At 43.9% G+C, this 57,671-nt stretch carries 47 protein-coding genes and 1 tRNA gene (2 of these 48 running past the window's edge); 10 read left to right on the top strand and 38 right to left on the bottom strand.

What is annotated here, in order from left to right; genetic code table 11:
- From BLQ60_RS07040 to BLQ60_RS06990, 11 genes are all read right to left on the bottom strand, one after another.
- Nucleotides 1-215: the start of a class II glutamine amidotransferase gene (locus BLQ60_RS07040; RefSeq protein WP_092618029.1), read on the bottom strand. The gene continues 634 nt to the left of window position 1, outside the view; the window shows 215 of its 849 coding nt (coding positions 1-215); the start codon lies at nt 213-215; the stop codon falls past the left edge of the window.
- Between the two features lie 181 nt (nt 216-396).
- Nucleotides 397-1,254, bottom strand: a complete 858-nt coding sequence (locus BLQ60_RS07035) for a GNAT family N-acetyltransferase (RefSeq protein ID WP_092618028.1) — start codon at nt 1,252-1,254, stop codon at nt 397-399.
- 193 nt (nt 1,255-1,447) lie between these two features.
- On the bottom strand, nt 1,448-2,347 hold the full coding sequence (gene argB / locus BLQ60_RS07030; RefSeq protein WP_092618027.1) for an acetylglutamate kinase: 900 nt from the start codon (nt 2,345-2,347) through the stop codon (nt 1,448-1,450).
- Nucleotides 2,348-2,426: 79 nt separating this feature from the next.
- The gene (locus BLQ60_RS07025) at nt 2,427-3,878 is read right to left on the bottom strand and encodes a phosphomannomutase/phosphoglucomutase (protein ID WP_092618025.1); all 1,452 of its coding nucleotides are present in this window, start codon (nt 3,876-3,878) and stop codon (nt 2,427-2,429) included.
- 35 nt (nt 3,879-3,913) lie between these two features.
- Complete coding sequence (gene dut, locus BLQ60_RS07020; RefSeq protein WP_092618023.1) at nt 3,914-4,366, bottom strand: dUTP diphosphatase; 453 nt, start codon at nt 4,364-4,366, stop codon at nt 3,914-3,916.
- Nucleotides 4,367-4,424: 58 nt separating this feature from the next.
- Entirely contained in the window at nt 4,425-6,467 is a 2,043-nt protein-coding gene (locus BLQ60_RS07015) for a UvrD-helicase domain-containing protein (RefSeq protein ID WP_092618021.1), read from the bottom strand.
- Between the two features lie 208 nt (nt 6,468-6,675).
- Nucleotides 6,676-7,566 (bottom strand): patatin-like phospholipase family protein, encoded by an 891-nt coding sequence (locus BLQ60_RS07010; RefSeq protein WP_378235211.1) that lies wholly within the window; start codon nt 7,564-7,566, stop codon nt 6,676-6,678.
- 265 nt (nt 7,567-7,831) lie between these two features.
- Nucleotides 7,832-8,959: an ABC transporter permease gene (locus BLQ60_RS07005; protein ID WP_092618711.1), complete on the bottom strand. Its 1,128-nt coding sequence runs from the start codon at nt 8,957-8,959 to the stop codon at nt 7,832-7,834.
- Nucleotides 8,960-8,966: 7 nt separating this feature from the next.
- Complete coding sequence (locus BLQ60_RS07000; RefSeq protein ID WP_092618019.1) at nt 8,967-10,097, bottom strand: ABC transporter permease; 1,131 nt, start codon at nt 10,095-10,097, stop codon at nt 8,967-8,969.
- Nucleotides 10,098-10,107: 10 nt separating this feature from the next.
- The gene (locus BLQ60_RS06995; protein WP_092618016.1) at nt 10,108-12,003 is read right to left on the bottom strand and encodes an ATP-binding cassette domain-containing protein; all 1,896 of its coding nucleotides are present in this window, start codon (nt 12,001-12,003) and stop codon (nt 10,108-10,110) included.
- A gap of 4 nt (nt 12,004-12,007) precedes the next feature.
- Complete coding sequence (locus BLQ60_RS06990) at nt 12,008-13,069, bottom strand: HlyD family secretion protein (RefSeq protein ID WP_092618013.1); 1,062 nt, start codon at nt 13,067-13,069, stop codon at nt 12,008-12,010.
- Nucleotides 13,070-13,186: 117 nt separating this feature from the next.
- Here BLQ60_RS06990 and BLQ60_RS06985 point away from each other — a divergent pair, with 117 nt between their 5' ends.
- The 4 genes from BLQ60_RS06985 (at nt 13,187) to BLQ60_RS06970 (ending at nt 16,000) form a co-directional block, all read left to right on the top strand.
- Nucleotides 13,187-13,831, top strand: a complete 645-nt coding sequence (locus tag BLQ60_RS06985; protein WP_092618011.1) for a TetR/AcrR family transcriptional regulator — start codon at nt 13,187-13,189, stop codon at nt 13,829-13,831.
- Between the two features lie 135 nt (nt 13,832-13,966).
- Nucleotides 13,967-15,199: a pyridoxal phosphate-dependent aminotransferase gene (locus BLQ60_RS06980; RefSeq protein WP_092618004.1), complete on the top strand. Its 1,233-nt coding sequence runs from the start codon at nt 13,967-13,969 to the stop codon at nt 15,197-15,199.
- A gap of 229 nt (nt 15,200-15,428) precedes the next feature.
- Nucleotides 15,429-15,686 (top strand): hypothetical protein, encoded by a 258-nt coding sequence (locus BLQ60_RS06975; protein ID WP_092618002.1) that lies wholly within the window; start codon nt 15,429-15,431, stop codon nt 15,684-15,686.
- Nucleotides 15,687-15,924: 238 nt separating this feature from the next.
- Nucleotides 15,925-16,000: transfer RNA gene (locus BLQ60_RS06970), tRNA-Asn, on the top strand.
- A 170-nt stretch (nt 16,001-16,170) separates the two neighbouring features.
- Here the strand turns inward: BLQ60_RS06970 and filF are convergent.
- The 9 genes from filF to filA (BLQ60_RS06925) all read right to left on the bottom strand — a co-directional run bounded on the left by filF (nt 16,171) and on the right by filA (BLQ60_RS06925) (nt 27,584).
- Complete coding sequence (gene filF / locus BLQ60_RS06965) at nt 16,171-18,096, bottom strand: putative pilus system protein FilF (RefSeq protein ID WP_092618000.1); 1,926 nt, start codon at nt 18,094-18,096, stop codon at nt 16,171-16,173.
- A gap of 23 nt (nt 18,097-18,119) precedes the next feature.
- Complete coding sequence (gene filE / locus BLQ60_RS06960; RefSeq protein WP_092617998.1) at nt 18,120-19,559, bottom strand: putative pilus assembly protein FilE; 1,440 nt, start codon at nt 19,557-19,559, stop codon at nt 18,120-18,122.
- 12 nt (nt 19,560-19,571) lie between these two features.
- Nucleotides 19,572-21,236, bottom strand: coding sequence for a putative pilus system OmpP1/FadL family transporter FilD (gene filD / locus BLQ60_RS06955; protein WP_092617996.1), 1,665 nt, complete (start codon nt 21,234-21,236; stop codon nt 19,572-19,574).
- Nucleotides 21,237-21,247: 11 nt separating this feature from the next.
- Nucleotides 21,248-22,534 carry a putative pilus system protein FilC gene (gene filC / locus BLQ60_RS06950; RefSeq protein WP_171259070.1) on the bottom strand — a complete coding sequence of 429 codons (1,287 nt, stop codon included), beginning with the start codon at nt 22,532-22,534 and terminating at the stop codon, nt 21,248-21,250.
- Nucleotides 22,535-22,575: 41 nt separating this feature from the next.
- A complete protein-coding gene (gene filB, locus BLQ60_RS06945; RefSeq protein ID WP_092617993.1) occupies nt 22,576-23,415 on the bottom strand; it encodes a putative pilus system C39 family peptidase FilB in 840 nt (279 codons plus the stop codon).
- Nucleotides 23,416-23,600: 185 nt separating this feature from the next.
- Complete coding sequence (locus tag BLQ60_RS06940) at nt 23,601-24,578, bottom strand: hypothetical protein (protein WP_092617989.1); 978 nt, start codon at nt 24,576-24,578, stop codon at nt 23,601-23,603.
- A 49-nt stretch (nt 24,579-24,627) separates the two neighbouring features.
- Entirely contained in the window at nt 24,628-25,467 is an 840-nt protein-coding gene (filA, locus tag BLQ60_RS06935; protein ID WP_092617986.1) for a putative pilus system protein FilA, read from the bottom strand.
- A 155-nt stretch (nt 25,468-25,622) separates the two neighbouring features.
- Nucleotides 25,623-26,576 (bottom strand): DUF6160 family protein, encoded by a 954-nt coding sequence (locus tag BLQ60_RS06930; RefSeq protein WP_092617984.1) that lies wholly within the window; start codon nt 26,574-26,576, stop codon nt 25,623-25,625.
- Nucleotides 26,577-26,675: 99 nt separating this feature from the next.
- Nucleotides 26,676-27,584, bottom strand: a complete 909-nt coding sequence (filA, locus tag BLQ60_RS06925) for a putative pilus system protein FilA (protein ID WP_092617982.1) — start codon at nt 27,582-27,584, stop codon at nt 26,676-26,678.
- 246 nt (nt 27,585-27,830) lie between these two features.
- Here filA (BLQ60_RS06925) and BLQ60_RS06920 point away from each other — a divergent pair, with 246 nt between their 5' ends.
- The gene (locus BLQ60_RS06920; RefSeq protein WP_378235199.1) at nt 27,831-29,198 is read left to right on the top strand and encodes an anthranilate synthase component I family protein; all 1,368 of its coding nucleotides are present in this window, start codon (nt 27,831-27,833) and stop codon (nt 29,196-29,198) included.
- Nucleotides 29,199-29,287: 89 nt separating this feature from the next.
- Here BLQ60_RS06920 and hisC read toward each other — a convergent pair whose 3' ends face one another.
- The 7 genes from hisC to BLQ60_RS06885 form a co-directional block, all read right to left on the bottom strand.
- On the bottom strand, nt 29,288-30,388 hold the full coding sequence (hisC, locus tag BLQ60_RS06915; protein WP_378235210.1) for a histidinol-phosphate transaminase: 1,101 nt from the start codon (nt 30,386-30,388) through the stop codon (nt 29,288-29,290).
- A gap of 129 nt (nt 30,389-30,517) precedes the next feature.
- Nucleotides 30,518-31,819: a histidinol dehydrogenase gene (gene hisD / locus BLQ60_RS06910; protein ID WP_244515981.1), complete on the bottom strand. Its 1,302-nt coding sequence runs from the start codon at nt 31,817-31,819 to the stop codon at nt 30,518-30,520.
- Between the two features lie 104 nt (nt 31,820-31,923).
- Nucleotides 31,924-32,574, bottom strand: a complete 651-nt coding sequence (hisG, locus tag BLQ60_RS06905) for an ATP phosphoribosyltransferase (protein ID WP_378235209.1) — start codon at nt 32,572-32,574, stop codon at nt 31,924-31,926.
- Nucleotides 32,575-32,714: 140 nt separating this feature from the next.
- Complete coding sequence (murA, locus tag BLQ60_RS06900) at nt 32,715-33,971, bottom strand: UDP-N-acetylglucosamine 1-carboxyvinyltransferase (protein ID WP_092617973.1); 1,257 nt, start codon at nt 33,969-33,971, stop codon at nt 32,715-32,717.
- Nucleotides 33,972-33,977: 6 nt separating this feature from the next.
- Nucleotides 33,978-34,229: a BolA family iron metabolism protein IbaG gene (ibaG, locus tag BLQ60_RS06895; RefSeq protein ID WP_092617972.1), complete on the bottom strand. Its 252-nt coding sequence runs from the start codon at nt 34,227-34,229 to the stop codon at nt 33,978-33,980.
- Between the two features lie 201 nt (nt 34,230-34,430).
- Entirely contained in the window at nt 34,431-34,793 is a 363-nt protein-coding gene (gene hpf / locus BLQ60_RS06890; RefSeq protein ID WP_092618700.1) for a ribosome hibernation-promoting factor, HPF/YfiA family, read from the bottom strand.
- Nucleotides 34,794-35,044: 251 nt separating this feature from the next.
- Complete coding sequence (locus BLQ60_RS06885; protein WP_092617970.1) at nt 35,045-36,499, bottom strand: RNA polymerase factor sigma-54; 1,455 nt, start codon at nt 36,497-36,499, stop codon at nt 35,045-35,047.
- Nucleotides 36,500-36,963: 464 nt separating this feature from the next.
- Here BLQ60_RS06885 and BLQ60_RS06880 point away from each other — a divergent pair, with 464 nt between their 5' ends.
- Nucleotides 36,964-38,016, top strand: a complete 1,053-nt coding sequence (locus tag BLQ60_RS06880; protein WP_092618697.1) for a sensor domain-containing diguanylate cyclase — start codon at nt 36,964-36,966, stop codon at nt 38,014-38,016.
- Nucleotides 38,017-38,102: 86 nt separating this feature from the next.
- Here the strand turns inward: BLQ60_RS06880 and BLQ60_RS06875 are convergent, their stop codons facing one another.
- On the bottom strand, nt 38,103-38,927 hold the full coding sequence (locus BLQ60_RS06875; protein ID WP_092617966.1) for a DUF817 family protein: 825 nt from the start codon (nt 38,925-38,927) through the stop codon (nt 38,103-38,105).
- Nucleotides 38,928-39,071: 144 nt separating this feature from the next.
- Nucleotides 39,072-40,142: a uroporphyrinogen decarboxylase gene (gene hemE / locus BLQ60_RS06870; protein ID WP_092617963.1), complete on the bottom strand. Its 1,071-nt coding sequence runs from the start codon at nt 40,140-40,142 to the stop codon at nt 39,072-39,074.
- A 302-nt stretch (nt 40,143-40,444) separates the two neighbouring features.
- Between hemE and BLQ60_RS06865 the strand changes: the two genes are divergently transcribed.
- Entirely contained in the window at nt 40,445-41,791 is a 1,347-nt protein-coding gene (locus BLQ60_RS06865; protein WP_092617961.1) for a L,D-transpeptidase family protein, read from the top strand.
- A 216-nt stretch (nt 41,792-42,007) separates the two neighbouring features.
- Here BLQ60_RS06865 and BLQ60_RS06860 read toward each other — a convergent pair whose 3' ends face one another.
- Nucleotides 42,008-43,312 carry a DcaP family trimeric outer membrane transporter gene (locus BLQ60_RS06860; RefSeq protein ID WP_092617960.1) on the bottom strand — a complete coding sequence of 435 codons (1,305 nt, stop codon included), beginning with the start codon at nt 43,310-43,312 and terminating at the stop codon, nt 42,008-42,010.
- Nucleotides 43,313-43,779: 467 nt separating this feature from the next.
- On the opposite strand from BLQ60_RS06860, the gene BLQ60_RS06850 reads away from it, so the two are divergent.
- Nucleotides 43,780-44,484 (top strand): nitroreductase, encoded by a 705-nt coding sequence (locus tag BLQ60_RS06850; RefSeq protein ID WP_092617958.1) that lies wholly within the window; start codon nt 43,780-43,782, stop codon nt 44,482-44,484.
- A 75-nt stretch (nt 44,485-44,559) separates the two neighbouring features.
- On the opposite strand, the gene BLQ60_RS06845 is transcribed toward BLQ60_RS06850, so the two are convergent.
- Nucleotides 44,560-45,774, bottom strand: coding sequence for a multidrug effflux MFS transporter (locus BLQ60_RS06845; RefSeq protein WP_092617957.1), 1,215 nt, complete (start codon nt 45,772-45,774; stop codon nt 44,560-44,562).
- Nucleotides 45,775-45,881: 107 nt separating this feature from the next.
- Nucleotides 45,882-46,475 carry a hypothetical protein gene (locus tag BLQ60_RS06840; RefSeq protein ID WP_092617956.1) on the bottom strand — a complete coding sequence of 198 codons (594 nt, stop codon included), beginning with the start codon at nt 46,473-46,475 and terminating at the stop codon, nt 45,882-45,884.
- Between the two features lie 183 nt (nt 46,476-46,658).
- Between BLQ60_RS06840 and yccS the strand changes: the two genes are divergently transcribed.
- Entirely contained in the window at nt 46,659-48,905 is a 2,247-nt protein-coding gene (gene yccS, locus BLQ60_RS06835) for a YccS family putative transporter (RefSeq protein ID WP_092617955.1), read from the top strand.
- 85 nt (nt 48,906-48,990) lie between these two features.
- On the opposite strand, the gene ftn is transcribed toward yccS, so the two are convergent.
- The 4 genes from ftn to BLQ60_RS06815 all read right to left on the bottom strand — a co-directional run bounded on the left by ftn (nt 48,991) and on the right by BLQ60_RS06815 (nt 53,360).
- Nucleotides 48,991-49,455, bottom strand: coding sequence for a heteropolymeric bacterioferritin subunit Ftn (gene ftn / locus BLQ60_RS06830; protein WP_092617945.1), 465 nt, complete (start codon nt 49,453-49,455; stop codon nt 48,991-48,993).
- A gap of 373 nt (nt 49,456-49,828) precedes the next feature.
- A complete protein-coding gene (locus BLQ60_RS06825) occupies nt 49,829-50,725 on the bottom strand; it encodes a metal-dependent hydrolase (protein WP_092617942.1) in 897 nt (298 codons plus the stop codon).
- Between the two features lie 204 nt (nt 50,726-50,929).
- Entirely contained in the window at nt 50,930-51,940 is a 1,011-nt protein-coding gene (locus BLQ60_RS06820; protein WP_143005192.1) for an alpha/beta hydrolase, read from the bottom strand.
- On the bottom strand, nt 51,873-53,360 hold the full coding sequence (locus BLQ60_RS06815) for a flavin-containing monooxygenase (RefSeq protein ID WP_092618694.1): 1,488 nt from the start codon (nt 53,358-53,360) through the stop codon (nt 51,873-51,875). Before BLQ60_RS06815 ends, BLQ60_RS06820 begins: the two co-directional genes overlap by 68 nt.
- Before the next feature lie 101 nt (nt 53,361-53,461).
- Here BLQ60_RS06815 and BLQ60_RS06810 point away from each other — a divergent pair, with 101 nt between their 5' ends.
- Nucleotides 53,462-54,481, top strand: a complete 1,020-nt coding sequence (locus BLQ60_RS06810; protein ID WP_092617936.1) for an AraC family transcriptional regulator — start codon at nt 53,462-53,464, stop codon at nt 54,479-54,481.
- Nucleotides 54,482-54,547: 66 nt separating this feature from the next.
- On the opposite strand, the gene BLQ60_RS06805 is transcribed toward BLQ60_RS06810, so the two are convergent.
- Together BLQ60_RS06805 and BLQ60_RS06800 are read right to left on the bottom strand one after the other, a co-directional pair.
- Nucleotides 54,548-55,444 (bottom strand): 3-hydroxyacyl-CoA dehydrogenase, encoded by an 897-nt coding sequence (locus tag BLQ60_RS06805; RefSeq protein ID WP_092617933.1) that lies wholly within the window; start codon nt 55,442-55,444, stop codon nt 54,548-54,550.
- Between the two features lie 356 nt (nt 55,445-55,800).
- A protein-coding gene (locus BLQ60_RS06800) for a TonB-dependent receptor (RefSeq protein WP_092617930.1) crosses the window boundary here: on the bottom strand, nt 55,801-57,671 show its 3' portion. It continues 292 nt past the right edge of the window; 1,871 of the gene's 2,163 nt are visible here — the last part of the coding sequence; its start codon lies beyond the right edge, outside the window; its stop codon occupies nt 55,801-55,803.

Below are 57,671 nucleotides of genomic sequence, written 5' to 3'. Positions count from 1 at the left end.
CGGGATTTGATCGGATATTCACGTATCAAATCGGCAATGCGAGATTCGATCGCCGAATGATTATCGACAAATAAACGGCAGGCTTTTTCTTCAAAAAATGCAATACCAAATCCATCAGAATGGTCTGAAGTCACCCCCGCACGCTGTGAAAAGCCCCGAAATGAAAAATCAATATCGGTAGGTGTAGCACAATTCATTCCTAACAACTGACACATAATGATTCACTTTATTTGAATATTCATATAATCACATGACAATACTAAGCATTTGTACTAAGCATTTGTCATGCCATAACGCCAATATATGAAATTTCCCAGTGTCTACTCAAGTTATTTTTTTGAATTGCGATACATTTCACAGAAATAAACGGCTCTGCGAGATAGATGATAAAATCAGTTATGTGCGCTGAATCATTTTCTGCATGACAAAGTGCTTTGCCACCTCATTCATTTCCAAATACACAAAATAGTCTAAGCAATTGAAATCTTGATCATAATAGGCTTGTTTCGATAGCTTTGCCTGCATGCTCAAATACACATCGAATAGCTTCGGCATACGCTCTTCATGGGGCAAACTAAAACTCGGCACCTGTGGCGTATAGGCATTGAATGCTTGAATATCAATACTTTGCGTTGGACTAAGTTGTTGTAATAACTGATGGGTGTGATAGGCTCGTGCCAAATTGTCTTGCAAGCGAATGCTGACACAACCAATCAGATATTTTGCTCGCATACTCCACAACACTTTTGGCGCAAGATTCAGCCAAAGCATCGACAAGGCTTTACCCGAACGAAAGCGTGGATGCACGCAGGTTCGTCCAACTTCGACGATATTAGAGCAATGTGCAAGATGTGGGATTACATCAAATTCTTGTGCGCTATAGCTTTGTCCAATTTCATGTCCTTGGAATAGTTTTAAACGAGTATAAGCAACGATCTCACCCGACCATTTTTCACGAAGTAGTGCATGTTCACAGCCAAAATCATAAATATCTTGATCAATCTCTTGCTCAAAAGTAATGCCAAATTGATCAGAAAATTGCATGGCTCGAAACTGTTGTACTTCTCGCAGTTGCTTTAAATCATCGACCCATTCGAAGCGGTATTGTGTCTGTTGATTTTTATTTTTGGCAAGTGGCAGTTTATTTGTTAATGGAAATGCAAGATTTTTTGGCGAAGGAAGCTGTTTGGCGAGTGGAAACGGTTTGGGTAATACAAGCTGTTTTGGACGAAATTGATTGAGTTTATCTAACATCGCGTTCACGCCTTGTTTTCATTGGATTCATTTTTAAAAGCATAAAAATGCACAATGACAAAGCGATGACCAATTGATGAAAAAATCATGAGCATTGTATGACTATGTTAGGATATTGAAACTAGCAAATCTGAACAACAAAAAAGCCGCACTCGGCGACTTTTCATTATATTCCTGACAATTTTCAGTGACTTTAGTGCTTATTTAAGCGATTCGAAATCAGCGTACCCACACCATGATCGGTGAAAATTTCGAGCAAGCTGGCATGTGGCACACGACCATCCACGATATGCGCACTCACCACGCCACCTTTGACCGCATCCAGCGCACAAGTCACTTTTGGAATCATACCGCCGTAGATCACACCCGTCGCAATCAACTCATCGACATCATGGGTATTTAGACCTGTGAGCAACTCTTTGTTGGCGCCTAGCACACCTGTAATGTTAGTCAGCAAAATCAGCTTTTCCGCACTTAAGGCTTCAGCGACTTTACCTGCAACCAGATCGGCGTTGATGTTGTAGGTGTTGCCTGCCTCATCGACACCAAGCGGTGCGATCACAGGAATAAAGTCACTGTGCAAGAACATATCAATCACATCGGTTTTCACGCCTGCGACTTCACCGACCAAGCCCAGATCAATCTGCTCCGTACCCTGTTCGGTGACTTTCTCGATCAACAGTTTTTTGGCACGAAGTAAATTACCATCTTTACCTGTCAGACCAATGGCACGCCCACCGTGTTTGTTGATCAAATTTACGATGGATTTATTGACGCTACCGCCAAGTACCATTTCAACGACTTCCATAGTCGGTGCATCAGTCACACGCATCCCGTCGATACGATCCGATTCACGACCGAGTTGTTTGAGTAGATTGTCCACTTGCGGACCTCCGCCATGCACCACCACAGGATGGATGCCGACGGTTTTTAACAGCACAATATCTCTTGCAAATGAGCTTTCCAGTTCAGGATCAGTCATGGCATTGCCACCATATTTCACCACAACGGTTTTCCCTGAAAAGCGTTGGATATAAGGTAAGGCTTCGATTAAAACTTTCGCTTTATCAATACCCTGCTGACTCGCAGACATGGATAACTCCTAAAACACATATAAAAAAACAGATATTAGCAACAACTGCTAGAAACAAATACACAAAATGACATAAAAGCTAAGCTGCAATCTCTTGCAAAGCTTGGGCAAAATGCGGTGAGATAGTATGCACCATCTCTACAAAAAATGCTTTAATCTTCGCTAAATGCAAGGCATCATCGGCATCAAAACGCACGGTAAAATATTCACCTGTATTGGACGCACGGATAATGCCAAAACCATATGGGAAATCCAATCGAATACCATCAACACAACTTAAAGTCATCGACTCCGCATCGACCCGACTTAAATTATTGTGAATATAATCCTGAATATGCGCAAAAAGTTGCTCACGATCTATACCGTTCGCATCAATATAGATATCAGGACTTGAGGTACGTTCAGGAAATTCTGCTAACAATGTACTTAGACTTTGCTGTGTCGATTCAAGATATTCCAGTAAACGCAGTGCCGCATACAATCCATCATCGTAGCCTAGACCACGACCATCATTAAACACATAATGCCCTGCATACTCACCGCCAAATACCGCAGACTGCGCAGCAATATAATGCCTTAGAAAACTACTGCCTGTACGTAGCATATGACTACGACCATGATAACGAGCCACAGTTTGCGCAATCATCGTCGAACATTTCACATCAAAGACGATCTCAGCAGACGGTTGCACTTTTTGATCCGTTAAACAGATTTTGGCAAAAGCACACATCAACCGATCTGGGCTAATCCATTGACCCAATTCATCAATCACGACGACTCGATCACCATCACCATCTAGGGCAATACCCATCACAGACTTTGAATCAAGCACGGCTTTTTGTAATGTTTCTAAGCGTTTAAAATCGCTTGGGTCAGGTGCACCATCTGGAAAGTTGCCATCTGCATAACAGTTTAAAGCGGTCACTTCACAGCTAAGATTTTCTAAGGCAGTTTGAGCAATTTCACCTGCCGAACCGTGCAAACCATCAACGCAAATACGATGATTGTTTTGTAATTTTATATCTTGCTTTAAATATGAAAAATAGTCGGCTTTTGCATCTATCGTGATGACTTTGCCACAACGATGTAATGTTTGAAAATCTTGTGATTCAATCAAATCAGCAACGTGTTGTATTTGTTCAGCTGTTGGCGGTAAATTTTTACACAACCATTTAAAGCCATTATCTGTTGCAGGATTGTGACTTGCAGTAATCATGACACCATTGCCACCAAAACGCTTTGCGGTGAAATAGAGTAATGGCGAACTGACACAACCGATTTGATACACATCCAGTCCTGACGCAGTCAATTGTTCTGTGATGATTTCTGAAAATTCGTAACTGCTTAATCGTGCATCATAGCCAATAACGACTTGCTGTTGATTGGCACGGATAAACTGTGTGGCGAGTGCTTTGCCAATTTCAGCGACCAATCCATCTGACAGCTGCGCAACTTTTCCCCGAATATCATATGCTCGGAAAATTTGTCGAGGTACAGATTCCACTTTCGTGGATTGTAATTGCTCACTCATCGCTTTGCGTCTAATTTATTCAGAATCAGGATATTTTATTTCGTGCCAGTATGTCCGAAGCCACCTGCGCCACGCTCAGATTGTTCAAACTCTTCAACAATATCAAACTGCACTTGTTGCACAGGGACAACTACATATTGTGCCAAACGCTCGCCTGGTTCAAGTACAAAATCCGCCTGACCACGATTCCACACCGATACCATAAGCTCACCTTGATAGTCTGAATCAATCAGACCAACCAAATTTCCCAAGACAATACCATGCTTATGTCCAAGCCCTGAACGTGGCAAAATCAAGCCTGCAAAATGTGGATCTTCGATATAGATCGACAAACCTGTTTTCACCAAAACCGTCTGACCGACCGCAATGGTAATTGCCTCATCTAAACAGGCACGCAGATCAAGCCCTGCCGAGCCAACGGTTGCATAGTTTGGCATATCCCATTGTGTGCCGAGGCGTTGATCTAATACTTTGACTTGGACTTTCATGCTATTTCCTTTAATTTCTAACTAAAATTTATAAACCATTACGTTTTGATGATAAAAATTATCGCTTCATCAAGGCTTTCAAATTTTCAATCGCACGCCGAGCTTGCTCTTTAGGGTCAACATCCGTCGCACCCGCTGGCTTCTTGCGACCAAGCCATTCAATATCATTCTGTGGTAATTCATCTAAGAAACGGCTTGGCGTCATTTGTTTCATCTGCCCGCCATTTTTGCGTTGCTCAGCCAAGGTCATGGTCAAGCCTTGCTTCGCCCGAGTAATGCCCACATACATCAGACGACGTTCTTCTTCGATGGTTTCGCTAGCGATCGAGTTGCGGTGCGGCAGCAGTTCCTCCTCCAAGCCCATCATATAGACATAAGGAAATTCCAAGCCTTTCGCTGCATGTAAAGTCAGTAAATTGACCTTATCTTGATCTTGCTCTTCTTGCTGTTGTTCGAGCATGTCGATCAACACCAGTTTGCGAATCGCACTTTCGATATTGCGATCATCAACATCTTCGGCTTTATTGATCAGATTTTGGATACTGCTATACAGACTTTCGATATTGTCGAATTTGGACTTTTCTTGCGCAGGTGTGGCGGCACTTTCACGAATATAATCGACATAACCCGCTTCATTGATGAACTGTCGTACCAACGGCACAGGGTCATCATGATCATGCAATTCTTCGGTAAAGCGTTGAATAAATTCGGCAAACTCATGCAACTGGCTCATGGCTTTTTTCGGCAAGACCATGGTCAGGCGTTGATCAGCAGATGCACCAAGCAATGATAAATGATTTTCCTGCGCAAATAGACCGAGCTTCTCTAAGGTCACAGGACCAATGGCACGTTTTGGTGTGTTGATGATGCGTAGAAATGCACTGTCATCTTCAGGATTAATGATCAGGCGCAGATAGCTCATGATGTCTTTGATCTCTGCCCGAGCAAAGAACGACTGACCGCCTGAGAGTTTATAGGGAATCTGCATCTGACGGAGCTGTGTTTCGATCACTCGTGATTGGAAATTACCACGGTACAGCACCGCATAATCTTTCCAGTTTTTACCATTCATCAGCTTGTGTGTAATCAAATCTTTGACCACACGTTCCGCTTCATCATCATCATTGCGGCAGGTAATCACTCGAATCGCTTCGCCACGTCCTTTATCACTCCACAAGGCTTTTTCAAAAATATGCGGATTGTTGCCGATCACCGCATTGGCCGCATTCAAAATGACATTGGTCGAACGATAATTCTGCTCCAATTTCACCACTTTTAAGCGTGGAAAATCATCTTTGAGCAGTGCCATATTTTCAGGTTTTGCACCACGCCATGCGTAGATCGACTGATCATCATCACCCACAGCGGTGAATTGCCCCATCACGCCGACCAGTAATTTCACCATCATATATTGTGCGGTATTGGTGTCTTGATACTCATCGACGAGTAGATAACGCACCCGATTTTGCCATTTATCACGCACTTCGGCATTGTCTTGTAACAGTCGTGTCGGAAGTACGATCAAATCATCAAAATCCACCGCATTATAAGCACGTAGATTGCGCTCATAGAGTTGGTAAAGATGTGCAAGATGAACGTCTTCTTCGGTTTCACAGGTAACATGCGCCTGCTCAGGCAAAATCAGATCATTTTTCCAATCCGAGATTTTCTTCATGGCTTTGGCGATTAGCTCTTTGCTGTCGGCATTTGCCAGATTGTCCCGATGCATCAAATCCATCAGAATCCGTTTGCAATCGTCTGCATCTAGAATAGAAAAATTATTTTTCAGTGGCGTGTGTTTCAGCTCGATCCGCAGTAGATTGAGTCCAAAAGTATGAAAAGTCGATACGCTCAAACCTTTAGATTGCTCTTTGGATAGATGTCGAGTGACACGCTCTTTCATCTCACGAGCGGCTTTATTGGTAAAGGTCACTGCGGTAATGCGATGCGCAGGGATGCGACATTCTTGCACCAAATAGGCAATCTTCTGCGTAATCACCGAGGTTTTACCCGAACCTGCACCTGCCAATACCAATAGCGGACCTTGCGTATAGCGCATGGCTTCTTGTTGTTTGTCGTTGAGATTCGCACCCACACTCATTGAACTATCCAGAAATTTTGCACGACAACATCATGGCATTCTGATCATCAAGAATGAAAAATGTATCGTGTGATTTTTAAAAAGCAAATTATAGAGCCTTGCGTTTTAGTTGCAATGACTAATCGGAAAATGCCAAACACATGGCGTCAAATTGTGCCGTGCTCAGCGTATCATTTTCACCTGTTCATGTTGTTAACATTTCAAAATATCAGTGCTGACAGATTTGTAAATCATCATGCTCAGCTTGTAATTGATACGTTTTGGCAGACAAAACTTTTTGCAATTGATCGATTTGGTTTTGTGCAGCGACTTCGCCAGCCTGTATGGTTTGCATACGTGAGCCGACCGAGAATACATGGGCTTTTTCACGAATGTCAGGACGAATCACGATGTCCGCTTGCTTGACTTCATAGTCGGCGAGACGATTTTGCATGATGTTAATATTTTGGTTAAACAAGCCCCAGACATTGGAGGTTTCGGTATATTCTGGACGTGCCAAAATATCTACAGCGATAATCAAATCCGCACCAAGCTGTTTAGCGATTGTCACAGGCACAGGATGCACCAACCCACCATCGACATATTGCTGTTCACCGATTTTGGTCGGCACAAACATACTTGGAATACTGGTCGACGCCATCACCGCCTTGCCTGTATCACCTTGTCGAAAAATCACATCTTGTCCAGATTTTAACTCGGTTGCCACCACATAAAATGGGATTTTCATATTTTCTAGCAAAGTGTTATCGACTTGTGCATTGACATAATCAGCGATTTTTTTCCCATCAAAAAAGCCTTGCTTACTCAAAGTAAAATCTCGTACATCATCACTTTTCAGATCCATGGCAATGTTTTTCATCTGTTCAGGCGTTTTACCACTGGCGTAGATTGCACCAACGATACTGCCCGCACTGGTGCCAACGATCATGTCGGGACGAATGCCATTTTGCTCAAGCACATCAATCACGCCAATATGCGCATAGCCACGTGCCCCGCCACTACCAAGGACTAATGCGATTTTGGGTTTTGCTTGCACTACTGTCGCATCCGCTTGCCATTTGCACGTGCTTGGCTGTGCAAGTGTCGTCGTTGCATGCACTTGGGTCAATGCGACACTTGCCAATCCTGTCAGCAATATCGATCGAATGTATTGGATAGATTTACTCCGCTGCTGCGCAAAACGTGGCGCAAAATTAAGCCTCAAAAGAAACCCTCATTTTATTTTACTGGGTGAAGTTGCATAGCGCATGCTAAAGGAACTCATGCGCAGACTCTAGGCAAATTTTGCAGAAAAATGTTAATTTGCGCACCCTATATCGATCGGTTCTTGACCAATTTCAAACAGATGCGCTTCATCTAACTCTTTAAGAAAGTCGATGACGAAACAGCCATGCTGCTAATGGCAAGGTAATAATGGCGAGTACCAGCATCGGTACGAAGTCCCATTTCACCTGCGCAAAGCCAGCGTCTTCCAAATACACCCGTTGTACCAAATCAATGCCGAAACGCAGTGGATTGGCATAGGTCAGCCAGTTCAATACTTCAGGCATATTCTGCACAGGGGTTAATAATCCTGACAATAAAGTCAGTGGCATGATCAAGAAAAAAGTATACAGCATGGCTTGTTGCATATTCAGTGCAATTGCCGAAATCGACAAGCCCACACCGACCACCGCAATATTAAAGGCGAATAAACCAAAATACAGCAATGCCAGCGAACCATTCATTGGAATCTGAAACCAAAATAGAATAATCATCAAAATCAACGTCGACTGAATCACCCCAATCAAAATCGGTGGAATCGCTTTACCGATCATAATCTGCGTCGGCGTGTATGGCGTCACCAACAGTTGATCAAAGGTGCCCTGCTCACGCTCTCGTGCCACCGACATCGCCGCCAGCATCAAGGTTTGCATCATACTCAGTGTGGCGATCAATGAGGGCATCATGCCCCAGCGTGACTCTTGGTTGGGGTTATACCATGTACGAGTTTGCACGCTAATCGCCGAGGTCGTGCCAAGTCGCTCTTGATTGACCTGACTGACCACACTGCTGATATAAGAACCTGCCATGCTTGCCGTCGACGAATTACGCCCATCCACGATCACTTGGAGCGCAGACGATTCATTATTGTTGAGCTTATCTTCAAAGTCCGCTGGAATGGTAATCACCGCCAGCGCCTCTCGATCATTGATGACCTGCTGGATTTGCTGATTATTTTGCAAATCCGCAGTTCGCCGAAATATCCCCGAACCATCCATGTGCGACAATATTTGCTGTGATGCCTGACTATGACTTTGATCTAACACGGCATAATCAACATGATTGACATCGTAGCTGGCAGCATAACCAAACAACACTGCCTGAATAAATACAGGGGCAATCAACGTCACCCGATTGGCAGGATCGACTAAAATCGCCAAAAACTCTTTTCGAGTCAGCACCCAAAGATAACGAAACCAGTGCGTGATCGCCGTGATAAAGTGATTCATGGTCATGTTACCTCAAGCGTTTTCTGAGCGATCGTGCCGTGACGATGGTCAGGAGCACAATATAAATCAACAAAATGCCACATTGCTTTAACCACAATGACCAATCATCTCCACCAAGCAACAAGGTTTTAATCAAAGTCATATAATGCGTTGCAGGCAAGACATTACTCACCACTTGCACCACGATGGGCAGGTTGCGAATATCAAATACAAATCCAGACAACATCATCGCAGGCATAAAACTGGCAAGTAGCGCCATTTGACTAGCTTGAAACTGACTTTGTGACAAACCCGAAATCATCAAGCCCATCAGCAATGACACCATCAAATACAAAAAAGAAGCCCCCATCACCGAAATCAGCGAGGCACGAATGGGCACTTCAAACAGCCAGTTGGCAGCAACCAAACAGATGACTGTATCAATCAAGCCGATCACGATATAAGGCGCCAGCTTGGACAGCACAATTTCTACTGGGCGAATCGGCGTAACATACAGTGCTTCTAAAGTGCCTCGTTCTCGCTCCCGTGCAATCAGCAAGCCTGTTAAAAATGCACCGACCAAAGTCAAAATCAATACAATCAGACCCGGCACCAAAAACCATGTACTATTGCCCGATTCGTTAAACCACATGCGCTGACTGACCGTTATTACACCCGCAGATGATCCAGAGTTAGCACGGTCGGCTTGAATCGTGGTGGTGGTATTTAAAGCACTGGAAATATAGCCGTGCAAAGCAGACGCAATGCTGGTGGAGCGCCCATTGGTAATCACCTGTACATTGGCGTCACCATTGGCATATTGTTCAGCAAAATCACTGGGAATATTGAGAATGGCATCAATATCGGCATCACGCATCGCTGCTTCTGCCTGATGAAAGCTGGGATAATGACTGACGCTGATATATTTCGAGCCATTTAAACCACTAATCACCTGCGCACTTTGTGGTGTCGGGTTTTGCTCCACCACACCGACTCGACCATTGCTCAAGTCAAACGACAAACCATAACCAAACAGTAAAATCAAAATAATCGGCAAAATAAAACCAATCGCCATGCTACTTTTGTCACGGATCAATTGCTTGGTTTCTTTGCGGGTCAGCGCAAATAAACGTGTCCAAAATGCAGAGAAATTATTCATAACATGTACCTCATTGCTTTAGCGCTTCTGATTGCTTTAGCTTATCGGCACGGGATTGCTCAACGATGGCGATAAAGGCGCTATTCATATCATTTACACTTGCATCATTCATTTCGCCACGTCCATTTTCATGAACCATATTGCGAATCTCTTTGGGAGTGCCAATGGCGAGCATTTTTCCTGCATCTTGAATGGCAATCCGATCGCAATATTCCGCTTCTTCCATAAAATGTGTGGTAATAATGATGGTGATACCATGATTCGCCAGCTCACCGATGGTGTACCAAAACGAGCGCCGTGCCAGCGGATCAATGCCACTGGTCGGCTCGTCCAAAAACAAAATCTCAGGCTGATGTAACAACGCCGCCGCCATCGACAAGCGTTGTTTAAATCCATTGGGTAAATCGCCACTTTTGGCATTTGGTTTTAGGTCGAACTGCGCTAAGGCTTTATCAATTTGCTGTTTCAGATGTTTGCCAGACAAACCATATGCCCCACCAAAAAACTTTAAATTGTCCAGCACACTCAAGTTGCCATACAGTGCAAACTTTTGTGAGACATAGCCAATCTTCGCCCTCGCCTGTGCCCGAGCAGTACGCAGATTCATCCCTGCCACTTCCAGCACACCGCTACTGGCGGGCAATAAGCCACACAGCATGCGGAAGGTAGTGGTTTTGCCTGCACCATTGGGACCGAGCAAGCCAAAAATTTCACCTCGAGAGACATCAAAAGAAGTGCTCGCCACCGCAGTAAAATCGCCAAAAGTACGCACCAAGTCTTTGACCACGATCACTGGTTTGGATTCATTCAGCTGGCTTTGCTCTGCGTGTTGTATTGTACTTTGTCTTATATCATGTGCTTTGTCTTGAGTCGCTGTGCCATCTAATACGGAGGACTTTTCGACCGTTGCATCGCTTTCATCGACGTGCTCCTTCTGATCTGATGCCTTTTCGGTTTGATGTTTCGCTTCATGTAAAAACAACATAAAAGCATCTTCAAGCTCAGGTTCACGAGCTTGCGCTACCACACCTTCGGGCAGTTGATCTGGCGGAAGCTCAGGGTGATCACTACGGGTAATGAAGCGCACCACATCGCCTTTGGGCACGGCATCGGCAATATAGCGATGATTATCCAGTAAATGCGCTTGTAATATGCGTGATTTCAGCCCTTTGTTTGGCTCAGCTTGCCATGTCTGCCCATGCACATGCGAGATCAGCTGTGCTGGTGAACCGTGTTGAATGACCTTGCCATCAAGCATCACATAGACATCCTGACAACGCTCCGCCTCATCCATATAGGCAGTGCTGATGATCACACTGAGGTTTTCATCTTTGACCAATTGCTCGATAATGATCCACAAATCACGCCGAGATAAGGGATCGACACCGACACTAGGCTCATCCAAAAGCAATAGCTCAGGCGAACGCACCAAGGTACACGCCAATCCGAGTTTTTGTTTCATCCCACCCGACAGCTTGCCTGCGGGTCGATCGGTAAATCGTGCCAAATCAGTGATTTTTAATAAGCGGTCAAAGCGTTCTTTACGCAAATCTGCGGGAACACCATGCAAATCTGCGTAAAGATCGAGATTTTCCTGAATACTGAGATCTTCATATAGACCAAACTTCTGTGGCATATAGCTGATACGATCTTGTACCGATTGCGGATTTTTGGCGACATCCGTGCCCAGCACTTCAAGCTGACCGGAAGTCGGTGCATACAACCCTGCAATCAGTCTTAAAAATGTGGTTTTTCCAGCACCATCAGGTCCGACCAAAGCGGTTAATTGCCCCGCTTTGATTTGCATCGTTAGCCCTTGTAGCGCATGCACATCGTCCGCACCTTTTTGCTCAGATTTGAACACTTGCTTTAAATCGTTGGCGATCACCACACAATCTGTAAACATTGGCTTATTCACCTGAACGGGTTTGATTTTGTTGGGTCGGTTGACTTTGATGGGTCGTTGCACTTTGTTGATGCGACTTGTCGATATGGACAGTGACAGGTTGTCCCATTTTCAACTGATCTTTTGGATCATCGACATAAATACGCACTTCATAGACCAAGGTGGTGCGAATATCTTCGGTCTGGACGGTTTTTGGTGTGAACTCGGCAACAGACGAAATATAACCAATCTTACCTGTGATCGGCTGATCAGGCTGTGAATCCCGAATCACTTGCGCACGATCACCCATCTGGATTTGCCCTAGCTCGGTCTCGCTGGCATAGACACGCACCCATTTGGGATCGGTCAAGGCGATGGTATAGACCGACTTGCTCGACGTGGTCATATCACCAACTTCCTGCAAACGTGCTCGCACCACACCATCAACGGGTGAGCGTAATTCACTTTGTGCAATTTGATAATTGATCAAATCCAGATTGGCTTTGGTCGAGTCATATTGTGCTTTGGCAGCGGCACGATCTTCTTGGCGCACGCCTTTTTGCAGTAAGGTCAGATTGGCTTTGGATTCATTTAAGGATGCCTGTGCTGTTTTCATGGTGCTTTTGGCAGCATCGACTTCTTGCTTACTCACCGCTTGTCCCACCGAGCTATTAAAAAGCACATTTAAGCGTTGATATTGCTTATCGGCGTTTTCTACTTGCGCCTGCGCTGAAGCGACTTGCGCTTGGGCTTGGGCGATTTCTTCAGGTCGATTGCCAGCATCTTGTTCATTGATGGTTTGTTGTTGCACTTGCAGCTGGGCATCGGCTTGTTTGGCTTGGATCGACAGCGACTCCGTATTGAGCTGTGCCAAGACCTGCCCTGTTTGTACACGATCGCCTTCTTGCACCGCCATAGTTTGGATGCGCCCTGAGGTTTCAAATGCCAACGACACCTGACGGATATCGACATTGCCATACAGGGTCAGATGCGATGCGTCATCTTGATCACGATTAAACCACCAAAAGGCGACTGCGGCGGCAATCACCACGATGCCAACCAACAGCACGACATTACTCTTTTTCATGTAGACAAATCCACGCTTAATTTACACACAAGTTTAAATTCAAATTTAATTTAAACTATAGCAAATAAGTAAAAAAAGTTATACTGTTATTTTTAGCATATTTGGAAATCCATTTTTATGTCTCGTGCACGACGCAGTGATGGCGACTTAACCAAACAAAAAATCTTACAAAGTGCAGGTCAATTGATTGCACAGCATGGCTTTGCACAAACCACCAACAAAGCAATTGCGCAGATGGCTGAGGTGGATTTGGCGGCGATTAATTATCACTTTGATGGTCGCGATGGCTTGTATAAAGCCGTGCTCGCTGAGGCGCATCAACATTTTTTAGATGAAAAAGTGCTCATTGCGATTGCCAATGCCGAAATTGCACCAGAACAAAAATTAGCCCAATTATTCGAAGCCCTCATCACCAATGTCACCACCATCGAACGCTGGTACAGCAAAATTTTTATTTTAGAAATGCTGTCACCCTCTCCGTATTTAATTGAGTTTATTGAAACCAATGCGCTGAGAAAGTTTCAATTGATACTGAAAATCGTCAGCGAAATTACCGATATTGATGTCAACGATCCGACCTTAATGCCTTCGGTGCTCAGCATCATCGCCCCAATTTTTGTAATGATCTTGGCAAACAAAGACTTTAGCAATCCAGTCCAAGTGATTTCTGCCATGCCAAAACAGGACTTGGTCGAGCATTTTAAAGCCTTTTCTTTGGCGGGCTTGGCTGCGGTCAAAGCCAAACATGACAAAACACTTTAATTTTTTTACGTTTTAGTGCATCAATTGCCTTTCAACAGGCTATTTTTGCGCTAAGATAACAAGCGTTTTTATAAGATGTGTTTTATCTGAACTTATCATTCAATTTTCATCCCTAAACATAGAAGGAATGCTGCCGTGGACGTACGTCTATCCGATCGTGTGAATGCCATCAAACCATCCCCTACACTTGCTGTCACCAACAAAGCGGCTGAGCTTAAAGCTGCTGGTAAAAACGTGATTGGCTTGGGTGCAGGCGAGCCTGATTTTGATACCCCTCAACACATCAAAGAGGCAGCAATAAAAGCCATTAATGACGGATTTACCAAATACACCGCTGTGGATGGTACGCCTAGTCTGAAAAAAGCCATTATTGCGAAATTCAAACGTGACAATAATCTCGACTATCAAGCCAACCAAATTTTGGTGTCTTGTGGAGGGAAACAATCATTTTTTAACCTTGCACTGGCATTGCTCAACAAGGGCGATGAAGTGATCATTCCTGCACCATTTTGGGTAAGCTATCCAGACATGGTGATCGTGGCAGAAGGTACACCTGTTATCGTCAAATGTGGCGAAGAACAGCGCTTTAAAATTACAGCCGCACAGCTTGAAGCAGCGATTACGCCGAATACCCGTCTTTTGGTGTTGAATAGCCCTTCTAACCCAACAGGCATGATCTATACCAAAGAAGAGCTTGAAGCATTAGCAGAAGTATTGCGTAAGCATCCACAGGTCTATATCGCCTCTGACGACATGTACGAACCGATTCGTTGGTCTGGCGACTTCTACAACATCGCTACCGTTGCACCTGATCTTTACGACCGTACATTTGTACTTAATGGTGTATCGAAAGCCTATGCGATGACTGGCTGGCGTATCGGTTATGCCGCAGGGCCTGCAAAAATTATCGGGGCAATGAAAAAGATTCAATCACAATCGACCTCAAACCCGACTTCAATCTCGCAAGTCGCTGCCGAAGCTGCCTTGAATGGTCCACAAGATGTGCTTGAACCAATGGTTGAAGCGTTCAAACGCCGCCATGATTTGGTGGTGAATGGACTCAATGAGATCAACGGTATCTCATGCTTGCCTGCGGATGGTGCGTTCTATGCCTATGCCAACATCCGTCCATTGATTCGTGCCAAAGGTCTAAAATCGTGCACAGAATTCTCTGAATGGTTGCTTGAGGAAACTGGCGTTGCGGTCGTTCCTGGCGATGCGTTTGGTCTTGGTGGCTTTATGCGGATCTCTTATGCAACTGCTGATGAAGTGCTCGTCGATGCATTGTCTCGAATCAAAGCTGCTGCTGATTCGATCGATGGCGTAGATGCTGCGATTGCCTCTATCGAAGCAGAGAAAAACGCATAATATGCAACGCTGAATGTGATTTAAATTCACATCACAATTTATAAGCTGTACTTAAGCCCTGAACCTGTTTCAGGGCTTTTTTGTTGGACAATGCGTAATAAATATTACACGATGACACTGTTTTAAATTGAAGCACAACCATCGAATAAAGCAAAACCAATGCAAACTTGGCATTAAAACTGCTTAGATAATAACGACACCACAAACAAAGCGTTCGAAGGAGTTCGACATGAAAATTCAAGAAAACCTACACTGCTTAAACAACCTCAAACACATCAAACAACTGCATGATGCAGGCATCGACATTGCCGTGATTGCCCTATTTTACCAATCAGAAAATATTCCGCTGAGTGCTGATCAAATCAGCCATATTTTGCAATCCATCGATGCATTGAATAAAAAGCAAATCTCTGCCAGTAAACTCACCGCCCTAATGAACGCCAAAGCGGATATTGCCGAATCAGAACAAATTCCGTGCCCTGTATAAGTGCACTCTCCACTCATTCCTCTCCTTCGCAAGGAGAGCTTGGGTGAGGTTTCATTTAAAAGCACTAAATTTAACCGCATTAAATTTACATTCAGCTGCATTTAGGGTTCATTTACCACTGCATGTCGTTACTTTATCGGATCGTTGCATCAATTGATGGAAAATTAGCTCACTGTGAGATCATTCAGCGCAAATAGACTTGACCATTAGCAAAATCTGTCTATAATCGCATGCATATTCTCCCATAGCTCAGTCGGTAGAGCGACGGACTGTTAATCCGCAGGTCCCTGGTTCGAGCCCAGGTGGGAGAGCCAAAATTCTGTTGTACTGCAATATGTTGCGTAAAAAACCTAGACTCTGATCTAGGTTTTTTTATATCTGAATTGCCACAGCAATTTAACAACCATAAAAAAATCGGTGACCATGCACCGATTTTCTTTTGCTCAAATCCTCATTCACGCAAGCCTAATCCATCAAACCATCATTAAGAGGCTTTTTTCTTAATTTGATAACACGGCGCCAACTTGACGGAGAGGCTGCCTGTAATCCATTTCTGCTGTTCGATTTCTGCCGCTGTTGCCGTATGCGTGTCTTTTTGCGCAGTCAAATACACCGATTTGTGCTGATTGTAGACATTCACCCACTGCGCTGGCGTATCGTCATACGCAGTAATATTGATATTTGGTAGTGTTGCAGTCGAGGTTGAATCCATCTCAAGCAGATTATATAGATTCATTTTTAAACCCAAATTATTGACTGCTGTCGTTCCATCATCCAGTGCAGCCCCTGAAATTCCCAGAAGTACGCCGTCTAAGACACCAAACTGAGCACCTGCAATGATCATCCGTGGTGAAATGGTTTTATCATTTTGAGTGGGTTGATAGTTGGTCGCCGTCACCGTCCCAATACGATATTGCGTGACACCATAGTTATCCTCTGGATTTGCCGTGGTCGCATCGGCTGTCCCGCACATGCCAGACATATCTGTCGCTGTGGCATTGGCTTTGATGTCGGTACGAATATCGCCATTTTCATCGATCATGATACCAAGCTGTATATCTTCTACAGTAGTGTCCGTACTGGAAAACGTTAAAGTTGCATAGAGTGGGAAATAATAATCCGAGCCTGCATCGACATTTTTACTTGAAGCAAAAACACGACGGTCGAGGTAGGCTATCGGATAGGCTTTGACAAAATCAACCGCACCACTATATTGCCCTTCATTGGTATCTTGTGTCCATTTTGCCAGCTCCGATTGCACGGCATCTTTGCCAGTGGTGTATTTATATAGTGCAGCAGTCCCAGGCACGATATAATCATTCAGCAACTTACCTTGATTTAAGGTCATGGTTTCATTATTACTGGTGATGAGGCGGAAGCGCTCCTTAGTTGCCAAATGCTTGCTGATCGGATCAATAAAATCACGCTGCGCACTGGCATACATCCGCAGTGGATCGACAGTGGTCATAAATTTAACTGCTTCAGCGACATCTGATGATGATGAGCTAGATGCAGCGAGACTACCACGCCATTGTAAGCCATAGCCTTGAGTAAAACCTTGGCGGTCACTTTGTAAATAAAATGTGCCAAGTAACGCACGGCGGTTAGAGCCACTGCCCGTATAACCAATCAAGCCTTCAACCACTTGCACAAAGGCAGGCGTATCTGCCTGATAGAGTGCGCCAAGACTCAGATTCGCCGCATCTTTTAATACAGCAAAAGCCTGTGCATCACTCACCTGCCCAACATCGACCCACGGCTTTAAGATGTTGGCATAGCTGCCATTTTGTAGCTCTGTCGCCGTCACATCAGCGGTGATACTGCTGAGTCCAACGAGACTGGCATCATCCAGTTCGAGCAACTGAATATCGCCAATGACGTTGCTTTCACTACGCTGGTTGCCTGCGGCTTGAAAAATTTTAATGAGATTCATCGCCACTTTGACCGTTGCATCACTTTCACTAAATGAGGTCGCCGCCTGTCCAGTAATCCCTTTCGCCATATCGAGCACAGTCAAATGCACAGGAATACTGTCAGCACTCACCGCACCGAGATCAGACATTTTGACGCTACCCATCTCAACACGATAGTCATCGGTTGCATTCAAGAAAAAGGTTGCCGTATCGCCTTTATCACAGCCACCTGTCACGGTATTGCCATTGACCTTGGTCGAGAAGATATTGAGATTGTCACTACTACAGGTATATTGCAGTCCAGCAACTGGATACTCCATCGTGAATTCAAAACACGCATCACTGCCAGCGACAGTACAGCCCACCGCAGTGGTCTCAGTCGGCTTTACTGTTGGATCTTCATCAATATTGTTACTGCCACCGCCACATGCTGCCATCATCAAACACAGCGAGGACACTGCGAATGGAAGTGCGAATTTATTTTTGAAATGGGTCATTGTGTTTGTCCTTCAAACGATTGCTATCTCAACACTGTGAGCTTAATTTGTCCTTGATTACTGAGTTGTAACTCGGGCACATCGACACTGGATTCGAGCGCACTCAGCAACAGATAATGGCTATTTTTTGGAATATGAATCACGCCTTCGATCGATGCAGACTGGAGCATCGTCGCTGGAAAAGTCTGGGTATGAAATGCCGTTGCACCTTCGATCACACAGCCCTTTTGATCGAGAAATACAGCGATCGGCCAGTAATAACTCGGTGCTTTACCACTGTTGGCATAGGAGCTGATTTTGACATTTTGTAATGGCTGATTAATTTCTAACAATTCAAAGTCAAAACGATTATCAAACGGCGCACGTGGAAAAAATGATACGGAATCATGTCGACCGAAACTTTTCGATTTGCGTTTGGCTTTGTCATCAATACATTGTGTTGGTAGGGCTTCTGCCAGTTCGTCTTGTGAAATGACATGATAATTGACACCCAATGTAACCACTTGTTGTGGCTCTGGTGTTGTACCACGAAACACCGACATATCTACGCCTTTTTCACGCTCCACCACGTCCCAATTGGTAGTACCGCCACTGACGCCTTTCATGCCAACTGACATCGGTGGCGTTGGTATTTGATAAAAGCGCTTTTTGCCCTCGACATTGAATTCTTTTGATTCCAAATATTCTGCTTGGTAATATTTTTCACCATCGATCATGCGGTAAGGTGCGGGTTCATTCTCTACGCTTACATCCTTGCTCGTTGCACTGTTGTTGATAGAACTGTCTACTGTTGAATCATTTTGAGCTGTATGATTTTGAGTTGTATGTTTTTTAGTAAGCCCGTCCACGTGTGCAACCGCATCCTCTGCCACCTGCGATGCAGTTGCTTTGGCGTGTGATGCTTGGCTCTTCACTGTCGCAATTTTCATTGTGTCTTGTTGTTGTACTGTTTGTTGTTGTGTTCGTTGCTCTACGGCTGACGGGGTAACTTTTGTATTGCTGAATACCTGTGCATCATTTTCAGTTTGAACTGGTGACGCACTCAGCTTGGTATCACGTGGCTGCTGTTGAGGTGCTTGCTGGATTACAGGCGCTGTCGTACGTTGAGTAGCTATTTGGTTTTGTGTTGGTGGCTGTTGCGACGCAGGCTTTTCTTTAGAAAAAAGTTTAAACCAAGTCTTTTTTTCGGCATTGGGTTTGGCTTGTGATTTCACCTGTCCGCTTGCTTCAGGCACAGGCACCACCATCGGCAAACCATCTGGTCCAATGATGGTAATCATCTCACCACTGCTTAAAGACTTGGCAGTGGCAAGTTGCACAGAGAAACACAGTCCGACCGTTAAACTATATTTCAAACAAAGATGAATTGCACTGTGCTGAAACTCAGTCGAGCGAGGTTGCTGATCTGCTTGATCAAGCAACCCGACTAAAGAACATCTGATCTGCAGTTGTTTTTTTTGCATACTTTCAACCATTTACCACCGTGTACGATACACCATACCCAAGATGTTGACCTTGGTATTGGTGCTAATATTCAGCCCTGCATAGGGGTTATACATGATATTGCCTACACCCGTTTGGTTGGCTAAGTCACTGGTATTGGCAGGAATTTGATCTCGGCTACGCAGATGTGCATAGGTCAGATCAATTTCGGTATCTGGGTCAAACTTATAGGTCAGTCCCATCCCAAACAGCTGGGCATTATTCAGCGGCACCATAGTATTTCGCTTACCATCTGGAATCGCTGATGACCGAGGTTCATAGCCTAGACGCAACTGTAAACGATCAGTTGCATCGTACTGAATGCCCACACCCCAACGCCAAGACGACTCAAATTCGAGCGGAAACGACACCGAATTTTCAGTGATATTATTACTCAACAATTTGGCAATTTTTAGCACTGCCAATGAGCGGTCGAATTCCATTTTGAATTCTTCCCATGCTTTATAATCTGTCCAACTCACATCAAAATTGACCTGTAAATCAGGCATGATTTTGTATTTTATCCCTGCTTGAAAATGCTGTGGGTAGGTCAGATCCATGGTCACCAAACCACTTTCATTCTGTGGCACACTACCCGGAAAGCCAAGAATCGCAGACAGAATTTGTCCAGTCACTGAGGAGTTCAGCGCTCTGGTTAGCTCCTGCGCACCTTCACCATTGGTAATGTGAAATTTCCCTTTCATCTGCATCTTGCTTTCGCTTTGGTAAACCATACCAAAGCCAAATTCATCTGTCGGCTCCCAGAGGATGCCCAAGTTAAAACTTGGCGCTAAGGATTGTTCTAAAGATAAATCCAATGTGGCTAAATTATCAAATGGCCCTAAAGATTGCTGGGCATTACACATCCCGAACAAGAGTAAGTCGGTGACAATGTTGCCATTTTCCTTAAACGGCGCACAGACATCTTCATCGATCAAACGCAACACACCGACCAAATCATTCGGCGCACGCATGTCGGTTTTAAGACCCATCGCCTGATAAGACATGCCGATCGAAGCACCAATCGACAGTTCATCATTGACTTTATAAGCAGCCGATGGGGACAGATAGGTGATCCGCTCAATCGCTACCTGTTGCCCCATGTAGTTACCAGGATTACCATCTTCGGCACCAAAACCTGCAATCATTGGCGCATACATTGCGGTGGCATAAGTGACTTTTGAGCCTGGTGGGCGATAAGCCACCCCAAAAGTCGGCGCTGCGACTGGCATACCTTTACCCAAATCCACCATTTTTTTCAGTACAGGCACATAGAGGGTCGGATATTCAACATCACCTTGCACCGTTCCTTTGTAATCTGTACACAAACTCGACGGGTTAGACGGTGCATCATTACACACTAATGGATCATCAGAATAGCCAAATACACCATAGCCTTCTGGTGCAGACCATTCACGTCCCACATCGAAATGCGCAATGATGCCTTGCACATCAGTTTGCAACCCGTCAATACGGGTCAAGCCTGCTGGGTTAAAGTGAATCGAGTTGACTCCTGGTGGATCGGCAGTGACCGCATTGCCAAGACTCAACGTTTTAATATCTACAGATAAGTTCTGCCCCAAGCGTGCATGGCTGGTGCTTGCCAGTCCAACCATGAGTATTGCTGTCGCTAAGGGAGCATATCGTTGCGTTTTCATCGCACTACTCCTTAGCGTACTTGTTTACCAAAACCTATAAAATCCAGTGGGAAAGACAGTCCTAAACTAATATCAGGTGCATCCTCAGTCAGACCAATCCCCACTGAACCGTTGACAATAGTTTCAGGTGAAATACGCACACCGAGCGAAATCGCAAGACTGGCACTACTTTGATCGGCAGGCTCAGAGGTTTCCCCTGTATTAAAGCGATATTCTGATGCTGTGTTAAAGCTCTGCTGATAGGACATGGTCATCGACACATCATAGTTAAATGAGTAAGCAAAACCAAAGGCAAAACCACCACTAATCCCTGGATCAAAGGATTCTAAAATGCGTGAACCTCGGCGTTGATTAATGTCTTTTTCCTCAAAACCATAGTTGGCAGAGAGTGAGGCAAATAACACCACAGGATCGATGTACTTACGGGTGCTGGCGCCAGCGCCGACAGAGTAATAACCTTTACCCGTTGACAGCTCGGTATCAGCATTGACCTCATACGGACTATCACCCGTCTTGGTCGAGACATTACCAAAGAGAATCAGTGGCAAACGCCCTTGTTTTAGTGGAAATGGTTCCCAACGTGCACCGAAAGATATATCACCCAGTCCTGCTGTGGTGGCATCTTTGATCACGTCGGATTTCGCCACCAAGGGCAACGAACCTGTTAAGGTCAAGTTATCCAAGACACCGTATTGCACGGTAAAGGTATTGGTAATGTTGTGATTAGCGTTATCTTCGATACGCAAACGGGTAATCTGTGATTGTCCATCATCTAAAGCAAGATCAAGCTGGGTATCTCGATAATATGAATATTCAAAATCGTAGGTGCCCGAGTAAGAGCCTTTTTTCACCAAAGAATATTGTTGTTCGGATGCGGTAAAGACTTCTTCGAGATTTTCCTGTTGTGTGGCATCGCCTTCTTGTTGTTGTAAGGCTTGAGAGGCTGTGTCTGAGCTAGCTGGTGTAGCACCTTCTGCCGCATTCGGATCTTCGGTTTGAGTTGCCGTGACTGCTGTCTCTGTCTCCGCCTCTGGAGCTTCAGCAGTTGGCGTAATCGCAGTCGGTGCAATTTCTGCTACTTGTGCCGTATCTGCCGCTTCATCTGCAATCGCAACTTGCTCCGTGCTGGCATAGCTTGATGCGACGCTTTCAGGCATTTCAATCGCTACCGTATTGGCATCGACAGCATCTTGCACTGCCGCACTATCCGTAGCTTCTTGTGCGTAAATTTGCCCTGACAATGCCAAGCCGATGCTCAAAGCCAACGCACTACGATTCATCCATTTCATCTCGATCATGTCTAAACTACCCTGTTACTACATTTTTTAGTTTTAAAGTGTTATTTGCGTTTGTAATACATACGCATATAAGTGTCGATTGGCTTGCCATGGTTATCAGATTTGGTATCTGAATCAATGACACGACGCATAGTGGATGCCTGACTTGCCAACTGATCTTGCTGACGATACAGGTATGCTTGTGCATCAACGAAGGCATACTGATTGACCGTTGCATCTTCGACATGACGCATATCATTTTCAGTCAAAGTCAGTAAGTTTTCAGCTTGTTGATAGTCCGCAAGCTCTACCACAAATAAAGTATTGTTATCCCAGATTTCAGCAAAACGATCTGCGTTAAAGCTAATATTGCCCAGCGCAGGATCGGCAACGTATACCCGTCCATCTTGATAGCCTTTGTACACCACAAAATGCTTAAAGCCAGCATATGCAATCGGTACGATGGCAGGTTTGTCCAAAGCAATTAAATCTTTTAATTCCCCACGATAACCCCCACTGGAATAGCCCAGCGCAGTCACGAAGCGCTTCATATCAAGTAAGGAAAAACTACGACGCTCGACAATACGGTTGTATTCACCATAGCGCATCAAGCCGTCCATGGTCTGCTTTTCCGTCAGGTTCATGCCTGCATAGCCATTGAGCAAGGTGGTCAGTGCTGCTGATCCACAGCTATAGTCGTATGCTTGACGAACGATGCCACGAAATTGATCGACGACTGCGGGTTTGATTTGGACAGGTTCACGATGGTTTTTGCTAAAACTATTGACACGGCTATCACTCACTTCGGTGTAGTAAACCGTTCCCGCGGGCTGATCCGCCAATTCGAATGATTCGGTGGCAAAGTGATAGATCAATGCCGACCCTAGTGTAATTAGAAACATGTAAACTCTTTTTTTAGTTTTAGGCGACTACCGTCGCCAAGCCCTTGAGTATTTTTCATGCATCATCCATTGATGCAATCTTCATAATGACTACAAGATACCTTGTTTTTGCTACAAGTTCACTACTTTTTTTAATATATTTGGGTGCTTTTTATACAAAAAATGTATTGTGGTTGGCAAAAAACTCACAAACCTTTGACTGTGGTCTTGAAATCTGTAATTGCAATTCCTTTCATGCCGATATTGCCAATTGAGCCATTTTTCAGATTATTCATAGTGCTTGGATCTTGAGCGCCAGCTTGTCCTAAGGTGATATTACTCAAAGTCACATCAAATTTATCCATCGTGCCATCTGCACCAAACACCACCCCACTATTGACAATGTCACCATAAACACCACTAAAATTACCGTGCTGATATAGACGCACACCAGTCGCCGTATTTGAAGCGCTCAGTTTAAACCCAAGCTGTATGCTTGAGCCATTTTTATCATAGAGCTTGATTGGATCACTGCCATCATCGTCGCCGCCCGAGATGCACATGGCATTATTGGCAATACACATCAAACTACCGCTACTGACCTGAAACATGTGTCCTTGACTGGCATGTCCAAGCTGAATATTAAAGCCCAAAGTCTCATCGGATTTAAATAAAATATCGACGCCTTTATTGCCTATAGACAGAATTTTGGTTGCGTTGGGCTGGATCGAACCATTTTGGTAAATCGAGTCTGAGCCCGCAGCAAGATAAACCGCCATGGGATTGATATGAATCAACGGCGCATCGGTCGGCATTGCAATATTGATATTGGCAAGTGCCTCACCTGCATTACCATCAGCATCTACAGCAACCTGTATCGGTGCAGTGGAGGCGACACCATTGGCTTGTTGTAGACTTACGCCACGTTGGCTCGCATTCAGATCACTGGCGATCACGATCGATGCCGCTTGTTGATGTGTGGTCGAGCCTGCGATCCCGTCTTTATCCGTCACTGCTATGCTATCGTAGGCGATATTGCCATTGGGAAAATACAGCCCCATGTTGATGCCATCTTGCGCAGTTGCCGCAGACATATCTTGCTCTTCGAGTGCTTGCATTGCCGATGCGGTGCAGACCTGTGCAGCACAAAATAATAACAAGCTGTAGTTTACCGTTTTGCGCATTGATTATGTCCTTTGTATAAATCGACCTGATATCCACGCATCATGCACATTAATGCCCTGTAATGGTCAGCGTATGATTGCCAATCTGTAAGCCTTTGAGTGCCACGTCACCAATACTCTGATCCGCCGAAGACAGATTGCCCAATTTTAAGTCTTGCATCAATACATCGACTTGTTTCCCTGCCGATGGCTTGACCACCAATCCATCTTGGCTAATATCGATCGATGCGCCATTAATGGTCAAATCGTTGCTACTACCCGTATCTTTGATTTTCATCGCCGACAGACCAATGCCGTACTCTTGCCCAGCGCTCTCAGTCCCGATCAGCCCAATATTTGAAATTTTGACACCATCATTGACCACACCATAAGCCAGTAACAAATGACCTTGTGGTGAGCTACCGAGTTGTACATTCATATTCAAACCAGCCAAATCAATACGCATATCACGCATAATTTTGGTTTGATTGCTATAACTACCATCCGCCTCACGACTTGAAACAAACACATCACCCGTCTGAATCTGTAGATCATCAGGCAATTGAATATTGATATTTAAAAAAGGGGAACCATTGCCTGCATCGCTATCCAACGTGATCACGCTAGTGCCTTCACTGATCCGAAAGTTGCCCGCACGTGTCCCATCACCAAACATCAGTGCACCTGCACTCGGCGCTGCATTAAAACCATAATCTGCTGGATTAAGCACGCCATCTGCCAGACTGACACCCGTATGATCCGTCCAAATCAATCGTGCATTGGGGGCAATATTTTGTAAAGTAATCGTCAAACCATCTTGCGCTGCGGTATTACTGAGCGCCTCATTATCTAAGGGTTCAAGCGCATGACTAAGTTGCCATGACAAACTGATCGCCATCGCAATACACATTGTTTTTATTTTTTTGCAATTCAACATTTTGTCCTCTTCCTGAGAAATGCTGACCTCTTATCGCACATATCACAGCATTGTGCATTTCCAGCAAAGTCGCTGCTGAAAAATAAAGCGGCACATCACCGCTTTATTTTTTAATTTATCAGACTATATTAGTGACCAGTCAACACCAATGTCGGCAAAGTCACATTGGTTAATGCCACATCACCAATCGATGCATTCGATGCTACACCCAACTTCACGTCACGCAAGTTGATGTCATGCGCACCATTTGACTGAATCAATAGACCGCCATTAACCGCATTGATCGATGTATCCATGATCAAATCATTACTACCCGTGGTTTTCAACTGTACGCCACCCAAGTGAATCCCCGCCAACACATCACCTGATGCATCACCCGTAGTACTCGCCACTTGTAATGAACCTGTGCCGTAAGGAATAGCCGTGCCTTTTGGCTGATACAAGCTGATACCCGATAACACCAAACCATCTGTAATCGTACCATCTAACTGAATCATTGCACCTTGTGTAGAATTACCGAGTTGCAAGTTCATCGATGCATCGCCTAATACGACTTCAATGTTATCAAGGATTTTAACTTCATTGGCATAGGCACCCATATTGTCATAGGCTGCAGCATGACTTGAATTACGTGCCGACTCTGCCACATAAATGTCACCTGTATTGATAGTCAACTCATCAGGCAAGCCGATGTTGACGTTGAGCACTGGTGCCCCTGCATTACCATCCGCATCCATATGCACACGAATACCTGTACGTGTTGCACTGGTATCTTCGATACTAAAGCCTTTCATCACGATTGCACCAGACGCATTGGCATTACCCGCTGTTGCTGTGGCAAAACCTAGGTCAGTACGTGTTAGCGTCGCTACTGGACCTGCCGCACCGCCCACTGCCAACGATTGATAACCATCTTTATCATGTACGATGACATCTGCATGCACATCACCCGCAATGACTAAAGTAATACCATCCTGACCCGTTGCAGCACTCAGCGCTTCATCATCCATAGATTGCATCGCCAATGCATGACCAGACATCGCCACTGCGGACACAAGCGTTAACTGTGTAAATTTTTTCATCATCATTTTCCTTCTTACAGATAATTCAGCCTGATTACTCCGAATCAGCTTTATAGACTGGTTAGCACCACAGCGTGATGCCAACCACTTTTTGTTGTATTAGTGACCAGAAACAAGGATCGAGCTATTACCCATATCCAAGCCTTGCACTTCGATCGAACCGATTGAATGATCATTACCCAGCGCTAGAGAATCAATATAAAGGTCTTTTGCACCTGTAGAGGTAATCGATAAACCACCGCCTGTTGCATGTGTATCAGGTAATACACTAATTTTAGTATTCACAACCAAGTTTGCATTATTTTCAGAGGTAATTTTCATACCACCAATGCTAATATCACCACCAGCAACTGTATCAACCAGATCGAGACTGTTGATGGTCAAACCACCTTGAATCGTACCATTGGCAACGATCATCGCACCTTGAGGCTGTGCACCAAGCTGAATATTCATCTCAGAAGCACCGACTGTTAAATCTAGACCACTGATGATTTCAGTCTCTGCACCCGCACCACGACGCGCACCAACCATTGCGCTCACGTCATTCGATGCTGCCACTGCGATGCTACCTACACCGATATCAATACCGTTGTTTTTCATATTGATGTTTAGGAATGGATTACCTGTCGCACCACCGCCCGCACCACTATCAGTATCAATCGTGATACGTGCTAAAGCACCACCAAACAATGGATTTGCTTGTGTTGCAGACACCCCAACAGTCACATCATTCACCACGATCGCACCAGCCGCACCCGTCGTATTATCGCCTGCGATACCCGTACCACCAAGATTAGTACCACCGTTCGTTGCAACAGAAGAGTCCAAACCGTCATTATCATGGATTAAAAGTTTATCGATCGTGATCCCACTGGTCACAACAGTCACAGTGATCCCATCCTGACCTGTAGCTGCACTTAATGCTTCGTCATCCATAGATTCCAAAGCCATTGCATTTGCACTGATTGCCATTGCTGAAACGAGAGCGATTTTAGAAAATAGCTTCATGCCTTTTCTCTCCTAGAGTTTTTTTGATCCTGACGTTTACTTCGTGTAAGCGCCTTACTTGTTGTTTTGAGCATTTACGTTTTGTGACAGATTGCCATCGACGTATTCACAAAATTACAATAGCTCTACATTTTTATCAAGCAATTGGCTTTGATGTTCTCGGACTTACCGACAAACGGTACTTTTTTGCAAAATGTAAATTTCACGCTAAAATAGCGCCAATTCATTGTGTTTACGGCGTTTATCGTGCAATTTCAAACCGTCAATTGCCATTCTTCTTACACCTTTTCTACGCTGATTGAGCGACTTCACCACTACCGAGGATTTTGCTTTTTACAGGATGATGGTCAGCCGTTTTTTGCGATTTTGCCAAAGCGATTACTGTGCGCTTCCACACAGATTTGTCAGATTCGGCAAGCTGATCTCAGTTATCTGGATCAGCCACTGCTAGATGCAGATCTCCATGCCTTTGTCAATTTCACAGCCAATACCCCACCGACAGCAAGTCCGCTTCGATTTCGAGGGGGATATATTTGCTTTTTTTCCTATGATTTTGTCAGCACTCAACAGCTCAGCCATATCGATTGTTCTAACCATAACAGACCGACTGCCCTGCTCGGTGAATATGATATTTTTATTCAAAAAGTAGATGAGCAATGGACGCTGTATTTTGATGCATCGCTTGATGATTGTGAACTATTACAGTTTTTAATTCTTGATTTACAACACCCTCCACCGATGCAGGAAAACATTCCATTTCAACTCAAACATCCTGTTCAAGCACGTTGGACTAAATCCGACTACGCAAACGCCTTTGAGCAAGTCCAAGACTATTTGCATGCTGGCGATTGCTATCAAATTAATCTCACTCAAGAGTTCCAAAGCGTGGTTCAATCAGGGCGATTGCTTCAACTTTTACCTGAGCTACTCGAATTAAGCCAAGCGCCTTTTGCAGGTTATATTGCACATGATGATTTTGAATTACTCAGCTGTTCGCCTGAATTATTCATTGAATTTCAAGCTGATCGACTGATTCGCACCCGCCCCATCAAAGGCACACTGCCTAGAGATAAAGATGTCGAAATAGATCAAGCGAATCGTCAGCGCCTTGCTCAATCCGAAAAAGATCAAGCGGAAAATTTAATGATTGTCGATTTACTGCGAAATGATCTCAGCGTATTTGCCGAGACAGGTTCGGTGAAAACGCCAAAACTATTTGAAGTGGAAAGTTTTGCCCAAGTCCATCATCTGGTGAGTGAGATTCAAGCCAGATTAAAACCTGAAATTAACCCATTAAAAATGCTGTTACAGGCACTTCCTGGTGGTTCGATCACTGGCGCACCAAAAATTCGTGCCATGCAAATCATTGAAGAACTCGAAAGCAATGCACGTGGAGCGTATTGTGGCAGTTTGGGTTACTTTAATTTTGATGGTACAGGACGGTTTAATATTCTAATTCGTAGCTTACAACGCTACGGCGATGCGCTGAGTATTTGGGCTGGCGGTGGAATTACCGTGGCGTCCAAAGTCGATGCAGAATATCAGGAATGCTTAGACAAAGTGTCGGCGCTGCTCGAATTTATCAATCAATTTACCAACACCTCATCGATATAACCCCACCCAGCCTCCCCTTACAAAAGGGAGGAGCTCAAGACGCATGCAATTGGTAATACAAACGTAGTAAAGCAATCCAATCGACTAAATTAAAGGAAGGTCTTTAAGCTATCAACTAAGCGTTGATTTTGCTCATCCGTACCCACGGTGATGCGTAGATAATTATCAATGCGTGGACGATTAAAGTGACGCACAATCACACCCTGCTCACGTAATTTTTGCGCAATCGGCGCCGCAGAAACCGTACCATGCGTGGCAAAAATAAAATTGGCTTTCGATGGCAATACTTTAAAATCAAGCGTCTTCATCTCGGCAATGAGTTGCTCACGACTGGCAATGACTTTTTCACATTGCGCTTCAAAGTACGGCTGATCTTCAAAGGAAGCCACTGCACAGGCTAAAGCAAAACGATCAATCGGATAAGAATTAAAACTATTTTTCACTGACTCGAGCGCCGTAATCAAATGTGGCTGTGCAATCGCATAACCAACACGAAGCCCTGCGAGAGAACGAGATTTGGAAGTAGTTTGACACACCACCAAATTTTCAAATTCAGCAACCAAACTGACAGCCGACTCCGCACCAAAATCCACATACGCCTCATCAATCACCACCACCGAATCAGGATGATCACTGAGTAATTGTTTGATTTGATCAATCTCGATGGCTCGTCCAGTCGGTGCATTCGGGTTGGTAATAATGATGCCACCGTTCTGTCCAGCATTGGCTTGACGATAATCTTCAACATCAATTTCAAAAGTATCAGTCAACGGAATTTCAATGGTATTTAAACCAAAAAACTGACTATAGACAGGATAAAAACTATAGCTAATGTCAGGATAAAGGAGCGGTTTATCCTGTACAAAAAACGCCTTAAAAATATGTGCAAGCACTTCGTCCGAGCCGTTACCGACAAAGACATTTTCCACATCTACATCCTGTTGCTTGGCAATTGCTTGCTTGAGCACGCTAGCATCGGGATCAGGATAAAGTTTCAGTACATCCGCTTGATTGGCGATGACCGCTTGTACCGCTTCGACCACTTTTGGTGATGGCGGATAAGGATTTTCATTGGTATTGAGTTTAAGTAAATTTTGGATCTTCGGTTGTTCGCCCGGCACATACGGCTCAAGCTCACGTACCAACGGACTCCAAAACCGCTTTTGCTGTGTAGTAATTTCTATCGACATTTTTAATCTCAGCATTTCATTCCCCCCTTTCTTAAAGGGGGCTATGGGGATTTTTTCTCCCCCTTATTAAAGGGCTAGGGTATTTATTCTTCCTCATTCTCAATTAGAGTTTAAGAGGATAATTAAAAATTAAGACTGATAACGATAACGTGCCGAGCGGGCATGGGCATCCAAGTTTTCTTGTTGCGCCAAAGTATCCGCCGTTTTCGCCAAAGTTTTGACACCCTGCTCAGAACACATGATCAAACTGGAACGCTTCTGAAAATCATACACGCCAAGCGGTGAAGAAAAACGTGCCGTACCAGATGTTGGTAATACATGGTTTGGTCCTGCACAATAGTCACCAATCGCTTCTGGCGTATAGCGTCCCATAAAGATTGCGCCCGCATGGCGGATTTCTGCACTCATCGCTTCAGCTTCGTCCAAACAAAGCTCCAAATGCTCAGGTGCAACTTGGTTAATCAGTTGAATCGCTTCAGCACGATCTTTGACCAAGACCAATGCACCACGATTAGCAATCGAGGTTTTAGCAATCTCGGCTTTCGGCAAATCTGCTAAATGACTTTCAATTTTCTCTGCAACCGCTTCGAGCAAGTCCTGATCAGGCGTGATGAAAATCGCTTGTGCAACGGTGTCATGCTCAGCTTGCGACAGCAAGTCCATCGCCAACCACTCGGCATTATTTTCGCCTTCGGCATAGACCAAAATCTCCGAAGGTCCTGCGATCATATCAATACCAACCTGACCAAACACCGCACGTTTCGCAGCAGCCACAAAACGGTTACCCGGCCCTGTGATTTTATCCACTTGCGGAATCGTTGCTGTACCATAAGCAAGTGCCGCAACCGCTTGCGCTCCGCCAATGGTAAACACTCGGCTAACACCTGCAAGATACGCTGCCGCCAAAACCAATGGATTCAGCTCACCATTAGGCGCAGGCACGACCATGATAATTTCAGGGACGCCTGCAACATGCGCAGGAATCGCATTCATCAACACCGATGAAGGATAAGAAGCCAAGCCACCTGGAACGTAAATACCGACTCGATCCAGTGGCGTGACTTTTTGCCCAAGCGTGTTGCCCAGTGCATCGACATATGTCCAGCCATCTTGCTTTTGTGCTTGGTGAAATTCACGGATACGATTTGCTGCAAGCTCAAGGGCTTGGCGTACGTCATCACTTAAGTCATCAAAGGCATGTTGCAATTGTGCTTGAGTCAGTTCTAATTGTGAAAAGGTCGTCGCTGGATGTCGATCAAATTGCTGTGTCAATGCCAACACATGCACATCGCCTTTTGCTCGAACGTCAGCAATGATTTGATCGACTGTTTTCAGGAGTTCAGGATCATTGACAGTTTCAAAAGCCAAAAGTTCAGCGAATTGCTGTTGGAAATTTTGATCTTGCGTTGACAAACGGCGCATTAAATTCATTCCACAGATTGATAAAAAAGAGTTATTTTACCTGTTTTCTACGCCCTTGTGGCGAATGAAGCACCGTAAATTCTACTTAATTCATGGATTATAATGATCAGTCATTATTGATTTCTAGATTGCACAGCCTGTTCGAGTTGCGTCAAAATCGGATTTAATAATGCGTGTTTACGCTTAAAGCTGGCTTTATTGACGATCAAACGTGATGACACTTGGCAGATTTCTTCCAGAGGTTCTAAGCCATTGGCACGCAAGGTATTTCCTGTATCCACCACATCGACAATGTAATGCCCAAGTCCGACCAATGGCGCAAGTTCCATCGAACCATACAACTTGATCACATCCACTTGTTCGCCACGACTGGCATAGAACTGACGGGTGAGATTGACATATTTGGTCGCAATGCGTAGACGACCTTGTGGCTTTTGCATACCGACTTTGCCTGCGGTCATCAGCTTGCATTTGGCGATTTGCAAATCCAGTGGCTCATAGACATTTTCTGAACCATATTCCATCAACACATCTTTACCCGCCACGCCAAAATCTGCCGCACCATTTTCCACATAAGTCGGCACGTCACTGGCACGCAAAATCAGAATGCGTACTTGTGGATGTGTGGTCGGGAAAATCAATTTACGTGATTTATCAGGATCTTCAAGTAACTCCACACCTGCTTCTGCAAGTAGTGGCAAAGTTTCTTTAAGAATACGCCCTTTGCTCAGTGCCAAAGTCAAACCATGATCAAAATTCCCCATGAGTTCTGCGTCTGAGATGCGTTTGTCTGAGAGGCTTTGTGATGAGTGCGCTTGTTCCTGTGACATTTAACCTTAACCTTTTTCTAAACTGCGTATCTAAATCGTTGCGTAAAAATTTTATCCGCTGAAATTACAGCACGTTAATGAATACGTTGAATATCCGCACCTAAGGATTGGAGTTTGGCTTCAACATCCTCATAACCACGATCAATATGATAAATACGATCGACCACGGTTTCGCCTTCCGCTGCCAACGCTGCAATCACGAGAGAAAATGACGCACGCAAATCGGTCGCCATCACAGGCGCACCTTGCAGTTTTTCTACGCCAGTGACGGTCGCATCATTGCCTTCGACTTGGATATTGGCACCCATACGACACAGCTCAGGCACATGCATAAAGCGATTTTCAAAAATGGTTTCTGAGATGGTTGCAAAGCCTCGCCCAAGTACATTGACCGCCATGATCTGCGCTTGCATATCAGTAGGAAACTCAGGATGTGGCAATGTACGGAAGCTCACTGCTTTCGGACGTTTACCCTGCATATCGAGCTCAATCCAATCTTCACCACGGGTCACTTCTGCGCCCATTTCCTCAAACTTTTCAAGCACAGCTTCCATCAAGTTTGGATCGGTATGTGTGGTTTTGATTTTACCGCCTGTGATCGCAGCAGCAGCAAGGTAAGAGCCTGTTTCGATACGATCGGCAACTACAGCATATTCACAGCCTCGCAAACTTTCTACACCTTCGACAATCAAAGTATCAGTATCTATACCTGAGATTTTCGCACCCATTTTATTGAGTAGATTCGCAAGATCGGTAATTTCTGGCTCACGTGCTGCATTACGAATCGTGGTTGTACCTTCCGCAAGTACCGCAGCCATCAGAATATTTTCAGTACCGCCAACAGTGACCATATCAAAGACCACTTCACCACCTTTGAGGCGACCATCGACTTTGGCAAGCACATAGCCTGCTTCAACTTCGATTTCTGCACCCAATGCTTCGAGGGCTTTAAGATGTTGATCGACAGGACGAGAACCAATCGCACAGCCACCTGGCAAAGACACTTTCGCTTCTCCGTAACGCGCAAGGAGTGGTCCAAGCACCAAGATCGAAGCACGCATGGTTTTTACCAATTCATATGGTGCAAAATAATTATCCAATGTGCTGGTATCCGCAGTGACCGTATCCCCTTCATACTTCATGGTGATGCCCAAGCCAGCGATCAACTTGATCAAAGTATTCACGTCTTTGAGGTGAGGCACATTGGTCAGGGTAATTGGCGTTTCTGCCAAGATCATCGCCGCAAGCAGTGGCAATGCGGCATTTTTTGCGCCTGAGATTTTGACTGTACCGTTTAGAACATTGCCGCCACGAATGAGAAATTTATCCATTTCGCCTTATGCTCCAAACATGCTAGCTTTACGCCATTCTTCTGGCGTCATGGCACGGATGGTGACTGCATGTACAGCACCTGAGGCAATATGTTCATTCAGCGGTGCATAAACAGCTTGTTGACGAGCGACAGTGCGTTTGCCTTCAAAACCCGCATCAACGATACGCAGGTCAAACTTGCCTGCTTCTCCAGTCACGGCGATATCCGCCTCAGGGAAGGCTTGTTGTAATAAGCTGGTCAGCTGTTCAGTATTCATGGTACTGGGCTCGATTTGGTTACGGACTAAAGCCGAGTAGTTTACTATAAGTTTGAAGCCGACTACAAAAGCAATGCAGATAAAAGCATCATAATGATCATTTTTTTAGCAATACAATGAAAATCGACAAAAAAAATCAGAGCCGTAGCTCTGATCTGATATTCAACTGCTCAGCACATTCAAGTCAATGTACTTTTGAATTTAAGCAACCAGCTCATGACTGACATGATGATTGGCTGTGTGATGGCTAAATTTTTGATGGCTCAGCTTATGTTTTTCCAACTGTCTTTTTAATTTTTCACCAAGCATTTGTATCGCCTGATACATATCATCCGCACTCGATTTAGCGACAAATTCTTTACCAGGAATTCTCAAGATGACTTCAGCATGATGATTATCCTGCCCCTTATGGCTCTTGAGGTTCAGACGATGATCTTTTTGTAATTTGATCTGCATGCTACAGACTTGATCTAGATGTTGGGTAATTTTAGAAAAATGCGTTGTGATTTGTTGTTCAATCGCTGGCGTAATCGCCACATGATGACCACGAATTGCAATGTGCATAGTACCACCTCCCATGAGTTTGAAATCAAACATGATCAGCGGACAAGACGTTCAGATGATGGATTTATCGTGTTTTTTTTAAATTGAGATCGATCAATTTGAAAAAACTATCACTATTTAAATCATCAACTTATCTTGCATCTTCAACAAATCATGTCAACTCCAATTGGCTATCAGATGAACTCGGTGTTTATCTGCAGTGAAATCAAAAAAGATCCACTGCATCACTCTAAATAACCATAGAAATCGGCTTAAAGCAATACTTTTCGATCTGATGAGGATGGGATATTTAAGGATTCTCGGTATTTCGCTACGGTACGCCTTGCCACGTCGATGCCTTCATCTTGTAACAATTTCGCAATCGCATTATCAGACAGCGGTTTTTTTTGATTTTCTGCGGCAATGAGCTTTTTGATCATGGCGCGAATCGCAGTTGAAGAACACTCTCCACCAGTTGCCGTACCGACATGGCTTGAAAAGAAATATTTAAGCTCGAATAAACCATTTGGCGTCAAAATATATTTATTTGTGGTCACACGGGATACGGTTGATTCGTGCAATTCTACTTCATCTGCCACATCACGAAGTACTAAAGGCTTCATACCTTCTGCACCGATTTCAAAAAAATCTCGCTGATGTTCAACGATGCAGGTGGCGACTTTCAATAAGGTTTTATGCCGCTCATCGATGCTTTTGATAAAGTTTTTGGCTTCAAGCATTTGATTTTTGAGATATTGATTATCATCACTCTGATCGGCACGCTTGATCATCCCCGCATAGAATGAATTGACTCGCAGTTTGGGCAGTACATCTGGATTTAAAAACACCTGCCAACGCTGATTTTTCTTTTGTAAAATCACATCTGGGGTTTGGTAATCTTGTTCTTGTGCTTGAAATTTTGCCCCTGGGGCAGGATCAAATGACTTGAGTAATGCCATCGCTTGCTTGAGCTGATCGAGATCAAGCTGCGTTTTGCGCATCAGTTTATTCAGATCATTGGTCAATAACAAATCTGCATTTTGCAATAACAATGTCGCTTGATGCTTCAATTCGGCTTGGTGATTCAGCGCTGCTTGTGGTGAAAATTGCTCCAACTGGACTGACAAACACTCCACCAAGTTACGACTCGCTACACCTAACGGATCGAGACGCTGAATGTACTTGAGCACCACCGCAACCTCATCGAGCTCAAGCTCTTCATCGACATCCGCTTGTCGAAGGACGTGTTGCGCCGATGCCAAAATTTCTTCTAGCTCACAATCCAGATAGCCACGCTCATCCAGCGCATTGACGATGCAATGTGCAACAATCTGTTCAATTTGGCTTAAATGTAATAAATTGATTTGCCACAGCAGATGCTCCTCCAAGCTATCCGCACTACTGCGATTATCTTCTCGTTCTTCATACTCTGGTGTTGCCAGTGCAGTCGATTGATGGGTATAGACTTCATCCCAGTCGGTATCAACAGGCAAGTCATCTGGAATGGTGTCATGTTGCATTTGATCTTGTAAGGTCGGATCGGTTTCTTCTTTTTTGGCTTCGCCGTATTCTTCTTCGATTTTTTCTAATAATGGATTGCTATCGAGTTGAAGCTGGATTTCTTGCTCTAACTCTAGCGAGGACAATTGCAATAACCGTATTGCCTGTTGAAGCTGAGGGGTCAGCGAGAGAGAATTCGCAACTTTTAGACCTACAGATAACTTCATTGCAAACTATTCCATACCGATGTGCGTTGAAAAATGAGAGCGCAAAGCAATATTTGTGCCTACAAACATCATAGCTACACAAATCTATAAATGCAATGCTCTCGCAACCAAGATGATTAGATTGATTATTTTTTATTGCTAATCTAAGTTGATAAAAAACAAGGTTATCTATTACATAATATCTGTCGCTATGATTTAGCTTCGTACGATGAAACCATCGTCGCAATGTCACCAAAATCGACTAAACCAACCATACAATTACAAAACTTCCACAGGAATAATGTGACCCATTAGCCACATTTAAGCCATCAACAGCCTCTCCACACACTTCTCCCACCTAGATGTAATTTTTGTCATTTAGCTGGTTTATACTTAGGCTTTATCGTTTAAGTTTTTATCGCTGTATTTATATTTTGTTACTTGATTACTTAAAAATTAAATTATTTTGATAGGTCATGCGCCTTATGTTGAAAAAAGCACAACGCATTGAACGTATTTTTGCACCCTCTGAGCTTTCTGGTTTTAACGAAAGTCATTGCATTCACTTACCTGTGGCTTTTATTTATGAGTTGACCTTTGCGGATTCTTTAAATGCTGTTTTGGATACAGTAGCGAAATGGGTCGGACAAATCTTTGAAGCTGACCGTGCCAGTATTAGTATTCAAAAAGACGCCGAACACCTCCAACTCTATGCCATTAATGGCAATCAAGCCATCCCCATGGAATTTGCCTTGCCGATTGCCAAAACCTTTATTGGTCGAGCTTTTGAAAGCTCAAAACTGATGATCTGCGATGACACAACGGTTTCTGATGAGGAGGATTGTATTATGCTCAGCTCAGGCGGATTAGGCAGTTGTATGGATGCGCCGATGATCCATTGTGGCGTCACCATCGGCACGCTGAATGTGGCGGATACTCGTACACATTGCTATAGCAAAGCCCAGGCGATCCAATTGCAATGTCTTGCCAACTGGATTGCGCTGAATATCCGTCTGCATTTGCAGCTCAAAGAAATGAATTTGCTGGCATCGACTGATGAGTTGACTGGCACATTTAACCGCCGTCGCTTTACCTTTGAAAGCCATGAGAATATGCAACGCTTTCTACAATCACGTATTCCCTATGTGATAGGGATTTTGGATGTTGATTTATTTAAGGATCTGAATGATCGTTATGGACATACTACAGGCGATCAGGTACTTAAAGATCTCACAGCCAATGTTCGTCAGCATATTCGCAAGCAGGATTTCTTAGCACGTATTGGTGGTGAAGAGTTTGCGATCATCTTGCCAGCTTGTGTCGCAGAGGAAGCCGAAGACATCTTTGAACGTGTCCGAGAAAGTATCGAACAGCACACGTTTTCTTATGATGCACATCGGATCCATTATACGGTCAGTATCGGTTATGCCGAAGTTGGTCTCGATGATCAACATTATGAGGATGTGTTTAAACGAGCGGATAAAGCACTTTATAAAGCCAAAGCAAATAATCGTAATCAGGTCTGTCTCGGGGTCTAATTGCGTATCCGCCAGCAATAATGGTGCTTAAAATTCTCTCAACTTTTGACTTGAGTGCGTTTTTTTGATTTAACAGCATTTTGCTTTTAATGATGTTTCAATTGCCAAATACGTTGCTGATTTGACAATATTTTCACCGCTCCGAGAATACGAAGCACCAGTACCACACTCAAAAGTAACAGCAAATACCAAGAGCCGAGTTTGCCCCACCCCACCATATGCCACGCATCGACTTGCGATGGATAGAGCCAAATTTGATAAAAGGTACTGATATTTTCTGCGATCCAAATCAAAAATGCCAAACACAGGAAAATGACCAACATCGGCAACTTAAACACATGCTGCTGAATTTTGAAATAAACCCACGTTTTGTAAAACAGCACTATAGAGATAAAAAATAGTAATAATCGAATATCAGCAATAAAAAACTTCGACATAAAGTTGATATACGACACTACAGCCAAAGTCAGCATCAAGGCGAAACTGGGCAAATTGACGATATGAACCTGAAATAGACGTAGGCTCCGTGCAAAAAAACTGCCTACCGCAGAATACATAAAGCCTGCAAAGAGTGGTACGGTGTAGAGTTTAAATACCGCAGGTTGCGGATATTGCCATGACGCAATTGCTGGATGAGTCAGGAACAACTCCATCCCCATCGCCATGACATGAAATAACGCAATCACCTTGGCTTCCGACCAACTTTCTAATTTGAAATACAAAAGGAAAATCTGTACCAAAACAGCAAATATCAACAAATAGTCATAGCGGTACAAGCCGTAAAATGACTCATGTCCCATCGGTGCTGTAACTACAAAAGCAAACAACAATAAAATGCCGAATAAAGCAGCCCAAACTGCTTTTGCGACAAATTCAATTACAAGTTTTGCACCGTTGACAATGATTTCCATAGACTTGATCAACGAATTAATCTTCTTTTTTGCAATACAGCAAAGTCACCACACTTTAACTGCAATACAAGGCAACCGAGTGAAGCTGTACAGGTCGTACTGTGAGCGAGATTAACGATGTAGTGCATTAAAGTGTGAAGACGCTTACAGATATTTTTGACTATATTCATGCACCGTATCTACAAAAACTTTTGGCATCGCAGGATCAACCCATTGCGTGATGCCATGTCCAAGATTTGCCACATAGCCAGTTTTTTCGCCATTGGCATAGGCTTGATCAATCATACGCTTTACAGCTGCTTCGATGGCTTTAGGCGTACCGTACAATGTTGCAGGATCAAGATTGCCTTGTAATGCAACACGTCCAGCCACTTGACTTCGAGCCTGCGCAAGTGGCGTGGTCCAGTCCAAGCCGAGCGCATCAGCACCACTTTCCAACATCTCAGGAATCCACAAGCCACCACCTTTGGTAAAGACAATCACAGGAATGCGTTGTCCATCTTTTTCCTTGGTTAAGCCTTTGATGATTTTTTGCATATATTGCAGAGAAAAATCCACATAATCTTGATGTGCCAGTGCCCCGCCCCAACTATCAAAAATCTGTACCGCTTGTGCGCCTGCATCGATCTGTGCATTGAGATAATCTGTTACCGAATCTGCCAAATGATCAAGCAAGGCATGCAGGAGTTCAGGCTTCGCAAACAGCATCTCTTTGCTATAACGAAAATCCCGACTCGAACCGCCTTCGATCATATAGGTCGCCAAAGTCCACGGACTACCTGAAAAACCAATCAATGGCACAGCACCGCCGAGCGCAGAACGAATGGTCGACACTGCTCGCATCACATAATCCAAATCACTGCTTGCATTGAGCTTTGGTAACTGCGCAATATCCTGCTCGGTGCGTACCACTTTTTGAAACTTTGGCCCTTCACCTGTTTCAAAATACAGCCCCAAACCAAGCGCATCAGGAATAGTCAAAATATCTGAAAACAAAATCGCCGCATCAAGCTCATAGCGACGCAGTGGTTGCAAGGTCACTTCACAGGCAAGCTCAGCATTTTTGCACAGCGATAAAAAATCACCCGCTTGCTCACGTGTCGCACGATATTCTGGTAAATATCGTCCAGCCTGACGCATCATCCACACTGGTGTGGTATCTACAGGCTGACGCAAAAGCGCACGTAAAAAACGGTCATTTTTTAAAGTGGTCATGGTGAGTCATCATTGGCTAAATTTGGTCGCCCATCATATCAAACTCAGTTGAAGTTGTGCATTACTCACATCAATTTCCGCAGTGCAAAATCAAACTGAATGCTTTACTTTTTTAAATTCCACAAAATAACAATATCGACACACACATTCTACAAAATATAAATATTTGTTTTTCATATCTAAAAAAACACAACCAAGTACACACAAGTCGACGCAAATTGTGTAGTACAATAACCTTATTATGCTAAGACGCTGTGCTCAGTTTTGAGTGCGGATAACGATAATTTTTCTAGGACAATTGCATGCTTGCACTTCGTAAACCATATAACAAACTCAGTTTAAGTTTGGGGATAGGACTTGCCTGTGCCCTTGCCCCTGTAGCCTATGCGCAAAATAACTCGACTGAGATTCCGATCGAATCTTACCGACTTTCGCAAAGTGCCAGCAATCAAACGACTCAACAAGCCGAAGCTGCCCAACAAGCGGTTCAAGTTGCACAATCACCAAACTCGCTCCAAAATCGACTGAACGCAGCACAATCTAATCCACCCGCACTCGATGTTGCTGACGCAACAACAGATGTTGCACAAGCACCAGTAGCTGCTACAGAAGATGCATCATCAAATGCTGACAACACGGTCGCATCTGGTACTGGTTATGCCGATCCAGAAGTTGCAGCACTGGAAAATAGCCCTGAAAATAAAGCCATGCCAACGGATAGTGCGTCTGTAGAAGCTGCTAAAAATGCCAAATGGACACTGGATGGCATTAATAACACCACGTGGGCACAAGGCATTGAAAAAGGTCGTCTACCGATTTTTGCAAAAATCCAAGTTTTGTTAAACCGTAAACATGCTTCACCTGGTGCGATTGATGGCGCAACAGGGATGAATACCCTGAAAGCGATTTCCACCTACCAAACCATGAATAATCTAAATGCCACTGGTAAGATGGATCAACAAACTTGGGATAGCTTGACCGCGGGTCAAACCAAACCTGTATTTGTGGAATACACCATTACTGCGGCAGACATCAAAGGACCTTATGCGAGCTCGATCCCATCGAACTATGCACAACAAGCCAAAATGAAAGGCTTGTACTATACCCGTGTCACAGAAATGTTGGGTGAACGCTTCCACATGGATGAAAATTTCTTACAGAAACTTAATCCAAATGCTACCTTTAAGAAGGCTGGTGAGAAAATCATCGTTGCCAATGTGCGTAACGATCTGCCAGAAGACATTCATTTGATCATTGCACATAAAGGTGCAAAACAACTGTATTTATTTAACAGTAAAAATAAAATGATCGCTTCATTCCCTGCGACGATTGGTAGTAGTGATACGCCATCACCAGAAGGAACCTATACGGTGAAAAATGTTGCACCAAATCCTTGGTACGGTTACAACCCGAAAAACTTCGTACAGGGCGGTAATATGAAGCCACTGTCGCTACCACCTGGCCCGAACAATCCAGTGGGTAATATGTGGATCGGTCTATCTAAGCCATCTTTTGGTATTCACGGTACACCGAATCCATCATTGATCTCTAAAACTGCGTCACACGGCTGTATTCGTTTGACCAACTGGGATGCGAATGACTTGGCGAAACGCGTTGAAAAAGGCATTACTGTTAAGTTCTTAGAATAATGCTCGTCTTTGAGATGTTGTGATTGAAATCCTGATATATGCAAAAGCTCTTCACATGAAGGGCTTTTTTATGGCGATGCTGATTCAATAATAAGCCTTACAAAAATCCGCTTTGCAAAATCAATCTTGCAAAAAGTACGCTTTGCAAAAATCAGGCATAAAAAAATAGCACATCATATCGATGTGCTATGTCTACTTCAGAATTCTTAAAGCGAATTAGAAGTTATAACGTGCCATGAAGCCAACACGGTTGTCTTTGTAGTCATCGCCAGCAAAGGTTTCACGTTTACCATTGATGTATTCAATACCAAGATCAACTGGTTTCACAGGTGAATAAATGAAGTTAATCCATGCTTGTTGCACTTCTTTGTTTGCAGTTGTCACGATGTCCGCATATTCACTGTCATCGTCTGCAAACATTGCGCCATAACCAAGGGTTGAGCGAAGATTCGGCAAGATTTTATAGGTTGCACCCACTTGGAATGCGTTAAATTCATTTTGCGCCAGATTACCATCTGCATCAACGGCAAATGCTGAATTTGAACCGTAGAGATAGTTACTATTTCCTTCAACATGAGAAACATCTGCAGTCAATTTAAGTGGCTCAGCCACTTGGAAACTTACACCCGCAGCCAAGCCCCAGCCAGTATCATCACTATCATTATCGCTTGCCGCTTCATAACGTTCTGCCATACCACGCACGCTGACATTACCTTTGCCGTCAGCAAAGCCTTGATTTAGCTTCGCAGTAAAAACTGGTAATTTATATTTTGCCGAAGTTGTGCCCCACTCTGCATCATCGACATCATAAGATGCTTGTGAGCTTTTACCTTCTTCAGCAGAGAAAAGAAGTTGTGTTTCTGGTGCAAGTTTAAAGTTATAACGGACTTGCGGAATACGCGTGGTACCACCACCGATGTTGGTACCAAAGTCAATCATCTCAGGCGCATGATTGCTTAAGAAGTTTGAAGTAGTTTGACCAAATAGCCAATTATTTAAAGTTAAATAAGCATGACGAATACGAAGGTTTTCACCTGAACCATTACCAGCGAAGTCAACTTCAACTTTACCACCGACATCTTGCCCTGCAACAGGGGTTTTAAAGTCTAAACCGATACGTGTAGTTTTCGCTGTTGCAACTAATTTGTCTTTAGTACCGCCAGTACTTGAAGCAACGCTGTTAAAGTCATCATCCGCACCTTCGATGATATAGTTGGCATCACCACGGATGAAACCATAAACATCCACTTCAGCACCCTTTTTGGTGGTAAGTTTAAGATTCTGCGGATCGACAATCACTGCTGGAGAAGATTGTACAGCTTGGAGCTGTTGACTGGTTTGCTGTACAGTATTTTGTTGTACTGCAAGCTGTTGTCCTTGTTGTTGAACTAAAGCACGAAGCTCTTGGATCTCTGCACGAAGTTGTGCGATTTCAGTTGAATCTGCAGCATAGCCCGTAGAAGCCATAGCCCCCAATGCCAAAGTTAGGCTGCTTAGTTTTAGCGCTTTTTTCAAACTCATACTCTACTCCTCATCAACTCGGATGTGCTAAGCCCCTTCATTATTGATTTGCTTTAGCATCTCGCTGATCCATTCCTGTTGAAATCAAAATTTTTGGCAAGTACCGCATTGTAATAATATGTTCATGAATTTGTGAAGAGATATAGCCAAAAGTATAAAATTTGCATAAAGTTATATTTTTTTGTGAATTAAATTTTTATTTATATTTTTCAATTAGTTGCATGCAGTGAAAAATCACATATTATAAAAATAAGAAAGCATTGCAAAAATAATGATTAAATTTTGCTTAAATGTCTATTTTTTAAACACATCATTTTACAAATTTAGCGCATTTTTTCTTGAGAATTTGAAATTCGCCTTGAGTTATGCAACTTTTTGCATTGCGCATTTGGACATGCTTTTATACACTCAACGCATCAGTTGGCTATCTTATAGTGCCGATCTCCATCGAAGTGAAAAGGATATTTATGAATACTGAACAAGTTGCCCTCGTTGATGACGCCATTACCTCACGTCATTCCGTCCGAGCATTTTTAGATCAAGCGGTCGATGCTTCAATGATTAAGGATATTTTGCGGGTGGCGAGTCGTGCGCCCTCTGGCACCAATACCCAGCCGTGGAAGGTCTATGTGGTCACTGGCAATAAGCGTCAAGAAATGATTGATCGTGTGGTGGCAGCGCAGCTCGAGATTTATGAAAGTCCTGAAATGGCGAATCAATATCATGAAACCTTTGCCTATTATCCTGAAACGTGGATTTCACCCTATATCGACCGTCGCCGTGAAAATGGCTGGGGCTTGTATGGTTTGCTGAATATTCAAAAGGGTGAAAAAGAAAAGATGGCGACGCAACAACTGCGTAATTATCAACTGTTTGATGCGCCTGTTGCCTTATATTTCACCGTGAATAAAGCCATGGGCATTGGCTCAAAAATGGACATTTCCATGATGATTCAAAATGTCATGGTCGCTGCCAAAGCCCGTGGACTGGATACCTGTCCGCAAGCAGCATGGAATCATTTTCACCCGATCGTGCTCGATGTCTTAGGCGCGCCAGATGATGAAGAATTGGTGTGTACGGTGGCACTGGGTTATGCCGATCCTGAGCACATCGTCAATACCTTTATTACACCACGTGTCGATGTGGACGAATTTAGCGTATTTTTGGATTAAGTGTAATCCAGACAAATAAAGCGGATGCATCAAGCAAAAATAAACCCTCTTAACCTGAGGGTTTGTTTTTTAGGCTTATTTTGCAAGTGCAAATCTTTTTGCTCGTACTCGCATTACATAAACGCAGACTAAGCCAAAGATCGCAAAAATGGTCATGGTCAACGCCATATTTTGTAAGACAGAACCTGCAAATAGACTGAGCAACACCCCTGAAAAAAGTCCAACTGCAAACTGTAAACTGCCCATCAAGGCACTGGCTGTGCCTGCTCGACTTTGTTGTTCTGACAGTGCAAGTGCTGTGGCGTTAGGTCCTGTAAAACCAAGTCCTGCAACCACCATAAATAGGGCGATAAGAATACCTGCTGTACCGACATTGATCGCAAAAGCATTCAGCATTAACAGGATCGCCCCGACAAACTGTAATGTGCCACCAAAATGTAATAAAGCAAGTGGTCCGACTTTTTTGACGATCTTACTGTTAGCAAAAGAAAATAGCATGATGCCAAATGCATTTAAGCCAAATGCCAGCGCAAATTGATGTTGATTAAAACCTAAACTTTCCATAAATAGCGCCGATGCAGAAGTCAAATAGCAATACATCATGCCCGAAAAGCCTGTCATCGCCAGTAGTGGTGTACGAAAGCTACGATCTTTTAAGATATTGCCATATAAAATAAAAACTTGTGAAAGATTCAGATTGAGACGGCGTTCGACGGGCAATGTCTCTTTAAAAAAATAATGCACGCAAGCCAAAGCCATCAAGCCAACCAATGCCAAGATAATAAAAATCGAATGCCAACTAAAAAATTGAATCAACACCGAACCGAGCAAAGGCGCAATAATCGGTGCAATCCCCAAGATCATCGCCATATGTGCAAGTGCTTGTGCTGAGGTACGCACATCAAGGCTGTCACGAATCGCTGCACGTGCCATCACCACACCAACACAGCCACCGAGCGCTTGCAGTACTCGTGCGCCAATCAATGCCCATTCGCTATGCGCAAAAATACATAATATCGAACCAATACAATAAATCACCAAACCAATATACAGCGGTGGCTTGCGTCCAATGCGATCACTCAAGCTCCCATAGAATAACTGCCCTAGCGCTAGCCCAAGAAAATAAGCAGGAATCGAATTGGAAATGCTGATGGTGGTGGTGCCAAACTCGACCGCCATTTCTGGCAACGCTGGCATATACATGTCAATCGACAAAGGCCCTAACGCCGTTAATAATCCCAAAAGCGCAATCCACTGAAATGAATATTGCGTCTTTGTAGCCGTTGTCATGTTGTTTAACCCACCATTTTCAAGAGGCGATATTATACGCCCAAACGAGATGTGCTGTGAAAACCAGTTCTCAAAATTTGTAAACTCAACTGATATCCCATAATAAATCAACCATTTTCATTGAGGATCACGACTTGATCGACACGCAATAACTCACAGGCGCCATCACCCGTATCTTCTCGACTCAATGAACTACGCCAGACCCAGCCATCATCGGCACGAATTTCCACCAAATCACCACTGAGATAGACCATATCATCTGCTTTGACTTGCGCTAACTGCCGACCAATCGAGGCATTGGCAGGAATGATGTGAATATTACTGCTACTGGTTTCAATCTCTTTGACGGAAATCGGCGGTGCAGATTTGCTATACCACCGATACCAGCGTCCGCCTTGACTAATATCGAGTTGCTTATAAATGCTTGGATCAGCCATCTTGCCCCAACCCACAGCAAAATCTACAGGACTAAATTCAGCATCTCGACCGAGCAGATAATTTTCTCGACTTAAAATCCGAAATTCACCTTCAAAATGCTCAAGTGCAGTGATGCTGTACCCTTCCACATGCTGCACAGCCGTATCCGAACTGACTGCTGAGGTTTTCGGCATGTCTTCTAGGTTGGGATTAGGCTTAAATACCCAAATCCACAGCAGATAAGCGATCGCCAACACCACGATCCATGAAATTTTTTTCGACACGATACGAATGCCCCAACAGCAAACCCAAATTGAGTTGCTCGCTTTAGTTGCGTGATTTAGTGACTCAATTTAGTTGCGAGATTAAATTGCCAAGTTTGTGATATTTTGCATTGCCTTTGCGCAAATTGACATATAATTATTTGATCTCTTTACTTTCAAAAATATGACAGCGCTGAATCCCCTGTGAATACCATTAGCTCAATCAAACGAATAAGTTATAACACGACCTTGATGTATGGTCTGCGCATGCTGATTGCCTTTACAGGAACGGCTTTTATTCCCTATTGGCTCGGTCAGCAACTCCTCACCATTCCACTGACTCTGGGCGTGATCGCTGCGGCACTCAGTGATATTGATGATCGATTTTCTGTACATATCCGCAATTTGGTTTTGACCTATTGCGGTTTTTTTATCACGGCGTCTGGGGTCGAACTGCTATTTCCGCACCCTGTGCTGTTTGGCTTTGCGCTCATCGTTTCCTGCTTCAGTCTAATTTTACTCGGCTCATTGGGCAAACGCTATGCCACGATTAGTTACGGCTGTTTGGTCATTTCTGTGTATACCATGCTGGGTGTCGACATCTTCCCTGAGTGGTGGCAACAGCCTGCGCTATTGGTCACTGGTGCGGTGTGGTATGGACTGCTGTCATCGATCAGTTTTTTACTTTTCCCTGTACGCTTAGTGCAAGATCAGTTGGTGCAATGCTATCAATTGGTCGGCAATTTCCTCTTTGTAAAATCCAATCTATTCGATGTCGATATGACCCCGAAGAGCTATCAGCAGTCGATGATTGATTTATCCCTTGCCAATTCCAAAGTCGTCGGTAAATTTAACGAAACACGAGTTGCGCTGGTGACTCGACTCAAAGGTGACCGTGGACGCAAAGACACTCGACGCAGTCTGCAATATTATTTCATCATTCAAGATATTCACGAGCGAGCGGATTCGGCGCACATTGATTATCAAAAACTCTCGAAAGTCTTTCAGCACCGTGATGTACTGTTTCGTTTTCAACGGATTTTGACCTTACAAGGCAAAGCCTGTCAGGACTTGGCAACAGCGATTGCCAACCGCCAACCTTATGTGCATAACCCACGTTTTGTGCATGCATTTAAAAACCTGGAACGCTCGATTCAGCACTTACAAGAAGAATTGCTGATTCAGTCGCACCACCCAGAGGCGACATCACCGCTACTTCATTTGAGTCATCGTGATGCGGATATTGACTTATGGATCAATGCATTACATGGACTGAGTAATAATCTCAAAGAAATCGATGCACAGCTTCACAACCTTGAATCCGACCGAGCATTAAATAGCAAAACAGAAAAACAAAATGATCCAAATAAAGAACATGCATTAAGAGATGACAGCTTGCAAAGCTGGGGCGATGTTTGGCTACGCATGAAACAAAACCTCACCCCAGAATCCAGCCTATTTCGTCATGCCACACGCTTATCGATTTTATTATTGATCTCCCATATCATCGTGCAAGTGGGACAGTTTGAATATGGCTACTGGCTGGTGTTGACCGTGCTCTTTGTCAGCCAACCGAACTTTAATGCCACCAAACGACGTTTAAAACTGCGGATTTTGGGGACATTGGCAGGCATCACTTTAGGCACGTTTGTGATTCATTTTGTGCCATCCGTGGAAGGGCAACTATTTATCATGGTGCTCAGCGGTGTATTTTTCCTGCAACTGCGTGCCCAGCAATATGCGCAGGCGACCATGTTTATTACCCTGCTTGCTTTGATCAATTTCCACCTTGCCGATCCTGAGCTGAATGCTGCGTTGCCTCGTGCGATTTACACCATTGCAGGCTGTTTTGTGGCATGGCTCGGTGTGACCTTTATCTGGCCAGACTGGCAGTTCCGCAGATTGCCATTAATTATCAATAAAGCCTTTGATAGCCAATGTAATTATTTACACGAAGTGGTGAAACAATATCATCAAGGGCGCAATAATGGATTGGATTATCGTGTGGTCCGTCGCCGAGCGCACCTCATGGATGCCGACCTCGCTTCGCTGATTTCGACTTTGGCAACAGAACCTGATGTCGACCCTGATCAAAAGCAACAGTCCTTCAAACTGCTGAGTTTGAATCATACGTTGCTGAGCTATATCGCTGCGCTCGGTGCGCATCGTGAGCAAATTACGCATCCACAAGTGCTAGAAATTCTTGATGATGCCTTAGAAGACATCGAAGGCGCACTGCTCCGAGATGAAAGCCCACAGCTCAAGGCACATGCTGCCATTCAAGCCTTAAGACTGCTCAATCGTGCTCAAGACACCACCCTTGATCCTGCTGAAAATGTGGTATTACAACAAGTGGCGTTAATTATTAATCTCTTGCCTGAGATCAGCACACTTAAACAAAGTCTGACCTATGAGCATGATCCGCATGCAACGGCGTTGGGTTCGCTATAAATCTTTTGCGCTCATCTCGCAGCCTACAAACCAAGAAAAGCCAGCATTATGCTGGCTTTTCTTGGCTCACGATCAAATCTGAAAATCACATTTGTGATTGGATATAATTCTGCAAACCAATTTTCTCGATCAAACCGAGTTGCTTCTCTAACCAATAAGTATGATCTTCTTCGGTATCAGACATTTGCTGACGAAGCATATCACGTGTTACAAAGTCACCTTTTTCTTCACAGAGCTTTACGCCTTTTGCCAACTTCTCACGCACTTCATATTCCAGCGCCAAATCAGCTTTCAGACAGCTCACCACATCAGCGCCGACATTGATGTCATGACGATCCATATCTGGTGTACCTTCGAGGAACAAGACACGGCGAATAATCGCATCTGCGTGGGTCGCTTCTTCTTCCATCTCGTGATTGATGCGCTCATAAATCTTGCTTAAGCCCCAATCCTCATACATCCGAGAATGAATCAGATATTGATCACGAGCAGCAAGCTCACCGCCAATCAGCATATTTAAATAGTCAATGACTTCAGGATTACCTTGCATAACTCACCTCCAAATTTTTCTCTATTATGAACGATTTTAAAGATAAATCAACCCAAAGTATCACTTAAGTATTTGATTTTAAATAATTAATAATGAGAAACAAACGCATTTACACTTTACCTTGAACTCTCTACAAAATGACAATTCCTTCAAGTTGTTGAATATTTGGTCATAATTTATTGAAACTATTCTCACTTATTCTTTGCCTATCGCAAAAATAGAAAAAAGTGATGATTTCACACTGAATATCCAAAAAATAAACAGCTCAAAAACCGCATAAAAAAAATCGCACCTGCATCGATACAGGCACGATATGATGAAAAGTTACTGAGTTAGAAATATCGGAGTCGTAAATGATTTCTCAACCCAAGGTTTATAAGCCGAGCTTCGCTTTCCATTTCTCAAGCAATGCGACTGTGTCCAAATCATTTGGGTGAAACTGCGGACGAAAATAAGTGAATATTTCACCTGCAAAGCCCGTAATAATGCCTTTGGATGGGCTGTATGCATACTTATAGATCATGAGTAATTCTTTGAAGTTCAATTTCTTGTCGGCTTTGAGTAGGCGCAAGGTAAACTGCGCTTGCGTGGCAAGAATCATACTGATGGCGATCACCAATGCCACGGTGCGCAGTGCATAGGACTTTGCACCTGTGCCAAAGATGCCTTGATAGACATCATAGGCGACCGCTTTGTGCTCGTTTTCCTCGACTGCATGCCACATCCACATATAACGCATGGTGTCATCGGTCATCAGCGCTTGAATATGTGGATTGGTTAATAACTCTGAAGCAATGGTTGCAGTGAAATGCTCAAGTGCCGTGGTCGCTGTGAGATCAATCATTTCTTGACTATAACCAAACGGTTTCATTGCTTTGGCGAAGAACTTGCGCCCGAACTGAATCACACTATCGGTGTTTTTCTCAAGTGTCGCCACATCATGACCAAACTTTTGTGCTGATGCATTAAAGCCGACATGTTCATGGGTATGCATGGCTTCTTGCCCGATAAATGCACTGATTTCTTTTTGTAATGCTTTATTGTCTTTGATGGCAGGGTGATAACGCACTGCACGCACGCTGTCGATAAAGAGCTGTTCACCCGCTGGAAACAGCGCAGACAGTGCCGTCATAAAATGGGTCAGCCCTGCTGAACCATCCATCCAATATTCAGGCACATTGTCAAAATTAAAATTCATTCGACGTACTGGGAAAGACGCCCCTTGACGATTTGATATTTGAGTTTTGGCGATTTGGACTTTTGCATTCATTTTTGTACTCCATGACATCCAAGTCAGTATTGACCAATGATGTCGATCTGCGATTGTTCAATTTATTGTAGGAAATTTTATTTTTATTGCAGAGTGATCAGGAGGACAGAAAAATATCAGATGAGGACAATCAGGTACTTTTTGCAGATTTCTATCCACATCATACATGATTGTCCTGATACAGCGTTTCGATGCTATTGTTGGCTAGGCAACGACTTTGAGTTTTGCACTCACTGGGAATTTTTCCTTTAAAAATTGGATTTGCAATGCAACATTTTGTTCAAACACTTGCCCTGTGCACAGCTCAAAATGGTTACTGTCTAATACCGTATATTCAACATTCGGCATTTTTTGTGTAGCTTTGCGAATCGCAGTCTCTGGAATAATACTGTCACGTGCACCTGCGATAACACAGACTGGCATCGCTAAGCGATGTGCATTGAATATTGGATTGTACATTGAGATTTCGAGAAAAATCCGAGCACGTACTTTATTTTCCCAGTTGGCATTTGCTGGAAGTTGCGACATATAGCCATCCCATGCATCAAATGCAGTCATGGCTGCGACATCATCTTCATGACCAACGATCGGTCGATAGACAGACTTACCTAATGTTCCTGCAACGAGATCAGCAATACCCGCCATGCTCAACTTCAGCAATTTTGCCAGTGGCACACCCGTTAAGCTCGATAGCCCACTGACATGCGGTGCTTGTAACACCACCGCTTCAATATTGGGATGCTTTGCTGCTGTTTGTATTGCATGACCGCCTGAAAATGAATAACCCCAGAGTGCAATCCGTTGGGTATTCATATTTGGCAAGGTTTGAATAAACGCCAAAGCAGCTTGCCAGTCTTCGATATGACGCTTCGGACTGACCCAATGCCTTGGTTGTCCTTCGCTATCACCAAAGCCACGATAATCAAAATAAAATACAGCATACCCTTCTTTGGCAAAGCGTTCAGCAAATGTAGGTAAACCCGCATCTCGAATCATGCCAAAGCCTTGCGCCATCAAAATAATTGGTGGGTTTGATTCATATTCTGGCTGTAGCAGGGTGCCTACACAGCGAGTGCCTTGACTGATGAAACTCAATTGTGTGCTTTTCATAATCACATCCTTGTCATTACTTGATTCTTGGTGATCGTTACGCCACTTTTGCCTTGAAATCCATACGTGAGGCTGTCGTATGTGTCCACACCAATGCCGATGCATCAATGGCTTGACCAAACATGGCACTGTCTTTCTCAAAGCTATGCGTCACCAACCATTCCGTTGATCTCCCTTGACGAGGCATCACACCGTCACCACGTTGCACATAGCCAGACTGCAATGACGATACAATACTTTTGCCCGTATTCTCTCCTGCTGGTGCAACAGGTTTGACAGCCGCCACTTGACGCTTGTCCATCTCTTGAATCAAGCGACAGATATAATCACAAGCCAAATCAATTTTTAATGTCCACGGTGCATTGGTATAGCCAAAGAGATAAGCAAAATTTGGCACGTCTTCGAGCAAGACACCTTTGTAACTCATTTTGTCACCTGGATTAATTTTTTCATGATCGACGGTTACTTGAATACCGCCAAGCATTTGGATCTGTAAACCCGTTGCCGTGATGATAATATCTGCTTCGAGGGTTTTCCCTGACTTTAATAAAATGCCATTCTCGGTGAAACGATCAATATGATCTGTCACCACAGAAGCTTTGCCTGATTTAATCGCTTCAAACAAATCGCCATCAGGCACAGCACATAGACGCTCATCCCGCGGCATATATTTTGGGGTGAAATGTGACATGTCATAGTCATCACCGAGTTGCTTACGCACACTGTCGATCAGGAAACTACGCATTTTTTCAGGGAAACGACGTGAAAGTTTGAACAGTGAACGCTGGATGAAGATATTGCGCTTTCTAAACATTTTATAAACCACATCTTCTGGCAAAATCTTTTTGCATGCATCCAGAATCTTATCGGTATTGGGAATGTTAAAAACGTAGCTTGGCGAACGCTGCAACATGGTGATATGTGCAGTTTTGTCCGCCATTGCAGGCACCACAGTCACAGCAGTTGCGCCACTGCCGATGACCACGACTTTTTTGTTGCTATAGTCTAAATCTTCAGGCCAATGTTGCGGATGAACGCGGATGCCTTGATAGTCCTCCTCACCTTCAAACTTCGGCAAATACCCTTGATCGTGATTGTAGTAGCCTGTTGCAGACACCAGATAGTTACAGACAAATTCTTTGCTTTCGCCAGTTTGCTCATCGACTGCTTTAACTGTCCACTGGTTGGTCGCCGTAGAAAAATCAGCGGAAATGATTTTGATACCGAATTGAATTTTTTGTGCTAAACCAAATTTCTCAGCGGTATCTTGCACATATTGACGAATCGACTCGCCTGCCGCTAAGACTTGATTTCCTGTCCATGGATTGAAGCCATAGCCAAAACTAATCATGTCCGAATCGGAACGAATACCTGGGTAACGAAATAAATCCCAAGTCCCGCCAATCGCTTGGCGACGCTCAAGAATAGTAAAGTTTTTATTCGGATTTTTCTGGGCAAGTTGGCACGCCATGCCAATCCCAGACAGTCCTGCACCAATAATAATTACATCATACGCAGCGTTCATATCAGACTCCATGTCTTGCTTGTTTTTTGTACTCATTTAAGATGACGCATTTTCTCATTTAATACTTGACATGAGGAGACAGATATTTAACTCTAAAAGACATGACAACGATGGTACATGCAAGTGGCATTCGGGGTTATCTCGATGTGATGCAACACATTGATTTTGACCCTCAAAGCCTACTTGAATATTACGGATTTACAGTCGAAGAACTGTATCAGGACGATGCTTGGCTATCTCAGCGAAGTGTTGTAGATCTGCTCGAAAGTACCGCTGCCCAAGCCAAATGTCCTGATCTTGGCTTGCGTATATCAAATCATCAAGACATCAGCATCTTAGGGGTGCTCAGTGTGATCTTGCAAAGTGCTGAGTCGATGCGACAAGTCATCGAATATACTTCGGAATATTTGTTTTTACATGGTCCAGGTTTGGTGATGTCACTGAATGATCCGAGCCCACTGATCGATGATGCGGTCGAAATTGTCTTTGAAATCCGACTGGATGATTATGCGCCACAAAGACAAACCATGGATATTTGCTTAGGCACAACGCATCGTATCTTTAAATGGTTGGCTGCTGAACATTATGAGTTAAAGGCGGTCTCTTTACCCCACAACCCTTTGGCTAGTCTTGCAGAATATCAACGCTTTTTTGGCGCACCGATTCATATCAATCAAGAACGAGGCGCACTGCACTTACATCGCAGTGTATTGCACCGCCAACCTCATGGTAGCAATGCGGCACTGCGTGAAATGGCGCAAGATTATTTAGCCCGATACTTTCGCAACCCAAAAGAGCAGATTAGCTCAAGTGTGCGCAAGGCACTGCGTATTCATCTTGCCAGCGCGCGTGGAAATAAAATTCAAGTTGCCGATATGCTTGGCTTACACCCAAGAACCTTACAACGAAAATTGGCAAGTGAAGGAACCACTTTTGAAGAAATCAAAGACAATATCCGCAAAGAAATGGCATTACAATATCTATGGGAAACGCCAATCCAGATGAGTCAACTCGCAGATATTTTGGGATTTTCTGAGCAATCAGCACTCAGTCGTGCAACGAAACGCTGGTATGGCATGTCACCCAAAGCGCTTCGTCTAGCAAAAGGTCAGACATTATAAACAAAGTGCTTAACGATTCTAGACAGGACGATTTTCCCATCTAGAATCGTATTGAAAATTCATTTTCTATTTTAAAAATTCAGCAGATTCATAGGCAGGATTTGGATAATGATAAAATCCTTCGCCCGTCGGTATACCCAGAATGCCTTTGTCCAGAAACTCTGATTTTAGCAGTGCTGCTATCTGCGCCAATTCTGCATTTTGCGTGGTGTCTGCTTGTAATTTGGCAATATTATATGCCGTGGTAATCCCAATAATGTCCACAATCGCAAAAGGTCCCAAAGGCACACCAATCGCTTTCATCCAAGTCTTATCAACAACATGAGGATCAGCAACCTGATTCGCCCACAGTCCTAAACCTGCCATCACGAATGGTAATAATAATGAATTTAAAATATAGCCTGGTTGTTCCTTATATACAGGTAACGGCAACATCCCTATCGATTTTGCGAACGCTAATAGTGCATCAAAAACTGCAGGATCGGTGCTCGCATGCCCCATCACTTCAGCCGTATTAAATCGCCAAATTCGGTTGGCAAAATGTAATGCAAGAAACTTCTCTGGTCGCCCTGTCGCTTCGGCAAATTGGCTGGGTAGCATCGTCGATGAATTGGTGGCAAAGATGGTTTTCTCAGGGGCAACTTTGGCGAGTTGCTGATAGAACGCCGTTTTAATTTGCGGATCTTCTGGTACTGCCTCAATCAACAAATCTGCATCTTGTACAGCAGCCGCCAAGTCCGATGTATAACTTATTCTGTTAAATGTATCATCCAATTGAGCTTGTGTTGCTTTCAGGTCTTTGCGATAACATTCACTTAAAGTCGCAAACTTTGATTTCGCCTTGTCCAGCGATTCTTCATTCAGGTCATATACGCTGACATTGAAGCCATGAAACGCTGTCTGAAATGCGATTTGATAACCTAATACGCCACTTCCTGCGACGGTTATATTTTTAAAATTCATTATGATATCCCTTTTGATTAGACTCGATCATTGATAAAACATCTTCACACAATCCACTTTATTACAAAATTCTGCAATACCCGATCGTCCATCCACGAGAATGAGATGATGTGCAGAAATTATTCTGTATGCTAATTTTAAAAAAGACTTGTCTAAAGAAGACATTTATTTAACTTTAAAAGACAGCATGGACTAAAGTATGTATCCACACGCAATAAATACTACAAAGTATGGTCATTTACGCTCAGCTTACTTGAACGATATTTTTAGCGCATAAAAAATGCATCAATGCCCGAAAAAGTAAAGACATCGATGCATGTTTTCACGACAGATGACAGTGGAAACCACCGCTGTACTTAGAATAAATAATTCACTCGCAACAGATAATTACGTGGTGTACCAGGCATACTGCTTGAACGCCAATATTCCTTATCCGTCACGTTATTGACGGCACCCGTGATGCTCCAGTTGTCATCTTTATAGCCAATCGCTGCATCAACTCGTGTCCAATCAGGCATTTTGAAGGTGTTTTCATCATCTACATAATACGAACCCATATAGGTCGCACCGATCTCTGCATAAATCTTATCTGTAGCAAGATAACGCACAAATAAGTTTGCCGTATGTTTCGATGTATTCTCGAGTTCATTACCTTCGAGTGCTGGATCTGCTTTATTTTCCTTGATTTGTGCTTCTTTGTAGCCATAGCCACCACGCACATATAAATCATCGAGCAGACTACCAATAAAGCTCAACTCTACGCCCTGAGAACGATGCTCTCCTGCAACTGCCCATGTATATGGATCATTTTCATCTGGGTTGTAGCGAATATTGTGTTTTTTAATGTCAAAGGCAGAGAACTGGGTACTTAAACGCCCATCTAACCATTCACTTTTTACACCAACTTCAAATTGATCATTTAATTCAGGCTCAGCATTGAATGTGTCTAAATTCGTGGTCGCACTGACCGTATTCACGCCAACTCGCCCACCAAAGGGTGCAAAGCTACGTGAATAAGATGCATACAAGCTGTGTTCAGGAACGGGTTGCCAAATAATACCTGCATTCGGACTCCACGATTGATCGGACACCTCCCGAACAGAACCATAGCTTGATGAAGATTGTAATTTATTTTCAGCCGAGCTGTCATAATCATCAAAACGCACACCAAGCATGACTTTGACTGTCGGCACAATAGTGATCAAGTCTTGAATGAAAATACCCAGATTTTTACTTTCGTAATAATTGTGCTGAGTCAGCTGAATATCTTCAGGACGGTTATTGAAGCGATCGCCAGTCAGTGGATTAACAAAGCCATAGATCAAAGCGCCACTGCTATCTTTATTAGAAAGTAGAGGCTCACGTTCCTCAATCGAATAATCCACACCTGTGGTCAAGTGATGGCTAAACGCACCCGTATCAAAGTCACCTTGTAAGGTCAAAGCAGTTGATGTGGTAATATTATCGGTCTGTTGCCAATAATAACGCTGATTAATATATCCTTGATAGCAACCGACGTTTGTTGCTGTCGGTGCTTGATTATCTGTACACAAATCACCTGCATAAAAGTGATCAAAATTTTGCTCAGTTTCACGATAGCTCGCTGACCAATCGAGTTTCCACTGATCATTAATGTCATATTTAATATTGGTGCGGAAGAGTTGCAAAGTGTCTTCGACATAATCGCCGTCTTGAGCAAAGCCCATTTCAATCGATGTGCCTTTCGGTAAATCTTCATAGGACGGGCCACGATCAGGTACACGAGTCAATTTGTCATAGGTATATTGCGTCGTCCATGCAAAGGTTTGATCATCATTCCGATAAGTAAAACTCGGTGAAAGCATCTCGATTTGGCTACCAATGCCCTCTCGAAAACTATTGGTATCTGCATATTCACCCGTCAAACGCACCGCAAAATTATCATTCATCAATTGATTTAAATCGAAGGTGTAACCGACATCATCATATGAACCGACATAGCCACCGATTGAGCTTTTCGAATCGAAGTTGGCATATTTCGTGACCATATTAATCACACCGCCGCCACCGCTACGCCCATAAAGCACCGATGCAGGTCCTTTCAAAATCTCAATACGTTCCACATTGGCGGTGCTACGGCGAATCTGACCACTTTCACGGATACCATCTCGATAGATATCCCCTGTGTCTGCACTAAAACCACGAATCATAATGCCATCACCACGCATATCATACGAAGTATCAATCC

Origin of the sequence: Acinetobacter marinus, from assembly GCF_900096915.1 — a bacterium.
In the GTDB taxonomy this organism is placed as follows: Bacteria; Pseudomonadota; Gammaproteobacteria; order Pseudomonadales; family Moraxellaceae; genus Acinetobacter; species Acinetobacter marinus.
The sequence above is the reverse complement of the archived record's forward strand: the minus strand, read 5'-3'. Positions and strand labels throughout refer to the sequence as shown.

Excerpts from the sequence above, each read along its gene's own strand:
- BLQ60_RS06810 (WP_092617936.1), top strand. The coding sequence starts at position 53,462 with ATGACAACGATGGTACATGCAAGTGGCATTCGGGGTTATCTCGATGTG.
- filA (WP_092617982.1), bottom strand. The coding sequence starts at position 27,584 with ATGAAGCTATTTTCTAAAATCGCTCTCGTTTCAGCAATGGCAATCAGT.
- argB (WP_092618027.1), bottom strand. The coding sequence starts at position 2,347 with ATGTCTGCGAGTCAGCAGGGTATTGATAAAGCGAAAGTTTTAATCGAA.
- filC (WP_171259070.1), bottom strand. The coding sequence starts at position 22,534 with ATGATCGAGATGAAATGGATGAATCGTAGTGCGTTGGCTTTGAGCATC.
- filF (WP_092618000.1), bottom strand. The coding sequence starts at position 18,096 with ATGACCCATTTCAAAAATAAATTCGCACTTCCATTCGCAGTGTCCTCG.
- BLQ60_RS06985 (WP_092618011.1), top strand. The coding sequence starts at position 13,187 with ATGTCTCGTGCACGACGCAGTGATGGCGACTTAACCAAACAAAAAATC.
- BLQ60_RS06805 (WP_092617933.1), bottom strand. The coding sequence starts at position 55,444 with ATGAATTTTAAAAATATAACCGTCGCAGGAAGTGGCGTATTAGGTTAT.
- BLQ60_RS06995 (WP_092618016.1), bottom strand. The coding sequence starts at position 12,003 with ATGTTTACAGATTGTGTGGTGATCGCCAACGATTTAAAGCAAGTGTTC.
- BLQ60_RS07025 (WP_092618025.1), bottom strand. The coding sequence starts at position 3,878 with ATGAGTGAGCAATTACAATCCACGAAAGTGGAATCTGTACCTCGACAA.
- BLQ60_RS06975 (WP_092618002.1), top strand. The coding sequence starts at position 15,429 with ATGAAAATTCAAGAAAACCTACACTGCTTAAACAACCTCAAACACATC.
- BLQ60_RS06930 (WP_092617984.1), bottom strand. The coding sequence starts at position 26,576 with ATGAAAAAATTTACACAGTTAACGCTTGTGTCCGCAGTGGCGATGTCT.
- BLQ60_RS07015 (WP_092618021.1), bottom strand. The coding sequence starts at position 6,467 with ATGAGTGTGGGTGCGAATCTCAACGACAAACAACAAGAAGCCATGCGC.
- hpf (WP_092618700.1), bottom strand. The coding sequence starts at position 34,793 with ATGCACATTGCAATTCGTGGTCATCATGTGGCGATTACGCCAGCGATT.
- BLQ60_RS06885 (WP_092617970.1), bottom strand. The coding sequence starts at position 36,499 with ATGAAGTTATCTGTAGGTCTAAAAGTTGCGAATTCTCTCTCGCTGACC.
- ibaG (WP_092617972.1), bottom strand. The coding sequence starts at position 34,229 with ATGAATACTGAACAGCTGACCAGCTTATTACAACAAGCCTTCCCTGAG.
- BLQ60_RS06990 (WP_092618013.1), bottom strand. The coding sequence starts at position 13,069 with ATGAAAAAGAGTAATGTCGTGCTGTTGGTTGGCATCGTGGTGATTGCC.
- dut (WP_092618023.1), bottom strand. The coding sequence starts at position 4,366 with ATGAAAGTCCAAGTCAAAGTATTAGATCAACGCCTCGGCACACAATGG.
- BLQ60_RS06860 (WP_092617960.1), bottom strand. The coding sequence starts at position 43,312 with ATGAGTTTGAAAAAAGCGCTAAAACTAAGCAGCCTAACTTTGGCATTG.
- filA (WP_092617986.1), bottom strand. The coding sequence starts at position 25,467 with ATGTGTATTGCGATGGCGATCAGTTTGTCATGGCAACTTAGTCATGCG.
- filD (WP_092617996.1), bottom strand. The coding sequence starts at position 21,236 with ATGAAAACGCAACGATATGCTCCCTTAGCGACAGCAATACTCATGGTT.
- BLQ60_RS06850 (WP_092617958.1), top strand. The coding sequence starts at position 43,780 with ATGAATACTGAACAAGTTGCCCTCGTTGATGACGCCATTACCTCACGT.
- hemE (WP_092617963.1), bottom strand. The coding sequence starts at position 40,142 with ATGACCACTTTAAAAAATGACCGTTTTTTACGTGCGCTTTTGCGTCAG.
- BLQ60_RS06815 (WP_092618694.1), bottom strand. The coding sequence starts at position 53,360 with ATGAACGCTGCGTATGATGTAATTATTATTGGTGCAGGACTGTCTGGG.
- filB (WP_092617993.1), bottom strand. The coding sequence starts at position 23,415 with ATGTTTCTAATTACACTAGGGTCGGCATTGATCTATCACTTTGCCACC.
- BLQ60_RS06880 (WP_092618697.1), top strand. The coding sequence starts at position 36,964 with ATGTTGAAAAAAGCACAACGCATTGAACGTATTTTTGCACCCTCTGAG.
- murA (WP_092617973.1), bottom strand. The coding sequence starts at position 33,971 with ATGGATAAATTTCTCATTCGTGGCGGCAATGTTCTAAACGGTACAGTC.
- BLQ60_RS07035 (WP_092618028.1), bottom strand. The coding sequence starts at position 1,254 with ATGTTAGATAAACTCAATCAATTTCGTCCAAAACAGCTTGTATTACCC.
- BLQ60_RS06845 (WP_092617957.1), bottom strand. The coding sequence starts at position 45,774 with ATGACAACGGCTACAAAGACGCAATATTCATTTCAGTGGATTGCGCTT.
- BLQ60_RS06865 (WP_092617961.1), top strand. The coding sequence starts at position 40,445 with ATGCTTGCACTTCGTAAACCATATAACAAACTCAGTTTAAGTTTGGGG.
- ftn (WP_092617945.1), bottom strand. The coding sequence starts at position 49,455 with ATGCAAGGTAATCCTGAAGTCATTGACTATTTAAATATGCTGATTGGC.
- hisG (WP_378235209.1), bottom strand. The coding sequence starts at position 32,574 with ATGGGGAATTTTGATCATGGTTTGACTTTGGCACTGAGCAAAGGGCGT.
- BLQ60_RS06875 (WP_092617966.1), bottom strand. The coding sequence starts at position 38,927 with ATGGAAATCATTGTCAACGGTGCAAAACTTGTAATTGAATTTGTCGCA.
- filE (WP_092617998.1), bottom strand. The coding sequence starts at position 19,559 with ATGCAAAAAAAACAACTGCAGATCAGATGTTCTTTAGTCGGGTTGCTT.
- BLQ60_RS06820 (WP_143005192.1), bottom strand. The coding sequence starts at position 51,940 with ATGCATCGGCATTGGTGTGGACACATACGACAGCCTCACGTATGGATT.
- BLQ60_RS06825 (WP_092617942.1), bottom strand. The coding sequence starts at position 50,725 with ATGAATGCAAAAGTCCAAATCGCCAAAACTCAAATATCAAATCGTCAA.
- hisC (WP_378235210.1), bottom strand. The coding sequence starts at position 30,388 with ATGTCGATAGAAATTACTACACAGCAAAAGCGGTTTTGGAGTCCGTTG.
- hisD (WP_244515981.1), bottom strand. The coding sequence starts at position 31,819 with ATGAATTTAATGCGCCGTTTGTCAACGCAAGATCAAAATTTCCAACAG.
- BLQ60_RS06940 (WP_092617989.1), bottom strand. The coding sequence starts at position 24,578 with ATGCGCAAAACGGTAAACTACAGCTTGTTATTATTTTGTGCTGCACAG.
- BLQ60_RS07000 (WP_092618019.1), bottom strand. The coding sequence starts at position 10,097 with ATGAATAATTTCTCTGCATTTTGGACACGTTTATTTGCGCTGACCCGC.
- BLQ60_RS07005 (WP_092618711.1), bottom strand. The coding sequence starts at position 8,959 with ATGAATCACTTTATCACGGCGATCACGCACTGGTTTCGTTATCTTTGG.